Below are 57,671 nucleotides of genomic sequence, written 5' to 3'. Positions count from 1 at the left end.
ACCGGCGGCGTCGTTAGTTCTCTAGGCAAGGGGCTCACCAGTGCCTCGATCGGGATGTTGCTCGAGCGACGCGGTCTCCGCGTCCGGATGCAAAAACTCGATCCCTACATCAACGTCGACCCGGGCACGATGAGCCCGTACCAACATGGTGAGGTCTACGTCCTCGACGACGGATCCGAAACGGACCTCGACCTAGGCCACTACGAGCGATTCACGTCCGGGAAACTGGACCGCGATTGCAACTACACCACCGGCCAAATCTACCTGTCGGTCATCGAAAAGGAACGCAAAGGGCAGTTCCTCGGAAAGACGGTTCAGGTCATCCCGCACATCACCAACGAAATCAAAAGGGTGATCAAACGGATGGGTGGTGACGACGTCGATGTCGTGATCACCGAAATCGGCGGTACCGTCGGGGACATCGAGAGCCTGCCGTTTCTCGAGGCGATTCGCCAATTCTCGCTGGACGTCGGACGCGAAAATTGCCTCTACATGCACCTGACGCTGGTTCCTTACTTGAAGGCGGCCGACGAACTGAAAACCAAACCGACCCAGCACTCGGTCGGTCAACTCCGCGAGATCGGGATCCAGCCCGATATTCTCGTCTGCCGTTGCGAACGCAGCATCAGCCGCGATGACCGTGAAAAGATCGCATTATTCTGCAACGTGAAGACGGAAGCCGTCATCGAAGAAAAGGACAAGGACTTCTCGATCTACGAAGTCCCGTTGTCGCTGGTCGAAAACAAAATGGACGAGCTCGTCGTGCAGAAACTCGGCATCTCGGCTGGGAATCTCGACATGACCCCTTGGACCGATTTGCTGCACCGACTCCGCAACCCCCGTCATGAAATTTCTATCGCGGTTGTCGGGAAGTACGCCGAACACAAAGACGCGTATAAATCGATCTACGAATCGATCGATCATGCGGGCATGCAACACGATGCTCAAATTCGCATCGGCCGAATTCAGAGCAGTGATATCGAACGCGAAGGTGCCGAACGGTTGCTATCGGGGTACCACGGCGTGTTGGTGCCCGGTGGATTCGGTGAACGTGGTGTCGAAGGTAAGGTGCAAGCAATTGAGTTTGCACGCAAACGCGGTGTTCCATTCTTTGGGATCTGCCTCGGGATGCAGCTCGCCGTGATCGAGTACGCTCGAAACGTGATGGGATACGGGGGAGCTCATTCCACGGAGTTCGATAAAGACACTCCTTATCCGGTGATCTGTTTGCTCGACGAGCAACAAAACGTCACGCAGCTCGGCGGCACGATGCGATTAGGCAGCCAACCGGCGCGGCTGACGCCCGGATCGCGTGCTCATGACGCTTACCAAGTCGAAGCGATTGCCGAACGGCATCGACACCGCTACGAGTTCAATAACGAATACCGCGACGCCTTCGAACAGGCGGGGATGCAATTCTCCGGCCGAAGCCCAGACGGAGGACTGATTGAGATTGTCGAGATCGAATCGCATCCGTGGTTCGTCGCGGCCCAATTCCATCCGGAATTTAAGAGCAAACCTTTAGCCGCTCATCCGCTGTTCGCCGACTTTATCGCCGCAGCGATTCAGCGACGAAAGAAACGTGTAACTGACGAAATCGAAATCCAAGCAGCAGAAGCGTCGAGCTAATATGTCCAACGCAAACGAAGAACAAGAGTCCACCGAACCATCGCCGAAAATCATCGTCGACTCGGATTGGAAAGAGCAAGTCGCTAAAGAGAAACAGGCCGCGGCCAGCGAAGCGACCGACACGGCACCTGCCGGCGACGAGCAAACCGAGGCTGCAGCGACCGCAGGCGCCAGTAAGCCCGAAAGCAACGCGGCACAATCACCGGTCGCCGACGCTCCGTCCCCCGAAACGTCCGCAACCGAAAGCCCGACGGGTGACGGTGGCCCTCCGCTGCCGACGCCGAGCTTCGAGGTTTTGGTCTCGATGTTGTTCACGCAAGCGATCAGTGCGCTAGGCCAAATGCCGAGTCCCGTCGACGGCGAAACCAAAGTCGACAAGCGGATGGCGAAACACACGATCGACATGCTCGACATGTTGACGGCAAAAACGGAGGGCAACCTTTCCGAGCACGAATCGAAGATGCTCAGCGAAGCCCTGCACGCACTTCGAATGACGTACGTCAGCGTGCGTGGTTAACACGCGTCGGTCCGGCATTGATCACCTGATTCGCTATTAACGAACACGCGGCGATGTATCGCCACACCCATTGTGCAACGTTTGTTCATATTCCGATCAGAAAATACGACGTACGCTCGCCCACCGAAGAGCCCATTTGGGGGTGGAGTCGTTGCCTCAACGCGTTCTCCGTCGGTGAAATCAAATCTTGCATCGGCGACAGACCCGCCGCCGCAATACTTGGTAAACTCAGACGCGTTCTCGCCAAGATCCCGCGTCGCTGCTCCCGTCGACGTTCCATGACGCTCCGATCACCGGAGATGCTTCGCGTCCGAACCACGTAAACCTTTCTACTCAGAATAGATCCCCTATGTTGTTCTTTCGTTGTGGCATCGGTTCACCGCTGTCCGCTCTGATGTTGCTCGTCCTGTTGTTTTCAACAACGCTCCAGGCTCAAGACACTGAGGCGACGTCCGATCCCGCCGCAATGGCACTCTACGCCGACGCCGCAAATTTCCAAACCAACGGCGCCGTCGAATTGGCGATCGACAATTGGAAAGAGTTTTTGGCGAAATATCCGCAACACAAACTCGCCCCGAAGGTCGCGCACTATCTCGGCGTTTGCTACATGCAAACCGATCCACCGGATTTGATCGAAGCCGCGACCGCGTTCGGTCGCGCGTTGCAGACCCCGAAATACGAACTCCGCGAGGAAAGCCTTTCCAATCGAGGTTGGTGCTTTTACGCCGCCGCGATCGGTGACGAAAAGATTGACAAAGGTCTGCTGCAAGAGTCGTTGGCCGCCTACAAACAACTGCTCAAAGAAAATCCCAAATCTCAGTACCGCGGTCGTGCTTACTTCTACAGCGGCGAAGCGGCGTATTCGATGGGTGATCCCAAACAGGCGATCGAGTATTACAGCAAATTGCTACAGATGGGCGACATCGAAAAGTCGCCACTGCGTTGCGACGCTCTCTACGCACGCGGAATCGCTCAAGAAGAAACGGACGATTTTGAGGCCGCAGCCAAGTCATACGAACAATTGCTGCAGGCATGCATCGAGACGGACCTCGTTGTCGACGTTCAACTGCGACTCGGGGACATCCATCTTTTCGAAGACCGGTTCGATCGAGCGATCGGTATGTTTCAAAAAGTAATCGATGACTCGACAGGATTGGCAACCGACGACGATCGTGCCCACGCGTTGTTCCGTCAAGCGTTCTCGTTCGCACGATTGCAAAAGTCAGACGAAGCGGCGACGCGTTACGAGCGATTGATCAAGGAATTCCCCAACTCTCAATACAAGACTGCCGCCGTGCTCGCGGCCGCACAGACACGATACCAATCGGGCCAAATGGATGCCGCTGCCGACGGTTTTCGGCAATTGCTCGGTGGTGAAGATTTGGTCGCCTCGACGGAAGCGGCTCACTGGCTCGCCCGAATCGAATTGGCAGACGCGGCTGCCTCGCCGTCGGGTTCGCCCGAGATGAAGCGGGCTGCCGAAAGCGCCTACACGGTCGCGTCGAACCAATTGGATATCGGGGCGGAAGGCGAGTACGCCGTGTCGTTGCGTCTCGACGCCGCCGAAGCGTTATCGTTTCAAGAAGATAAACTCGCCGACGCGTTGGACGCGTTCGAGAAGATCGCCAACAACTATCCGACCTCGCCATTGGCTCCACGTGCGATCTACAACGGTGCGTTCACGGCACTGCAAATCGGAGAACACGATAAGGCCCGACGGCTCGCCGATGATTTCTCAAAACGTTTTGCGGATAACACGCTTACCCCCGACGCGGCATTCATCAGTGCTGAGGCGAGATTGTTGGCTGGCGATGCAAGTGAAGCAGCCGAGCGTTATCAAAACCTGATCGACAATCCCGCCTATCGCGACAACGGGCAACGTGTCCAGTGGATCCTACGCGGTGCGACCGCGTATAACTCGTCAGATCAACCGGCGAAAACCGCCAAACTGATCACCAGCGAACTCGATACCATTCAGGACGCGAGCCTCCGTGCCGAGGCGTTATTGCTCGCCGGACAGGCACAGCTCAAAACCGGAAACGCCACCGCTGCCGCCGACGCGTTCAAAGCCAGTCGCGAGGCGGATCCGAAATGGGCACGCAGCGACGAGGCATTTCTGTTGGCCGGCGAAGCTCAATTGCAGGCCAATAATCGTGAAGCCGCGATCGGCATTTGGCGTGAGTTGATCGACAGCAGCCCTGATACGAAAATGGCCGATCAAGCAAGATTCAAACTCGGCCAGCTCGCGAGCGATGATGGTCAATTCGCCGAAGCGATCAAAGAGTTCACGCCCGTGATTGAATCGGGCCGCGATCCGGCGCTGTTACCGTTCGCCCTCTACGGCAAGGGATGGGCACAAATGTCACTCGGTGATCACGCGGGGGCGATCCGTTCGCTCGGTGAAACGATCGAAAAATTCCCCGATCACGCGATCCGCGACGATGCGTTGTTGGCGCGTGGCATCTCGTTCCGCAACGTCAACGATTACGACAACGCGGCCATCGATTTGAATCGGTTTCTCGAAACCAACCCCAGTGGCATTCTGCGTGGGCACGGTCTGTATGAACTCGCACTCGTCCGGCAAAACCAAAACCGACCGGAACAAGCCGCCGAGCGATTGGGTGAGCTGGTTCGCGATGTTCCCGATTATCCGGGAATGGACAAAGTCATCTACGAACTCGGTTGGTCGTTGAAGGAAGCCGGTGATGAAGACAAAGCGATCGAGCAATTCCAAACGCTGATCACGAGCTATCCCGACAACCCGATGGTGAGCGAAGCCGCGTACTTCGTCGGCCAAAAACAATACAACGACGAGCAGTGGAAGTCGGCGGCGGAGTCGTTTGAAATTGCGGCAAAACCACAGAACGACGATTCGTCCGAACAGAACGAACTGCTCGAAAAGTCGCTCTACCGGCTCGGCTGGTCCTACTTCAAGTCAGGCAACTTTGCCGCCGCGGAAGCCGCCTTCATTCGTCAGTTCCGCGAAGCCGCCAACGGTCCGCTCATCCTCGACGCGATGATGATGGTGGGCGAGTCGCGTTTCAAACAGAATAAGTTCGACACCGCGCTGCGGGCGTACTCGATGGCACGCGACAAAATCGAGACCGACGATGATTCAGCTCAAACGCTCCGCGATGAAGCGGAACGTCAAGTACGTGAGTTGACGCTGCTGCACGGCGGCCAGAGTGCGGCGCAATTGAAAGATTGGGATGCCGCAATCGAATGGTACGATGAACTGCGTCGACGGTTCCCCGCAACGACCTATCTCCCCCAAGTGTTCTACGAGACCGGGTTTGCTCACCAGCAAGCGGGCAACGAGGACCAGGCGTTGAAACTCTACGGCCAAGTCGCGGACAACTATCGAAACGAACTCGCCGCGAGGGCACGGTTCATGATGGGCGAGATTCACTTCGCCAATAAGTCATACTCTGACGCGATTCCGGAATTTCAACGCGTGATGTACGGGTTTGGGGCGGACCAAGCCCCCGATGGGATCAAAAATTGGCAGGCGAAAAGCGGTTTTGAGGCTGGCCGTTGTGCGGAATCTTTGTTCGATGTCGCAAAAACAGAGTCTTCAAAGCAGAAAGCTCGCGGTTATGCTGTGAGGTTTTACCAATATGTAGTGGACAAACATCCCCGTCACGAGTTGGCGACGCAGTCGCGCGAGCGGCTCGCGGCGTTGAAGGGTTGATCGGCGGGGTGCTGTCCCCCCTGGTTTTTATTCTCTTGTGAACATCTCTCCGCCCTTGAAGGCCCACTCGGGAAGTGCCCGTTCGACAATTCGACGGGTGCGTTGGTAAGATTATTTCGTCAAACCGTCCGCGTAGAAACTGAAAGTTCTGGTATGCGTTTTTTCCCGCCCGCAGACAATTCGTCAAACCGCTCGCGGTCTCACTCGACGCGATCACGATCGGAGCGTTTGGGGATAGCACGGCGTTGGGTGCAATTGCTTTCGCTGGCTCTCGTCGGATGGATGGTGTGCACGTGGACCTTTCCTTCAGTGCCATCGCCCATCTCAACCGCGCATGCACAAGACAGCGAAGACGGTCAAAACGTTGAGATCATCGACGCCGCGGACATCGAAGACGTGATGAACGAGGCGCCCGTCACGGCGATCGGTGATGGCAGCGACGCGCCTTCGGGGATCGATTTGTTGTCGCTGTTTCGGCGCGGCGGATGGTTCATGGCCCCGATCGGTTTGATGAGCATGCTCGTGGTCACGCTCGCCGTTGAGCGAACGTTGTCGCTGCGAACGAGCAAGGTCATGCCTCACGCGTTGATGGAAGAGTTGTCCGATCTCGCCGCATCACAAGATCATTTCCCGCCGTCAACGGCATGGGAAGTTTGTCACGAACACCGTTCACCGGCAGCACGCGTGGTGATGTCGATGTTGATGCGAACCGGTCAACCGCTCGGTGAGATCGAACGAACCGGGACCGAAACGATTCAGCGTGAAGCCGATCGCTATGCCGCGCCCGTTCGATGGCTCACGCTCGCCGCCGCAGCGACACCGTTGATGGGACTGCTCGGTACCGTTTGGGGAATGATCGTGGCGTTTCACGAGTCGAGCACGTTGACGGCCGATCGCAGCCGCAGCGAGCAGTTGTCCGAAGGGATTTACACCGCATTGGTGACAACGCTCGCTGGACTCGTCGTGGCGATTCCCGCAGCCATCTTGGCTCAGTATCTTGAAAATCGGATCACCAAACTGTTTCACCGGATCGAAGAGCTCGCGTTCGGCATCGCTCCCGGTTTGGCACGCTTTGCCGGCCGTTCGAAACTGGACAATGAAGGCCAACTACGCCCCATCGAAGCCTCACCTCCGCCGCTGAGCCCGAGTGCACCGCCCAAGGAGACACAGCACGCCAACGGGGTTTCCGCCACGCCACCTCCCGTCGCGTCGCCTTCCTAAATTGATCATTTCACAAAGACGTTGATGACTGAACGTCATAGTTTTTTTCCGATCGTTGCCGTCCGTCGTTCCGTGTCACTCGTCCTGTCCGCGAATCTCACCGTACCATTGAAGCCCACCACGCATGGCTATCGAACTCAAGAAATCGAATGTCGCCGGGACGCTCAGCCTGACGCCGCTGATCGACGTCGTCTTCCTGTTGCTGATCTTCTTTCTCGTCACGAGTGAGTTTGAAGACGAAGAACGCCGCCTCGACATTGTGCTGCCCTCGGCGACCAGCGCCGTGCCGATGACCAGCAAACCACGCGAGGTGGTCGTCGATATCGATGAGGCAGGCAAAGTTTACTTGCGTGGCAAAGTCACTCCACTCGAGGAACTCGAAGAGCTACTCAAGAAAGCGGTGGCGAATAATCCGACCAATCAAACCGTCGTGATCCGTGCGGATCAGTCGACGAGTTTTCAACCCGTTGTGAACGTCATGGACGTCTGCAACCGAACGGGCGTGAGCGACTATTCGGTTACGACCAAAGACGGTCCCGCAGGTTAAACATCACCGTGTCTTCCATCGATCCGAAACGACCGAGAAAGCCGACGAAGGCATCGTCGCAATTGCCACCGGGACCACCACCTCCGGGAGGCATGGCGTCGACCGGCAGGATTCCGTTTGCGCAGTCACCCGCTGCCCATTCGCCACCCGCCAACCCGCTGTTCCCGATCGATGAGGTTGACGAGGAAGGTGTCGAACGGATGTGGCCGCTCGATGTCGGCATGGCGGCTCTCGGCGGTCTCGTGCTGTACATGGTGTGGAATTATCTGTCGTTCGAAGACACGCGGATTCTGCATAACCGGATGACTTACCTGATCGCGGTGCCTCTGATCACCATCGCCATTTCGTTTGTATTGCATTTCATCGCATCGCAGTTCGTTCAGAAATCGATCCAGGTCGGTTTCTTATTCAGTACGATCGTCCATCTCTTGCTGCTGATTCTGGCCGTGCAGTTGGTGATTTTCCCGCATTACTTTCCCGAGGCGTTCGCGGGCGCGAAGCCCGAGCGTTCTCCGATTCGCAAAACGGTGCCGGAATATCTTTTTCAAAAACCAGAGGAAACCGAAGCGGTCACGCCTGACTGGTCCCAACCCGTTGATGCCGAAACGACCTCGCGCGTCGTCCCACGTGAGGAGCGAAAGTTGCCACCGGTCGCACGTTCGGCACCGCAGCTAGAGATACCTAGGCCGCGTGAAAAGCCGAAACCGGCGCCTCGCAAATTCCTGATGGAACGGCCCGAACCAGAAGCCTCGATTCCGAAGCCCGCGGACGCACCGTCGAAGTTGGCACGTCGCCGCATGCAACGCGATACACCTGCGATGCCCGCTCAAGCGTCGCCGCAGGCACCGACCGTGGAAACCACCCCCATGCCATCGGCTCAAGTCGCTCGTGCGGAGAAGCCGACCACGCCGAGTCGTGCCGAACGCCGTCGTCCGAGCCCCACGGTATCGATCGCCGCTGCGGCCCCGGATCTGCCACGCGTCGAACCGTTGCCGTCCCCCACACCCGCGATCCGAAAACTCGCCGACGCGATGCCGCAAGTTGGCACGTCCGGTCTGTCTCGTCAACGCAGTCAACGTAGGCGTCCCGATCGCGCGGCCCCCGCCGGTTCCGCGCCCGCCCCGCCTTCGGTCGCGATCGCGAAACTGGACGTGACCGCCGAACGGATGATCGCGCCGATCGACACCCCGATCGAACGCCGCAGCGAAGCGGTGGGAGCACAGCTGTCAGCCGCCGCATCGGATTCGTCCGCACCGGCCGTCACGTCGCAGATTGATGAATCCGCCGGTAATCTGCCCCAACGTAGCGAGCTAGCGTCGATGGCGGGATTGCCTCAACCGACCGTTGAAATGCAAGAATTCAGTCGGCCCCGATCCACCCGGCGACGCGGACGATCTGGCCAAGGCCAAGCTGCCGGGGACGCACCCGACGCCGGCGCGATCGCGGAGATGCTCGCCGATGCCCAATCCGAATCCGGCGACGCGGGGCAGAAAACCGACGACGCCGCCGAACGTGCGATGCGGAACACGGAAATCGAACGTTCCGCTCGCGCTGACGATGACGGACTCCCCGATCTTTCCACAACAGCCGACCCGATGTTCGACTTGGCCGCACCCGAAGGACCAGCCGGACTCGCGAAAGCGTTTGCAGAGAAAGCCGGTGTGATCCCATCGACGGATCCCGTCGAAATGGCCTCGATGGACCTTTCCCGTGATCGGCGAGAACGACGTGAAGTCGGCGGCCCCGTAACCCCGGCGGGAATGGCAATTGCCGCAGTCGAAAAATTCAGCCGACGGGTCCAACGTACCAATGGCGGAGCCGCCCCCGCACCAGCAGGAATGGTCGGGCCTGCAACTGAAGAAGCCATCGAACTCGGACTCGCGTACCTCGCATCCTTGCAGAACGAAGACGGCAGTTGGTCGTTGCAAGGGCACGGCGAAGAAGTGCTTCTGCAAAGCGATACCGCCGCAACGGGAATGTGCTTGCTGGCCTTCCAAGGTGCCGGATACACGCACCGACAACATCAATACGCGTCGGTCGTTGCCAAGGGACTCGCCTTCCTGATTCAAAACCAGAAATCCAACGGCGATCTCTACCGTCTCGAGAACGCGGTCAGCGATCAGAACGTTGCCCTGTATTCGCACGGCATCGCATCGCTGGCGTTATGCGAAGCCTACGGCATGACGCAGGACAGCGAACTGCGTGAACCGGCTCAGCAATGCATCAACTATATCGAAGCGACACAGCATCGTCGTCGTGGCGGTTGGCGATACACGCCGCAAGTCAGCAGCGACACGTCCGTTACCGGTTGGATGATGATGGCCGTCAAGAGTGGCGAGTTGTCGAACCTCGACGTATCGCCGGATGTCTACAAAGGCATCGATCGCTGGTTGAGTTTGGCGAAGGTCAGCCCAACGCGACGCGACCTTTACGTTTACAACCCGTATGCACCGGACACGCCGCAACAAGCCCACGGGCGTCGTCCGTCACCGACGATGACATCCGTCGGCATTCTGATGCGGATGTATTCCGGTTGGAGTCGCGAGAATCCCGACATGCAGTCGGCAGCTGACTATATCCTCGCGAGCCCACCGAAGATCGGAACCCGTCGGGCACCAATGCGTGACACGTATTACTGGTACTACGCGACCCAAGTCATGTTCCACATGGGCGGCGATTACTGGAAGAAGTGGAGCGGTTACCTGACGCCGGTTTTGATCGACAGCCAGATCAAACGCGGACCCGAAGCCGGCAGTTGGGACCCCGAATATCCGGTACCCGATCGTTGGAGTCCCCACGGCGGCCGGCTCTATGTTTCAGCGATGAACCTGCTCAATCTAGAAGTCTATTACCGCCACCTGCCGATCTACGAAGAAACCGCAGGCGAAGACTGATCCCCGACGCGAGCGGAATTCGAGAACGCGTGTCCCAAATCCACTCTTCTCTTGAAAACGAGTCTCGCTGAGACTCTTGCCGGCAACGATTCCGCCGTCTCACCAACCGGGCAGTGCGTTCCATCTCGAAGCACCGAGTTACAAGCACAATCTGCCGACTGCCCCATCAACGTTCGCGCCAAAGAGAGCGGACGCACCGCGTTTCGCCAGTCTATTGAGCAACCACTCATCGCGGCCGGAAACTGGTTAGAATAGCTCACACCGACACAGAGCATTGACGCGTCTGCGATCGGTATCTAGCTCATTCTCCCCCCTTTTCTTCACGAACTCTCATGGTATTTCGACTTCGACTCTATCTGCTCAGCCTCGGGCTGTGCCTAACCGGCATGCTACCTGCATCCGCCACGAACGTGGTTTTCGTCATCACCGACGACCAAGGCTACGGAGACTTGGCCTGCACGGGCAATCCAATCATCAAAACCCCAAACATCAATCATCTTGCTTCGCAAAGCTCCGGACTCAGCGACTATCACGTTGCCCCGACGTGCTCACCGACACGTTGTTCGCTGCTGACAGGTCACTGGACCAACCGCACCGGCGTCTGGCACACGATTATGGGACGATCGATGCTGCGTGAGAACGAAGTCACGATCGGGCAAATGTTCAGTGACGCCGGCTACCAGACCGGCATGTTCGGCAAATGGCACCTCGGCGACAACTATCCCTATCGTCCCGAGGATCGCGGCTTCACCGAAGTCTACCGTCACGGCGGTGGCGGCATCGGGCAAACGCCTGACTTATGGGACAACGCCTACTTCGACGGGTCGTACTTCCACAACGGAAAGGTCGTCCCCGCGAAAGGCTTCTGCACCGATGTCTTCTTCGCGCAAGCCAACGAGTTCATCACACGATGTGCCAAAGAAGAGAAACCGTTCTTTGCGTACATCTCTCCGAACGCTCCCCACAAACCTCTTCACTGCCCACAGAAATACATCGACATGTATGAGGGGCAATCCGAAAGCATCGCCGCGTTCTACGGCATGATTACGAACATCGATGACAACGTTGGGAAAACCCGCAAACTCATCGCCGACCTGGGAATTGCTGACGATACGATTTTCATTTTCACAACCGACAACGGAACTGCCAGCGGCGCGAAGATCTACAACGCGGGCATGAAAGCCGGCAAAGGGAGTCCCTATGACGGAGGTCACCGTGTTCCCTTTTTCCTGCATTGGCCCGCCGGTGGAATCACCAAACAACACGACGTTAAAACGTTGACCCATGCCGTCGACATCGTGCCCACACTGCTCGAGATGACGGGCGTCAAGAAACCCGAAGGTGTGAAGTTTGACGGCCTCTCGATCGCCGCACTGCTGGACCCAACCAAGGACGTCGATTGGCCCGAACGTTTCGTCATCAGCGATTCTCAGCGTGTGAGAGACCCGATTAAATGGCGTAGCTCCGCGGTCATGTCACAAAAGTATCGCCTCGTCAATCGAAAACAACTCTACGCGATCGATGTCGACCCTGGTCAAAAGAACGACATCGCAAAAGAACATCCCGAAGTCGTCGAGACGATGCGTGAGTTCTACGACAAATGGTGGGCCGACATCGAACCATCATTTTCGCAAACAACCGAAATCTACCTCGGACACAAAGACCACCCCGTTGTCAGCCTGACTGCCCACGATTGGATTCAAAAGATCTATCCGCCGTGGCACCAAGGATCGATTCGCGAAGCCGATCGAAAAAGCCCGGACGCCGACAAACTGACCCACAAAGGCTATTGGGCAGTCAAGGTGGTCCGCGATGGCAAATACCAAGTCTCACTTCGCCGTTGGCCAGTCGAATCCGGGGTCGCGATTAACGCGTCGCTGCCACCGGGCGAGAACGTCCCCGGAGCCACCGTGCCATTTCGAGCAACACCCGGCAACGCCATCGGCGCGACGCACGCGGTCCTGCGAATCGATAACGAAGACCTCGACCGCAAACCCGTTCCGAGCGGTGCCGAAGAAGTCAGCTTCGAGACCGAGCTCAAACAAGGCTCCTATCAACTCGCGCCCATTTTCGAGATCCCCGAAGGAGAACTCGGCGCGTACTACGTCATCGTCACAGGTCTCGACTGATCTGACGAGAGCGTAAACTACGCTACTACGGGACGATATTCGCTGCGGAACCGCAGCAGGTATCGTCCCGTTTTTTTATGCCACCGAAAAGCAACCGCATCGCGTTTCACTTTCACCGCGACATTCCTCACCTAATTGGTAACGGAATTGCTAAACAACGCCTCTCTGCACGCCGCTCAGTCTCTTGATACCAAGAATTGCCATCACCGATCGCTGTTGGCCCCTTCGAGAAAACATCCACACGACAGCTGAGCCCTAACCCGTCTGCCTAAAAGCAGCGTCGTATGGGGACAACAACTCAACACAAACCGGGCTCGTGATAGAAAGCCAAGGTTCGACAGGTCGCGGTCCACCGTCGGGCGACGATGGCCATTCTGGAAGAACAAATAGCTCAAAACAGTGTGTAGATGAACGGAGCGGCACCGCCCGCCGCTAACAGACTAATGAGTCCAAGAAGTAAGAGAGAACCAATCAGCGGCGCGAGCCACCATTTCTTGTTCTCGACCAAGAACTGGACGAACTCACGAACAATCCCCGTTTCATCGCGAGCGGCTTCTCGCTCGAACTCGGATTTCTGTTCGGATTCGCGGGGCTGAATTTCATCTGCCATTGGAAACCTTAAAACTGCTTGAAGTAGCGGGTTGGGTCTTCATTGCCTACGTCCTTCACGCACGCTTTGTCTTCCCACGCGGATTTCACATGATTCTCGCGTCTCAGGTTCAGCGGATCATGGCCAAACAATCGGAGCAAAAATCCCAAGGGAGTGATAATGCCGAAAAAGACCATCCCAAAAAGGAAGTGTCCCACCAACCAGGCAATCGGAAAAGTGATCCACTGCCAGCCGCGAATGATTGGCAACTGAGTCCGTGGACTCAGATAGTAAACACCGACGACTGAAACGGCGCCGACAAAAATCGCCTGTCGGAACATGCCAGCCGGAGCAGCCATGATCGCTAGAATTGCCAATACAATACCGAGCGACAATCCGAACCAACGTCGCATCGATTTGTTGGGAGCGGCATGCAAATCAATCAGTGGCATCAATCCGGCTCCAATTCAGACAGATAGTGTTCGCTCGATTGCCGCATCGATTCGGGTTGTTCTTCCTTGAGGAAAACGTAATCACCCACCACGAGAACTTCCATCTCGGTCGCCATAAAACAGCGGTAGGCGTCCGCCGCACTCTGAACAATTGGTTCGCCTCGAACGTTGAAACTCGTGTTGATCAGGACCGGGCAACCGGTTTGCCGATTGAATTCGCTGATGAGTGCGTGGTATCGAGGATGCCGAACGGGATCGACCGTTTGCACTCGAGCGGAATAGTCTAAGTGTGTGATTGCGGGCAAGTCGCTTCGAACCGCTCGAACACGATCAATTCCGGTTGCGGCAGGATCCTGCTCAACGCGGTTTTCCTCGTTCACGTATGACGTGAACAACATGTAAGGCTGGTCTGAATCCTCCGCCATCTGGAAATACTCGCGAGCGTGTTCGCGTAGAACAGACGGTGCAAACGGACGAAATGATTCACGATATTTGATTTTCAGATTCATCGTGCTTTGCATTTCAGGATTGCGAGGGTCTCCCAGGATACTGCGATTGCCCAGCGAGCGGGGGCCAAATTCCATTCTGCCCTGTGCCCATCCAACGACACGGCCGCTCGCGATCAAGCTGGCGACGCATCCACAGAGGTCCTCTTCGTGATCGTATTGCTTCGCTACCGCTCCCTGGCCCAGGAGGGCTGCAACCTCGACTTCGGGATCGAGTGCCGGACCGAGAAACGAACCTTCTTGACAATCGTGGGGATTCATTGTCCTCGGATTCCCCAGCATCTGATGCCAAATCGACCACGCGATCCCGAGCGCACCACCGGCGTCTCCCGCGGCGGGTTGCACCCATATTTTCTTGAAGGGCCCCTCTCGCAATAGACGGCCATTGGATACGCAATTGAGCGCTACGCCGCCTGCCATGCACAATGAATCTAAACCCGTTTGCCGGTGGACATGATTTGCCATTCTTAAGACGACATCCTCTGTCACGGCTTGGATGCTCGCAGCAATGTCCATGTCAACTTCACGTACCGGCGTGTCAGGCAATCGACGCTGAACACCTAACAACTTTTCGAGCCGTTTGCCTGTCATCCGTAGCCGATGACAGAACTCGAAGAAGTCCATGTTCAAACGATAGCTGCCATCATCAAATAGAGTTATCAGATGCTCATGAATAACAGAGGCGAACCTCGGCTCACCATAGGGCGCCAGTCCCATTAGTTTGTATTCGCCTGAGTTCACCCGAAATCCACAAAAGTACGTGAACGCGGAATAGAGCAAACCGAGCGAGTGTGGAAAGCGAATCTCCTGCTTCAGATCGATTCGATGTTCGTTTCCGATCCCCCAACTCGTCGTTGCCCATTCGCCAACACCGTCAATGGTTAAGATCGCTGATTCACGGTACGGACTCGGATAAAAAGCGCTTGCCGCGTGCGACTCATGGTGTTCGCAGAAAACGATCCGCCGTTTGTAGCTGTCACCTAACTCCTTTCGGATCTCTCGCGGCAAGTGAAGCTTCGTTTGCAACCAGCTCGGCATCGCACGGGCGAACGATCGATAGCCGCGAGGTGCATAGGCAAGATAGGTTTCGAGCAACCGCTCGAATTTCAACAGAGGTTTTTCATAGAACCCGACGTAATCGATGTCGCTCAAACAGACACCGGAATCGTCCAAACAGGCCTGTAACGCTAAACTCGGGAATGACGCATCTTGCTTCTTTCTCGAGAAACGTTCTTCACTAGCCGCCGCAATCGGCTTGCCGTCTTGGATCAGCGCGATAGCTGAATCATGGTAATAGGCAGAAACACCAAGAATTAACGTCATTCGGATCCCTTCTCACGTCGCAACTCCGTTTTCTCCCCGGATTGCTCGGGCGTACCATCTTCCATCTTAATAAGTGCGTCTGAGAGGCCTTCCGCCCAAAAGATCGCGACCTCTCGATGCCCGAATTGCGTCAGATGAATCGCGTCTCCCAAATGCGTGTTGTTGCACTCAATCTTATCAGCAACGTCGATCAATGGGACATGCGATCGCTCCGCCTCTTCACGGATCACCTGCGTGATCCAAAGACCGAGCCGTTCATTGGCTTCAATCTGTTCAGGCCCATCGCCCAAATACCGTTTCAACTGAGGATCGCTAGCCCCCGCCGCCATCAACTGAGTACTCAACACAGGTACCGCACCCGAGTTTCTAACCGCCTCGACGAGGCTCTGAAGGTCGTTTCTAAATTGTGCCTCACATTCTGTCCGCAAATCCGCATCAGTCGACGACGATGATACGGGCGGAACAAACACGGGCGAGTCCGGTGGAAAAACGCGATATCGAAGCACGCCGTACAAAACGCTCGTCGCCATCGTGCGAGTCCACCATGACGGAGCCGGTGGTGTTCTATCTACCGAGTCCGGGTCTTGCAGCAGAAACTTCATGTCGTTCCACCCCAAGTACATTAGCACGACATCAGGATTCAACTTAGACAGATCCGACTCATAACGCAGACGGCACTGCGTCATGTTGTAACCGGGAACACCTGCGTTCAGCACTTGAACTTTCGAATCGCCGTACCGCTCGTCTTTTGACATTATCTCTTCGAGAACACAACAGGAGTCCTGTCCATCCGGCACGAGATAGCCAAAAACACTCGAGCCACCAATCACCATGACGCGGATACCGTTGTCTGGCTTCTGAACGTCGACTTCTTCGCCACGAAGCCCCAATGAGTTAATCGTGACGTCATAGGCAGACGACTTCATCCGCAGCCCCGGACGCATCGTGTGCCCGGCCTGTTCATGCGGGACGAAAAACGCAACTCCTGTCACGTAACAATTGGGCGTCCAACCTCTGCTGGCGACGTAAACTCGCAAGCCAATTTCGAGCAGTAACATCCCGCCCATTAAACCGATCAACGCCGCCAGCCCCGCGAATATGAGTTTCTTCTTTCGCTTGGCCAATCTGTTCACTCGGCTGGTCCTCTAAGTCCCATCGCAGCGGTCACTCAAAAATTGAAACACTTTCAATTCTGAGTGCAGACGCTTCGCACAACAATCACGAAAGTATAGTTGTTCGAACTGCACGAACGTAGAGGACTGCCCGACATTCGGTTTTTCAGCGAATATTGAGCTGATCCGATAGGGCACACGCCATTTCACTATCCACGACCGATGTTTCGATCGCGGAGTCTGACCGAGAGAGATGCCGAGTTGTGCAACCACTCACCATCACGAACGCGATCGATCGCAGCACGCGTTGTTGAATTGCCGCACACGCGTGGTTCGTCGACGGCCGCCACCGACGGAACTACTTAGCCTGCTTCGGGGCGATCTTGCGTCCAGCGGCTCTGATGTGCTTTCGGATTTCTTCCGGTGATAGAGCCCGATCGTAGATTGCAATCTCGTCTATCTGCCCCGCGAACCGCCGGTATTCCGAATTCGGATAAACACGTCCAACCAGGATCTGAACATGTTCGCTCAAGGGAACTGCATTGATACGTTCTGCTGCGATTTGCCCATCGACCCATAGTATTTGGCGATTGCCCTTCTTTTGGGCAACCACGTGCTGCCAAACTCGTGGCTCGTAGGTTTCTTCCGCGAAGAGACTCGTGTCACTGATCGGCTGTGTCGCGCCGAGTTCACGATGAACGAAACGAAATCGGTTGGGAGCAGACTCGCTCAAGCGATGCGTGAAGTAATGTTTGGCGGTCACCTCCAGCATCATCGTATGCTGATGCCGTCCGTCTTCGAGTTCCTCTTTTTGATGCAGGCAAAGGACTTCGCCGTGATGATAGAGTTGCGGCTTTACCCACAACTCAACGCTATACTCATCCAATGGTTCTTCCGGCCAGGTTTCCAATGCGTGAAACGCCGACGCTCTGGCAGTTCCGACTTCGGCGACACGGTTTTTTCCGTATTGCCGCCACGTTGGATTGCCGACAACAACGGCGTTCATGCCAGGAAGGCTTCCCTCGTTGTCGATATAGAACGGACTTTCCCCATGGAGCTGCTCGAACCGCCAGTACACCCCCGGATCCGATAGCTTCACCGCTTCGACATATTCCTCGCCAATTTCCAACGGATCAAAACCTGCCGAGCGAGCGGAGACGAAGTTCGCTTTAGACGCTGAAAAACGGACAAGCTGCGATCCAGTGTCGGTCGTGGAGTAGACACGAACGGCTTCGGATTCAACCAAACGGATCTGCTCAGTCTCGAACGTGACGTCACGCGGATTCAGTAACGCAGACCCAGTAAACACATGCACTTCATTGACTAAATCGTCGGAGACCAATCCGATGGAACTTTGTCCCGCAACGAGCACGCGACCGATGACCGTGTCAACCACGAGGCTATCGCTATCCGACCCCAGCGAATCGAGAGTCAACGAACCATGCAGAAGTCCCAACTCGCCGTTATCGCGAATTTGAACACTAGCGGGCCCCTCGATGCGAACGACCGCGCCGCGTGTGCCATCGTCACCGACGCGCATTTCCGCGATTCCCTCAACAAGGCTCAAAACCTCACCCGTTGGAATCGGTCGACCAATCGCGGGAACGGAATCATCGGAAGAACGCCACACACATGCCGTCATGGAAACCAACTGTGGAGAAACAGTATGTTCTGTCGTTTTCGCAACGGGCGTGTCTTTTGATAGACTGCCGGCCAACGACCATGCAAGCGAAGCGACTAGAATATTACTCGCGACGAGCGATAGAATCCAAAGGTGATTGTTGGATGATCTCGTCGAACTGAGCGTGCTCGGCTTGACCGGTTCCGCTTTCTGGGGCCTCGTCGAAACTGACACCCCAGCATCACGAACTTGAGGATCCGGTTGGTCGCGTAGCACATCGAACACTTCCTTCGCCAACACGGGCGAGTCGAGCGAACTGAATTCGCTGAACGCGCACAATTGATCGATCACCGCGACCGCTTCTTTCGATCCTGCTTGGGATCGCGCGATTCGATTCGCTTGCTCGATTTCCGATTCGCTCAGTTCCTCATCCTGTGATTTCAAGATCAGGTTCCGCAGCATCGATAAGTCATCGTTGTCGGGTGCCACTAGATTTCCTCTGCTAACGTTCGTTCGATACATCTCGACAGCAATCCGTGAATGCGACTGAGTTCGCGGTAGATGGCGTAACTAGATCGCCCCAATTGCTCAGCGATCTCTTTCACGCTGAGTCCGTCGTAGTATCTGTGTTTGATCAATTCTTTGTCGGCATCATCTAACTTTTTCAGACAAGTGCCCAACGCAGTCCGGCGGTCTCCTACTTCGCGTGCGACGAGGTAAGCATCCGCTGACAGGTACTCAATGGTCTCATCACCAAAAACCTTAACACGCCGCTGCGAATCTCGGTGCTTCAGCATTTCAAATCTCGCTATCCGGCACGCCCATGCCAGAAAGTTCTCGCCATCGAATTGCGAATACTTCTGCCACAGGATGACGCATGTTCTCTGAAACACTTCCTCCGCATCGTCCTGCCGATTCATCGTGATGATTCGGATGAACGACATCAGTCGGCTGGAGTGACTCGCCAACAGTCGAACAAATTCGTCTTGGGAAGGATCCTGATTGATAGCTTTTTCCATTCGTCGAGCTTCTCGATGGGGAACGGCCGACGATCGTAAGCCGCGATCAGCGGGCTGTCGAACTGCTGATATGTTCAACCCAATTCGCCAATTCTTTTTGGCGCCACTTTTCAATATTTCCTATAAATAAAAACGCAGCTTGGACGATCGCGATATAGATTCCTGAAATTTATGCGCAAAAAGTCGCCGTCAGAGCCGGTTTATACACCGACAGGCGGCAACGAGGTTTCACCTCCCATCAATTCCGCATGTTTTTTTCCCCTTCTCTTTTCAGGACATCAAAATGAAACGTCTTCGTCCCGGCTTCACCCTCGTTGAGCTTTTGGTGGTGATCGCCATCATCGGCGTCTTGGTCGGCCTCCTTTTGCCGGCCGTCCAAGCAGCCCGCGAAGCAGCACGCCGTATGAGCTGCAGCAACAACTTCAAACAACTCGGTTTGGCAGTACACAACTATCACTCTGCGTACAACCAGCTTCCCATGCAAGGTGGAGGCACTACGAAAGAAGTAGGGGCCAGCCCATCGGCGTCCGGCCTCGCTCAGGTTGCAGCAGACGTGCCTGCCGCGACCAACGCTTTGGAGCTTAGCTGGCTTGTCGGACTCACTCCTTTTATCGAACAACAAGCGTTGTGGGAGCAGATATCTAACCCCCGGCAGATTCCCGCTGGTATTTTTCAGCCGATGGGCCCAACGCCCCGACGCCGCCTTCAGGATCATAGCAAGTTCCCGTACGACCCGTGGGTAACTGAAGTTCCAGGTTTCCGTTGCCCCAGCGATCCAGGTGTCGGCTTGCCCGCCTTTGCCCGTACGAATTACGCGGCGTGCATGGGTGATTCCGCGATCCAAAGTGGCAGCGGTGGAATTGATGACCGAGGTAATAATTGCTGTGGCGGCAATGGTGCGGTCCGAGCACGTGAATCATGCCGAGGCGCCTTTGTCTATCGGCAAAGAATGAAATTCCGTGATATTCTCGATGGGCTTTCCAATACCATCATGGCTGGTGAGATTGCCACCGATCTAGGCGACCGAGACAAGCGCACCCATCCTGCTAAAAAGGCTTCGGGAACGATGGGTAATACGGGAACGAACAAGTATTGTGATAGCTACATCGATCCCACTCGCCCTCAGTTCTGGGGTAGCGGGCTGGTTGAGACCGACTTCAACGCGAGCATCGGTCCGCTTCCAGAAGTAATGCGAGGCTTTAAGTGGGCGTTCGGTCGTAATGTCTTCTGTGGCATGAACACCACTGCTCCACCAAACGGCTCGCTCTGTTTGGATCGATTTGCCCTCAGCGATGCAGTCGCGCCGCCAAGCAGTCGCCACCAAGGCGGCGTTCATATCATGATGGGTGACGGTGCGGTTAAGTTCATCACCGACTCGATCGAGGCCGGTAACCAAGACAGCGTGCACGTTGGATGGCGAGGTTTCGCTTTACCCCCAGGCTCGGAGAGCCCATTCGGACTTTGGGGAGCCCTCGGCACCCGAGCATCAAGGGAAGTCATCCAGGACGAGTTCTAGTCGTGAACCTGTTTGTGATCACTTTCTAAATGTCGATCCGTCAGTGGTTTCATGCCGCTGACTTTTGGTTGGCCACCTGTCAGTCGGGTGGCCTTCTTTTTCAACTCATTTGACCTACGCTATGGACCCTTGAAATGAAACTATCTTTTTTTACCACCGGCATCCTCTTCGTGCTCTTGGCCACGACGGGCTGCAGTGACTCCAATTCCACTTCCATTCCAATCGACAAAAGTGAGTTGGAAAAATATGTCGAGGAGAACGAAGTCCCCTTGGTGGGAGCCAGCGACTTCGACGAAGTTGATGCAGAGGTTGAGTAATCCGCAACTGTTTCTGAATTGCGAGGACCGCTGATTTTGTGCGTCGCCAGGTTGCTCGATGCAGTGAATGCTAGCCGGCAGTGCAATTTCCTACGCACTGCTGTGAATTCACTGGCAAGTTTAGCTGTCTAACCCGCGTTTTTCCCGTGCTGTGTTTTCAGCACGGGGATACCCAAAAGTGCGATTATGGCGTGTGGCCGAACTGAAGTGCAAACGCCTCTGTTTCGCGTATCACGGCTTAACTTGCATCTCGTTCACCGTGATGCAGTGGCGCTTGACGCGGCAAATTGATGTAACAGAGCTGGCCAAGTCGATTGCCGCGAGAGTCGTCGCCAGGGGTGTCCATGGCCATCTTGCATTCGTTTGCAAGCTGGGTTTGTCTGGGCCGACTAAAGAACGAGCAAAACATCTTTAGCGAATATAGGGAACGATACCACCGAGCAAAAACTTCTGTAGCGCATAGAGGAATTCGCTTTCCTCGCGAGTTACAAATCCGAGAACAACGCCTACTCGAGAGTATAGGGCGATTGATCGCTGACCCTTGCTACATTTCTTTGAGAGTCATATGTCCGCGTTACTATTTGACCACTATCTACTCCGCAGCGTCTTCTCTGCTATTCGGGATCCGTCGCCAATTTGCGCGCCCGGACGACCAGTCGGTTGCTTGACGCTTTTGCTAATCGTCATCGCAGTATTGGTTTCTGATCCAGTTTGTTTTGCGGACACGACCAAAAACATCAACTCCATGCCGCGGAAGGTGAGCCTCAACGCCGACTGGCGTTTCCTTTGCGATGATGCCGAGGGGGCGAAATCGCCAACGTTTGACGACAGCCAATGGACGACCGTTAGCTGTCCTCACACTTGGAATGACATCGACACGTTCGACGATTTCGGAACCGGCGGACACCAAGGTGAAACCGACCTGTGGCAGGGAACGGCTTGGTATCGCAAAGAGTTTTCGCTGCCCGCCGACGCAACGAACAAGCAAGTCGTCCTTGAATTCGAGGCCGTTCGGCAAATCGCCGATGTCTATCTCAACGGGCATCACCTCGGGACCGACAAGACCGGCTTCATCCCCTTCGGGTTCGACCTGACTCCACACCTCAATAAGACCGGCACAAACGTTTTAGCGGTCAAAGCAAACAACGCAGTCGAACCGGAACTCTACTCCGGTACCACGCCGTGGCATCATCAGAATTGGCATCCGCCTCACGGCGGCATCTATCGCAACGTCTATCTTCACGTACTCGATCCAGTCCACGTGACATTGCCACTGTATGGAAAATTGGGGACTGAGGGCGTTTACGCTTGGACCGAATCGCTCAGCAAAGATCGAGCGGTTGTTGGCCTCACCGCAGAAGTGGAAAACTCACAGCAGATGGACACCGATGCGACTGTGACGTTTTCGCTGCGTGGACACGATGGTGAAATTGTTGCTTGCACTGAGAAAATGACCAAAATCGCAGCGGGCGAGAGAACCAAGGTCGAATCATCGCTGAACGTCACCGACCCGCACTTGTGGGAACCCGACTACCCGTATGTCTACACGGTGGAAGTCGCGGTGAGTGTTGATGGAACCCAACGTGACACAAGCACCAGCCCGTTCGGTATTCGCAACTTTCGTTTTGACAGGGACACGGGCTTTTGGATCAACGGCCATCCTCTCAAGCTGCATGGATGGGGCCAGAAGCCGATTGCGGGGTGGGCCGGATTGGGAGCCGGCATTCCGAACTGGATGCACGACTACACTCTGAAGTTAATGGAAGAGGCCGGTGGCAATCTGATCCGCTGGGGGCACTGCGCGGGGCCGGCCGTCGGGGTTGAAAGCAGCGACAAATATGGCTTTGTGACCATCATGCCGGGTGTCGACGGCGAGAAAGATTGTCACGGCGAAGCCTGGCAGATTCGCACCGCGGCGTTCCGCGACATGATCATCTACTATCGCAATCATCCCGCGATCTGTGTCTGGGAAGGCGGCAACTATAGCGTTAGCCCAAGCCATGCCGCCGAGATGAAAGCGATCACGCAAAAATGGGATCCTCGCGGACAACGCTATTTTGGCTTCCGTATGTCGACGCCCGAGATCGTTGAAAGCATTGACTTGGAATTGGGAACGGTGGGACGAACACGTGCGTTCCCATCATTGCCCGTCGTGGAAACCGAGTATGACCGGACCGAGACACCTCGCCGTGTTTGGGACAAATACTCTCCACCGGATTTTGGCAGCCTCGGCAAGCTCGCTGAATTGAATACCTACAACCTCACATCGGAAGGTTTTGCAACCAACGCGATCGAAGAGTGGTGGACTTTGTTTGGAAGCAAGCCTGATCACTCGGGAGGTGCGAACTGGATCTTCTCGGACGGGACACACGGAACGCGGCAACGAACCGATTGCGCCCGGGCGACCGGTGAAGTCGACGCAGTGCGACTCCCCAAAGAAGCGTACTGGGCACTGCAGGCAACGTGGGACAATGATGACCGCGTTCACTTGATCGGACATTGGAACTATCCGCAGGGGACCGTGAAACCGATATACGCGGTCTCGAAGGCAGACAGAGCGGAGTTGTTTGTCAACGGAAAATGCCTCGGTGAGGGACAACGCAGTTTTGGGACGCTTTTCACTTGGCCAGACGTCGTTTTCGACCCCGGGGCGATCAAAGTCGTCGCGTACCGAGATGAAATTGAGATCGCAAGGCAAGTAAAGCAAACAGCAGGAAAGCCTGTAGCCATTCGACTAACGCCAACGACGGCACCCGGCGGATGGCGGGCGGACGGATCTGACATCGCGTTGATCGATTTCGAAGTCGTCGACGCGCAAGGCTGTCGTTGCCCAACCGACCAAGCCCGCGTTGACTTTGATGTATCTGGCCCCAGTGTTTGGCGTGGTGGTTACAACAGTGGCAAGGAAGACAGCACCAACCACTTCTACCTCGATACCGAGTGCGGAATCAATCGCGTCAGCATCCGCTCCAAACCCCAACCGGGTGAAGTTGTCATCACGGCGCACCGAAAGGGTCTCGCATCAGCTACTCTGCGACTTCAATCAAAGCCTGTCGAAATCCACCGCGGCATTATGAATTCGCTGCCGCCTGTTTTCGACACCTCACTGCCACAGCGTCCTGAAATTGACGCGGCCAAACTTGCAGAGCTCACCGTGTTGATAAACGCCCCTCGAGTTACGCTCGCTGAAAACGCCGCAGACGATCGACTCTTTTCAATGTTCGCCTACACGGGCAATGGTGTGGGCGGAACAGAGACGCCGTACCAACACGAGATGCTACCGTATTCCGACGAAGCAAGAATCTACATCAAGGAAGTGCCCGAATTCTTGAAAGACAGTCGCGTCATTCGTACCGCCAAAAACGACAGTGCCTATTGGGCCGCTGACTACATCGTCGCAACCGCCGGGCGAGATATCGATCTGTTCGTGGCACATGACGTGAAAGTCCCACAACCGAACTGGCTGAAGGATTTCGATAAAACCGGTGACCAAGTTCATCTCAATCGAGGACGACTGCAGATCTACCGGACGCGTCTTGCGAAGAATGAAGAACTTCGAATTCCCGGAAACGCGGACCAAGGAAAGGGACGCACCTCCCATCTGAACATGATCCTTTTCTGCAAACCAGTCGCAAACGATTAACACCCCATCTGCGAGAAGGATTTGCGGGGTAATCGGTCCGACTCCGCGGAGCGATCAGCCAATTTCGTCCAGCAATGCGAAGTCTTGATGAGCGGTATTCAGCCGAGGTAAACACACGATCACAACGCGGTGGAGTCGCTCGACAAGGAGTGGCACACTTGTGCGGGAAGGAAGCAACCAACTCGCAAACATCTTGAAAAATGCAACTGTAGGCTCACCGTTCAACGCAGCAACTCTACTCCCCGTCCGCCGCTTTTGATTCACGAAATGACGCTATCCCGACCTGGACTCAGGTCCAAACACTCCAAATGCTCGCATTCTCACGCGATTCGTCGCAATTTCTTTCATTGAACACGGGAAATAGAAGTGCGGCTTCCCATGTGCGAGCGACCGGTTCGTTTTCCATCAAGCCTCTACCCCACATTTGAACGAACACATGATCGGAATCACAAACCGACTCTTCCTGAGCCTTTTAGCAATCGTCGGTGTCTTGTCTGCAATCTGCACAAGGCCAGCGTACTCCGCCGAACAGCGATTGCCTGACATTGTCATCTATCTGGCGGACGATCTCTCGGCGAGAGATTTACCGCTTTATGGTGGCACAAACATAAAGACACCAGCGATCGATCAATTGGCCGCGGAAGGCATGACCTTCGATCAGGCCTTTGTCGCTAGCCCGTCCTGTGCGGTCAGTCGAGCGGCGTTATTGACCGGACTGATGCCAGCTCGAAACGGAGCCGAAGAAAATCATAGCTACCCGCGTGACGATGTCATGCGGCTTCCCAAAGTGTTGCATGACCTCGGTTACCAAACCGCCGCGTTTGGCAAAGTTGCTCATTTGCGTAGTGCCCCCGATTACCACTTTGATGTCTATGACCTGAAACAGAACATTCCGGACCTGCAGATAACCGTTAGAAGCTTTCTCGAGAAACGAACCGACGAACGCCCGCTAGCTCTTTTTGTCGGGGTATCGGATCCGCATGTGCCTTGGCCCAGCGAATCGACTGTCGATCCGGAGTCGATGACAATACCGCCACAATTGCTGGACACGCCACGCACGCGTGTCCAACGTTCGCGTTATCTGCAAGAAGTCAAAAATCTCGACGCGTACTTGGGGGAACTACGTTCGCTATGCGACCGCCATCTATCCGCCGACAGAGTGTTTGTCTTCTCTAGTGACCACGGTGCTCAATTTCCGTTTGGGAAATGGTGCCTTTACGATGAAGGCATTCGTGTGCCTCTAATCGTCTCACACAAAGGCAAAATCGAAGCAGGCACGCGAACCAACGCGATGGTGAGCTGGATTGATATCCTTCCGACGCTGATCGAAATCGGCGGCGGAAACCTACCGGAACAATTGGATGGGCGATCTTTCTTGCCGGTTCTCCTGGGAAATTCACAACAACATCGCGAGCGGATTTTCGCGACGCACAGCGGTGATCTTTTGATGAACGTTTACCTGAGTCGCAGCGTCCGCACGCATCGACACAAGTTGATATGGAATCCGCATCCAGAATTTGCGTTCACGTCCTACATCGATCTTCTGCTCCGCGCGACCTCGGGAGACTATTTCAAGGAGTGGATGGAAGCGGCGAAGACGAACGCTGAAGCAAATGCAATTGTGTCGAGGTACTACGCGAGGCCTGAATACGAGTTGTTCGATCTTCAGCAGGATCCCGACGAACTAACCAATCTCGCGGGAACAGCGAAACTCGCAAACGTCGAGTCCGAACTGCGATCCGAATTGAACGCCTGGATTAACTCGCAGGGTGATGCGTTGACCGTGTTCCACGAACCTCTGATGCTGGACGCCCCCGAGACTTGGGTTCCTCGAAAGAAGCCCAAAAGAGCGTCTCGTAATTAGAAATTGAATTCCAACCTGCCTTTCAAACTCTGGATGATGATGAACCGACTCTTTACAGCCTGCTTTCTAGCTTTCCTGACGACGCTCACAGCCACATCGCTCCATGCCGAACGTCCCAACGTTGTGTTCATCCTCAGCGACGATCAAGGATGGGACGATTATGGATTGATGGGGCACCCTCATATTCAAACACCAGCCCTTGACGAGTTGGCGAAACGTGGACTGGTCTATGAGCGGGGGTACGTCACCGCTCCGCTGTGTCGACCGTCTCTCGCTAGCCTCGTGACGGGGATGTACCCACACCAAATCGGCATCCGAGGAAACGATCCTGTGTTGCCTGCGGGGACCAACCGCAAAGAGGTAAAGTACCGCGAGATTTCAACCGAGTTCCGAGTCCGCATGACCGCGCCGATGTTGAAGTTTCCATCATTCGTGAAGGAACTGCAGAAGAACGGTTACGCGACGCTGCAGACCGGCAAATGGTGGGAAGGCAATCCGCTGGACCACGGGTTTACCGATGCGATGACCCATGGCGATCATTCGCGTGGCGGACGGCACGGTGACGTTGGTTTGAAGATCGGCCGCGAGACGATGCAGCCGATCTATGATTTCGTCAATAAAGCCGAAGCAAAAGAACAACCGTTCTTCATCTGGTACGGGGTCTTCCTTCCACACGCACCACACAACGCGCCGGACCGGCTCTTCAATAAGTACAAAGACATCGCCCCCGACGAGCCGACGGCGCGATACTGGGCCAACGTGGAATGGCTTGATGAAGGTTGCGGGCAAATCGTGGATTACTTGAAGCAGAAGAACATGTATGAGAACACGATCTTCGTTTTTACATGTGATAACGGCTGGGTTCAGAATCCCGAACGCAAGAACGTCAGCATCCGCTCCAAACGGGAGCCTGTCGAAGCGGGTATCCGGACACCGATTTTCATCACGCATGAAGCAGCCATCAAACCTGCTCGCAACAAAACGACTTTGGCTAGCAACATCGATATCGCAACGACGATCTTGCACGCTTGTGATATCCAGCCACCTGCGGAGATGACCGGGCTCGACTTGCGTGATCCCGAGTCATTGCAGGAACGCAACCGCGTGTTTGTGGACGTGTATGAGCACGACAGCGATTTGGATCATCTCGAAGACTTGGACAATGGCTTGGTTGCTCGCGTTGTCATTGACGGATGGAACAAACTCATTGCGTGTCCCACGGGAAACGAACTTTACGATCTAAAATCCGACCCCGATGACCGAGTAGATGTATCGGAAAAACATCCCGAGCAGATATCGTCGATGGTGAGTCTTTTGAAAAAATGGGTCGCTCAGCCCTCTGCCAATCCATGAGAATTGTTCACATGTGCGTCGAAATCATCAACGTTACCAGTTCGCAGCCTCAAAGATCGTGATCAAAGGTTGTCGCAGAACGCCTCGGAAGGCGAGACGACTTGATGACCATGAGTGAGTTCCTGCCGTCTGAGTTGATCGATTAAAATCACAGCCCGCTCGAAGGCGAGTCTACGGCGGTTGATGGGAACCGAATGCCTGTCCCTCTGGCAGGCAATTCGTCAGTTGCAAACCTGGGCCCGTTCTAGTGCCTCAGCTCGCCCCCTTTAAAGCGTTCTTCATTAGCTCAGACGCTCGTACCTGCCCAATCCGCCCTGGCTTGATTGAATTCCGCGCTCGACTGGTAAAAACCGCCCCTTTTTCCGGATTGCGCGCAACTATTCCCCATTCAAACGGGGTTATTAGTGCAATCCCGCGCAATCAACTTGACGCATTCGTTCTACAGACGGGTGGTCCATCCTCAGCGGACACTCAGATCGCGTTGGGACAACGGTCTAGAACACGGTTAGGCCCGACTGATTGCTTACTTCGAGAGACACAACATGGACCGTAGAGACTTCAATAAGCTGGTCGCCGGTATTGGCATCGGGGCAACGATTTCTACCAATCTCCCATCCTTCGGGGCCGAGCTTGTTGCGGGCGATACGGCTGGGACGGAGTTTGATCGGCTTACCAAGAATCTGCTGACGGACTGGTGTGACGGCATGATTCGGCACCAGGTTAACGAGCCGGGGAATCCTGGATTGCACGGCGCGCTCCTTTGCCCGGCATGCAGCCATATTCACGGACGCTGTAGCGATGCGTTGTATCCGTTCATGCACCTGGCGCACGCGACCGGTCAACGGAAATACCTTGACGCGGCGATCAACGTTTACGAGTGGGCTGAAAACAACGTTAGTCAACCTGATGGGAGTTGGACCAACGACATCAATCCGAAAGCATGGCGGGGCACGACCATCTTCGGTGCGATCGCACTCGCCGAAGCACTGCACTACCACGGGGAAGTGTTGGACGAACAGCGGCGAACTGCCTGGACCAAACGTCTGGACGAAGCCGTGGGCGGTTATCTCTCTCGTGACTTTAAGAAGATTGATTTCACCAATCTCAACTATGGGATGACCGGCGTTTATGGTTTTCACCTGTTTGGCGAATTGCTGAACAATCCGAAGTACACGCAGCGAAGTGAACAATTCGCGAAACGAGTCAAAGAGTTCTTCACGCGGCCGAACTCGCTGTTGTGGGGTGAAGGCAAACCGAATAGCAACCGCAGCGGTCGCGGGCTGCTGCCGGTGGACCTTGGTTACAACGTCGAAGAATCACTTAACGGTGTCGTTCTCTACGCTCTCGCAATCAACGACCAAGAGATGCTGGACCTTGCCGTCAAGACTCTCAACGGTCACTTGGAATTCATGTTGCCCGATGGTGCGTGGGATAACAGTTGGGGCACCCGCTCGCAGAAATGGAGCTACTGGGGCAGCCGCACGTCCGACGGTTGCCAGCCCGCGTTCAGCCTGATGGCGGGCTACAACCCAGCATTCGGCACTGCTGCGATCAAGAACGCGGAGTTGTTGCAGCGATGCACCGCCGATGGGCTTTTGCACGGCGGCCCGCATTACGTTTCCCACGGCATGAAACCCTGCATGCACCACACGTTCGCTCACGCGAAAGTGATGGCACTCGTGCAAGACAAAATGCACGCGATGCCCAAAGTCGACAGCACGACGCCTCTACCGCGTCAAACGGCGGACGGAGTCAAGCACTTTCCTGAATTGGACGTGTGGTTGGCGGCTCGCGGTCCATGGCGAGCGACGATTTCGGCATACGATTCGATTTACAAGACAAAGAAATCCGGCCTGTTGCAACAACCCACCGGCGGTTCGCTCGCGGTGCTCTACCACGACAAAGTGGGCTTGCTACTCGCGTCAAGCATGGCACGCTACGAAATGGTCGAGCCGTTGAACATGCAGCCACAACCGGGGGAAGACTTCCCGCTGACGACTCGCCTCGAAAGTCGCAGGGACGACGGTTGGTACACGAATCTGTATGACTTGACGGCCGATCTAACCACCAACGACGACGGGCAGCAAATCGACATTCAGGTCAAGACGTCGCTGCAAAACGAGTCACGCGACAAGCTCGCCGGCGACGCTTCGGCGTGCGAACTTCAATATCAATTCAACGCCACGCACGCACTGATCTCAGCTTCTGTTTCTCCTCTGGCAGTAAAGGAGTACACCGCGGCGTTGGTGCTTCCGATCATTTCGCCGTCGGGTGAAGAAGTTCGGCAAGTCTCCGAGACACGAATCGAAATCGTCAAGCCGCAAGGTACCGTTGTCGTCGAATCGGATGCTCCGATGACGATCAAGGCAACCGAGAAGGGCCGATTTTTCAACATGGTCCCCGGCGCCGAAGCGGTTCCGATCGTTGTTCAATTATCTCCAACCAACGCGATCGTTCAGTGCCAAGTTTCCGTTATCTGACATCCACCGTGAGTTGGAACGCTCAATGCGTTTTACTCCGGTGCACTCGAAAAGGCGTGCTGTCGTTGCTGTTCTTTCAAGATCGCGACATCCTACCCGTGGTGTCTCGCTCGCTTCTCGCTTTGGTGCTCGCCTCTGCGTTGGCGGTATCGGGTTCTGCTGAACCACAAATTCCATTGACATTGGAACAGGGCTTCGAATCGCCACCAAAGCATTCCCGTCCTGAGACTTGGTTTCATTTGATTGGCGGTAACGTCGATCGAGAAGCCGTAACGAAAGACCTGGAAGCCGTCGCGTCAGCCAGGATCGGCGGGATTCAATTGTTTCATGGTCGCGGGCGTCCTTGGCCGGGCGTTCAGCCGCAAGTTCAAACGCTCAGCGAAACCTGGGATTCGCTGCTCAGTCACGCCGCCGATGAAGCCGAGCGATTGGGATTGAAATTCACGATGCAGAATTGTCCCGGTTGGGCGATGTCCGGCGGCCCGTGGATTTCTCCTGACAAGGCAATGCGGCATTTGATCTACAGTCGTGTGAACGTGACCGGTGGCCAACCGATGACGATCAAACTCGCAAGACCGGAACCGAGCCGGGAAGAATGGCGTGACTACCGAGACATTGCCGTAGTCGCCTTCCCAACCGTTGCGGATGACTCAGGACTGCCATTAGTTCCGAATCGAATTACGAGCAATCTGCCCGATGCCGATTGGAAGGGACTCTTCGACGGAACCGACGTCAAGATCCAAGTGCCCGCCGTTTCGAGTGCTTCACGTGGTTCATCGAGCACATGGGTCGAGTTCGAGTTTGACCAATCGGTCACCCTGCGGTCGATTCAATTGCCACCGATCGAACTGTTAATGAAGCGGGTATCATTCGTCCCGGACTCCTCCATCAACATCGCGGCGTTCGAAGAGGACCGATGGAATGATTTGGTCACGCACGTTGTGCCTCGTGGGAACTGGCAGGATCGACAACCGGAGGTCCACTTCGTGTTGGCGATCCCCGATGCGAAATCGAATCGTTATCGCATGACGTTTCACAATGGTCAGCCGATGGAGATTTCCCATTTGAAACTTTCGTCAACCGCAAAGCTTCATGACTGGCAAGCACAGGCTGGCTACGCCCTGCGAAGTCTTGAACGAACGCGTCCACCCGAACAGACATCGTCGGCTTGGCTTCGTCTCGAAGATGTCATTGATCTCACCGAGAAAGTTGACCAAACGGGTGAGCTAGCGTGGGACGCTCCCGACGGAGATTGGACGGTCGTTCGATTCGGGCACGTTAACACGGGAGTAACGAACAAGCCGGCGCCGCCGGAAGCGACCGGGTTTGAATGTGACAAGCTCTCGGCAGCCGGTGCCGAACAGCACTTTGCCGGGTATATCGGCCGGGTATCCAAGCCGGGCGGCCCGGCCGACAACGGCCGGTTGCAGGGAATGTTGATCGATAGTTGGGAGTGTTACACCCAAACTTGGACACCCGCGATGGAATCCGAGTTCGAAGGACGGCGTGGTTATGCGTTGCGAAAGTGGTTGCCTGCACTGGCAGGTTGGGTGGTGCAGGATCATCGGACCAGCGAACGATTCTTGCGAGATTGGCGGGCAACGATCAGTGACCTCATTGTCGACAACTACTACGGTCGACTCGCAGAACTCGGCAAAGAACGAGGACTCGAATTGTCGTTCGAAACCGCCGTTGGCGACGTGTCGCCTGGTGACATCCTGCAGTATTTCAAGTCCGCCGATATCCCGATGTGTGAGGTCTGGAAACCCAACGATCCGCATGAGGGTGGATTGGAAACGAAGCCGATCGCACCGACCACCTCGGCCGCACACATCTACGGCAAGCGTCGCGTCGCGGCAGAGACATTTACCTCAGCACCGATGAATTGGAGAGAGCATCCGTTTTCTCTGAAACACTTCGCCGACCGCAGCTTCGCGCTGGGGATCACACATATCGTTTTCCACACCTACACGCATAATCCGCTAGACCGAAAACCCGGAACATCTTTCGGTAGCACCATCGGGACACCGTTTCTGCGTGGCCAAACGTGGTGGCATCATATGCCATGCTTTTCCGACTACCTCGCCCGTTGCGGTCACTTACTCGAACAGGGTCGACCGGTTGCCGACGTGCTGTGGTACCTCGGCGATGACCTCGATCACAAACCACGTCAAGATTCACCGTTTCCGTCAGGGTATCACTTCGATTATCTGAACGCCGATGTGCTATTGAATCGACTGACGTTCGAGGACGATCACTTTGTTATTCCCGAGGGCACGCGTTGGAAGGTGTTGTGGTTGGCGCCGGAGCAATGCCGACGACTGACACCCACAACGTTAAAGCGTATCAAAACGCTGGTACAGGGCGGCGGCATCGTCATTGGGCAGGCGCCCGTAATAAACGCTTCGCTGAGTGGCGGCACTCACGCCGATTTGGCATTCGAAAACCTTGTTAACGAGCTCTGGGGCAAAGATCGCGGCGATCGAGGTGATCGCAAAATCGGCAAAGGCAGACTGCTATGGGGCGATTCCCTGCAGGACACGCTTGAAGCATTAGGCATCCCGCCGGACGTCAGCGGAACGTTGCCGGAGCGATGGTGCCATCGTCGAACCGACGACACCGATACTTATTTCGTAACGGCCGGCCGAACGAAACCTCTCGATGCGACGTTGCTGTTTCGAGCGGAGGGGCGTCCTGAGCTCTGGAACCCCATCGATGGATCCCACACGCCAGCGATGGTGTTTGACTCGACTGACGCGGGAGTCGCGATACCCATTCGCTTGCCAGCCGCCGGTTCGACTTTCGTCGTTTTTCGCCGCGACCAGAAAGCGGATATGCCGTCGATCTCCGCACTTACTCAAATCTCTCATGACGAGTCGAACTTGCTCGATGCGACTGATTTGTATCGCGTTGACACCGCCGCAGGTTTTCCCGCATTTGGGATCGAGCGTTATGGGGTCACTCAGCCGTGGATTGATCCTTCGCCGCAAACCGTCGAACCTGATCGTAACGGCGAGAACCTGATCGCTTACATCGACGGCCTCTATAAATTCACCCACACCGACGGACAGACGAGTTCGGTCACGGTTAGTGGCACACGTTCGATTCCGCTGCAGGAAGGCTGGAGTCTCCGTTTTCCAGACGGTTGGGAGACACCGGATTCGATCCCCCTGGATCGAATCCAGCCTTGGTCGGAAAATGACGAGCGAGCAGTCCGTCACTTTTCTGGAACCGCGACCTACACGACGTCGTTTACACTCGACGAAATACAGCCGAACGATCACATCCAAATCGATCTGGGCCGCGTCGGCAACATCGCTGTGGTAACGGTTAACGGAGTCGAGGCCGGTACGGTTTGGTCGGCTCCCTATCGTCTGGACATTACCGATCAAATTCGGACGGGTGAAAACTTGCTTTCGATCCAGGTCACGAACACGTGGCACAACCGATTGGTTTTCGATTCGCTATTACCGGTCCAGCAACGAAAGACTTGGACGATCGGTCATCCGAGCAAGGACTCGCCGATCGAGTTTTCTGGACTTAGCCGCGATGTGTGTTTGAAAGTCGGCAAGCGAATCAAGATTCCGGCTATCCGAGATGCAAAGCCGGATGATTCAGCACAACGCGGCGTCGGAAAAACCGGGCCCGCTCTACAGGAGGCAGCGGAAGCTCCGCAAATTTTGACGAATTTCGCTGCGGACTCGGTTGCGGATTCGATCCGTCCTCCCGCCGGTCGACTCGCGATAGTTGCCGATGGCAACTCGCCCGACCCGGACGATATCGGGGCCACCGCTGTGATTTTCGGTTTGCTTCACGCGTCAGGCCTAAGCGATCGGCTCGTACATTTCTCTCATTCGTGTGATCTGAAGCCAACCGCTCGCATCTCCGCGAAAGATGAACTGCGACGGCAAAAGGTCCTGCATCAGATCTGCAAAGACGGTGTAGATCAGTTTGGTCCGTTTCCAAACCTTACTGACACGTTTAATTGCCGGACTGATCAGCAAGCGGCTGTGGATGACTTGCGAGACGCGATCAATGAATCCACTTCGAACGACCCGCTGTGGATCATCGAAGCTGGAGAGCCGGACATCATTGGTTTCGCGCTTAAGGAAGCGGGTCCCGCGCGTCGTCAACACGTTCATGTCGTTTCGCATCACCCCGCGAACGATAACGCGGGTGACTTTTTCTCGTGGCAGCAGATCCTCGATTTCGGCGTCACCGAACATCAAATCGGGGATCAAAACATCGGTTTGAAAACAGCAATCGACAAATGGGATTGGGTGAATGAGCATGACAACGCAAATCTGCAGTGGATCTGGCAACGACTCGCCTACGCCGAGCAGGACGGTGTCGTCCATTTCCAGACGAACCACTTCGATTGCTCTGATGCGGGGATGGTCTATTGGTGGATCACAGGTGCGGATCGAGGTGGCCAGAAACACACGACGCCAATCGGCATCAAAACGATGCTTTTGCGAGGAGGAAAATAGGATGATGGTCCATCGGATTTTCGTTCACGCGTTTGTCTTCCTGTCCTTGCAGGGCGTGTTTTTTGCGTCCGCGCCGGCCAACGACTTCACATCGATCAAAAACTCGATAGTGGATCCGCAGGCGTTGACGTTTGCCGATGGGCCTGCCGCTCGTTTTGGCGGTACCGTCAACGGTCGCTCCCATCAACAACAACCGATCGTCTCTCATCGAGGCTATCAATACGTCGCTTACATCGACGCGAAGCGGCAAGTGTGTTTGGCACGGCGCAAGTTGCCTGGTTCGGATTGGTCCGTGATTCGTTTTGAGGATCATCGTTTCGAGTCTAACGATTCCCACAACACAGCCGTTATCGAGATATGTGAAAAGGATGGAACCATTCATTTGGCGTTTGATCATCACGCGTCTCCGCTGAATTACCGTGTGTCCAAACAGGCTGTGGCTAACCAGCCGGGATCGTTTGAGTGGGATGCGAATCTGTTTGGTCCGATTCAAAGTGCGTTGGAATCGATCGCGGCATCTGACAAAGTCACCTACCCACGCTTTTTCTCATCGCCCGATGGTGACCTGATGCTGTACTACCGCGCCGTGACCTCCGGCAACGGTGACGGCATGATCGAGCGTTACGACGGCGACGCGCATGAGTGGGTGCCGGGAATGGGCAAGTTCATCGCACGGGATGTCGGCATCTATGAACGCAACGGACAGACCAGCCTCTATCGGTGCCCGTACATGAACTCATTGTCGTTTTCAAACCAACGACTTCATGCCACTTGGGTTTGGCGAGACCGCTTTGAGCGAACCGATCCGCGAAACCAACATGACCTGTGCTACGCCTACAGCGACGATATCGGCAAGACGTGGCACAACTCGAATGGAAAACTCATCGGTGTGACGGGCACGAACCCCATCCATCTCGACTCGCCCGGGCTGGTCGTCTTTCCCATCGCACCGGAAAGCCGTGTGGCGAACCAAAACACGCACTATGCATTCGATGACGGCAGCGTCCATGTGGTCGTGAGGCAACAACAAGCGGGCCAGTTCGAGCATCGGTATCACCACTATTGGCGTGGCGTCAATGGACATTGGCACGTGGAAGTCTTGCCGTTTTCGGGACAGCGTCCAAAGCTAGTCGGCGACAAAGGCGGCGTGTTAGTTCTGGTGTACACGGACGAAGTCAACGACGGCTACCAACTATTCCTTGCTCGCGGAATCCCGAATGCGTCACACAGCAAGTGGCAGTGGGAACGACTTGCGGTTCCCGATCAAACAACGTTCGGGGAGCCCTTGGTGGACATTGCACGATGGGAAAGCGAGAGGATTCTGTCCGTCTACGTGCAAGCCGCTCCCACCAAAATCATTCGCACCACCGAGACCGGTCCTATCGACGGAGTCCCCTCACCGCTACACGTCATCGACTTCCATCTCAAACCAATCATCCGCACCAAAACGCCGGAGAGTTCTCTGTGACATTCCCCCGAAATCGTCCGCGTTCCCTGCACGTGTTTCGCGGCGTCATCTTCGGCGTGCTCGCTCTCACTGCGATATTGTTCTCGAACGCTGCGGAACCGACACGGCCTGAAGCCCCGAACATCATCTTCGTTCTGGCTGACGACATGGGGTTCAATCAAATCGGTGCGTATGGCAACACGCCGATCAAGACGCCTCATTTGGATCGTCTTGCGGCCAATGGGATCCGCTTCACGAACGCGTACGCGGGCAACACCGTTTGTTCGCCTTCGCGTGTTTCGCTGTTCACGGGACGCGACGGACGTCTCATGCAGAACAATTCGAACAAAGTCCAATTGGCCGACATCGACGTCACGATGGCTCACGTTCTGAAGCATGCCGGGTACGACACCGCCTTGTTCGGCAAGTACTCCATCGGGTCGCAAATGGGCGTCACCGATCCACTGGCGATGGGATTTGATACGTGGTTTGGCATGTATTCGATTCTCGAAGGTCACCGGCAGTACCCGACGATCCTGTGGCGTGACGGACTTAAACGACGCATCACCGAAAACGAGGGTGGTAAGACGGGGGCATACGCCCAAGAGATGTTTGCCCAAGAAGCGATCGACTACATCAATCAGGATCACGAGAATCCGTTCTTCGTGATGCTCGCGTTTTCATCCCCACATGCAGAGCTTGCCGCACCGGAAGAATTCGTCAAACCATACGAATCGCAGTTTGACGAAACTCCGTACACCGGAATGTCCACCGGCGAACCGTCGGACCAGTACGCGTGGTATTACCCCGAACCGGTCGCTCGGCCACGCGCGACTCTCGCGGGAATGGTTACCGCGTTGGACGCCTACGTGGGCAAGATCGTTGACACGTTGAAACAGCGAGGCATCGCTGAAAACACGCTGATCATTTTCACGTCCGACAATGGCCCGCACGATGAAGGCGGTGGCGATCCGGACTTCTTCGATGCCGCAGCACCGTTCAAGGGTATGAAACGGGACCTGTTCGACGGCGGCATTCACGTACCGATGATCGCACACTGGCCGGCACGAATCGAAAAAAGCCGAATCGATGATACGCCGTGGGCCTTTGCCGACGTGCTGCCCACGTTCGCCGACATCGCTGGCGTTTCATTGCATTCGGTTCCACGTGTCAAAACGAATGGAACGTCGATCTATCCGCTGCTCAGTGACGCCCCAAATCCGATCCCCGAACGAACGTTGTACTGGGAATTCGGCAAACAAGTCGGCGATCCCAACTCGGGCGTTGTCGGCGAAGTCTTCCAGGCCGCCCGGCGGGGCAATTGGAAAGCCGTTCGCTACGGGCTGGATCAACCGACCCAAATATTCGATCTGCGATCAGATCCTGGTGAGACAACCGATCTCGCGAAACAGCATCCGGAGATCCATCAGGAGTTCGTCTCATTGTTCGAAGAACATCGGGATTGAGTAGACGTGATCCCTCGACACTGTGACGAAACTGACTCGAATAATCGAACTAAGCCGATCCAAACGATGAGAATCTTATTGAAAACGTACTGTCGATTTCAAGATTTAAAGCCCCAGAACTGGAGTGCGGTGCGTCTCCTACGGTCCTGCGTCGCAGTATGTATTGGATTGACTGTCGTCAACTGTTCTGCAAACCAAGTCTGGGCTCAGGTGACCTACCCGTTTGATTTGCCGTCCGACATCAATGCCACATTGACCGTTGATACGACGCAATCGAGGCCGGTCAACAAAATGTTGTTGGGACTCAACTGCAATTGGCCTGAGAATCTGTATGGAAAGGTTGGGTACAATCACCCCGACGCTCAGAAGTTGATCGTCGCGATGAATCCATCGTCGCTGCGGTTTCCGCACGGGGTATGGTCAAACTTCTACGACTGGGAATCCGATGGCCGGAGGATCACGGATGACTATGTGACGCCCTATGACTCCTCGGTCAAAAATCATCCCGAGTTGAAGTACGGATTCGAGGGTTTTCACAATCTGCACCAGCGTTTGGGATTCGATGTCGTGTTGACGTTCAACGTGAACTACGACAGCCCGACGAAAGCGGTCCGGCGACTGGAAGATCGTCGCAACAAGGGCTTCGACGTTAGATGGGTCGAACTCGGCAACGAGCCATTCTGGAAAACACAGCGTAGTCGTGCGATCGAGGACGTCGAGAAATACATCAAAGTTTCCAAAGCACACTCCGCGGCACTCAAAGCAGCATCGCCCGATCTTTTGGTGTCTATTCCGGTCCACTGGCGAACGGCGGAAACGAACCCTTGGAACATCGCGGTAAAAGATCATCACTACTATGACGCGATCACGTTGCACAAACACATGGGTTTTGAAAACGCCCCTGACGGTGCCGCACAAACTTTGGGTGCTCGCGAGCACATGGTCCAAACTGGCAAGACGTTACGCAAAATCTTTCCTGGAGTGCCGATTTGGGTTACCGAGTGGTCGGTCAGTTGTGGCAACAACACGTTGAGTGTGCTGGCGATGGCGGATGTTTACCTAGGACTCTTCGAGCATCCGGAGTTGTTTGCCGTCGCCAGCTACTTTCAGATCAACGCCAGCCACAAATTGATTGACTACGACCCCAAAACGGGCGTTCACACCCGCACCAGCTATGGAGCAGCCTACGAGATCGTGCGGCGCGTGTTTGAGGGAAGTGAAATTTGTGCAAGCAGCCTGGAATCAACAGCCATGGCCGAAGGATTGGGGGCCGTTAGCGCCGTCTCGGTTGTCAAAGACGGCACTGTAACCCTGTTCGCGATCAATAAGACACCCCGTCGGGTTCCTTTCGACTTTGTCGTCGACGGTGTCGCCGGACCTCGACCCTCGAAACATCAAGCATTCAATTTCGACGCAATCGATGAGTCGAAAACCATCGCATTGAGTGATGACGTTATGCACGACGTCGAACTTGACGGGAGGCAGGCCGTTCTTCCGCCCTTTTCAATCAATTGCATCGAAATTCAATCCAACCGCGAAGCACGATGAATACTCGCCCAATATTTCCTGTGTTCTTGCTACTGTTGAACGCGGTGGTTGCCTACTCACATGGCTCCAACGGGGGCACTCTTGATGACTTGAGGGTGGAACACCTTCACGATCCCATCCAACTCGACACCCCGCGACCTCGATTAAGTTGGAAGCTACTTGCTGAAGACTCGAACGAGCGAGATCTCACGCAGCAGTCTTATCAAGTGCTTGTTGCCAGTCAGCGCGAGTTGCTGTCCCGCGACCAGGGTGATTTGTGGGATAGCGGTATGGTGCAGTCGTCGCAATCGGTGCTGGTTCCGTATGACGGAGAAGTACTTCGCAGCAGGCAGGTTTGTTATTGGAAAGTCCGTGTCGCCGACAATCGCGGCCGGCTGAGCCGATGGTCCGAGGTCGCGACCTGGAGAATGGCACTGCTGCATCCTGCGGACTGGTCGGGCTCTCAGTGGATCGGTCTCAAAGACGATACCCGTGACTCGGATCTGGCGAGTCGTATGAACCTCACCCTGAACGAATCACTTCGTTCTCATCCTTCACCGCTGCTTCGCAAGGAGGTGACGCTGAATAAGAACATTCGTAACGCGATGGCCTATGTTAGCGGCGTGGGGTACGCCGACTTCTATCTTAACGGAAAGAAGGTGGGCGATCATGTCCTAGATCCTGGCCAGACCAACTATGAACAGCACACGTTGTACGTCGTTCATGACGTAACCGACGATCTGAAAACCGGAACGAACGTATTGGGATTCTGGCTCGGCAACGGGGTTTACGGCCAAAACATTGCGTTTGGGAAGAAGTTCGGTTACGGCGAACCGAGTGTCCGAGCGAAACTGTTTATTGAATACACCGATGGAACCACGCAAGAAGTCATCACCGACGAATCCTGGAAAGCCACTGTCAGTCCCATCGTTTTCGACAATGTCTACTGGGGTGAAAGCTACGACGCGCGCCGGAAGATCAAGGGTTGGTCAGAGCCAGGCCTGGACGATTCGGATTGGCAGACTGCGATCGAAGTTGCATCACCCTGTCGAGACGATCAACTTCGACCGCAACTGATTCCGCCAATCAAAGAAGTCGAGCGAATCAAGCCGGTCAAAATGGAACGGGTGGCACCTACGACGTGGCTCGTTGATTTTGGAATGAACATCGCTGGTTGGGTTGAGCTGACGGTGAACCAGAAGGCAGGCGACGTCATAGAGGTTGTGCCGGCGGAGGTGTTGGACAAGGACACGGGCCGAGCCGACCAACGTACCCAGGGCGGTGGGGCAACGGGCAATCAGTATCGCCTGTTCTATGTATGCAACGGTCGCGGTGAAGAAAAGTGGTCACCACGGTTCACCTATTCGGGTTTTCAATATGTCGAGCTCAGTGGACTCGACAGCCCGCCGGACAAAGACAACATCTCGGCGGTATTTGTTCGAAGTGCGATCGAAAAGACCGGAACGTTTCGATGCTCTGAGGAAATACTGAACCAGCAATATGCGGCCAGCCTGTTAAGCCTGGAAGGCAATTGGCATTCTCTGCCCGAGGATTGCCCTCACCGTGAAAAGTGTGGCTGGCTAGGGGATGCACACGCAACGGCAGACCTCAGCCTGTTCAACTATGACATCGCGACGTTCTATCAAAAGTTCATTCGTGACATCGAGGATAGCCTGCGCAGCGATGCGCGACTTGAGAGAGTACGGCCCGGCAGCACGGGCGTCCCCACAATGGTCGCTCCCGGCAAACGTGCCAATCGGATCGCCAACATCGATTGGGGAGTTGCCTACCTGATCCTGCCGTGGCGGCTCTATGTACATACCGGCGACGTCGAAGCATTCAAAACGCATTTTGGTCACATCCAAGACTTCATTGCCTATTTCCGGACTTTCAAAAACCAGCAAGGGGTGATCGAAAACGGTCTGGGTGACTGGTGCCCTCCGCGTTGGGATCGGAGAGCGGCGCCTGAGTACATGGAGTGCCACCCTCATGTTTCTGGTACGGCGTTCTTCTACCAGTCGTTGCAGATCGCAAGCCAAATGGCATCGATCTTGGGCGACTCCGAATACAGTCGGCAATGTATCGTGGAAGCCGAGAAGGTGAGAACGGCATTTGAAAACGTGTATTTGAATCCGATTAAAGGCAGCAAGCTAGAACACTATGGCAGCCAAACCGCCACGGTTATGGCGTTGAAATTGGGGATGGTTTCACCGAACCAGATCAATGACTGCGTCAAAGGCTTGACCTTCGATATTGGGGAGCTGCACGGCGGCCATCATGCCTGTGGTATCCACGGTTTGCGACATCTTTACACGGTCTTGGTCAATCATGGTCAGGACGAACTGGCCTTTCAGATGTTGACCGACACAACCTTCCCCAGTCCGGGATATGTCCTCGATTGTGGTTTGTCGACTTGGCCGGAGCGTCGTTTCGAATGGAAGAAAGAACGCTACCGGAACTCGTTTAACCACCCAATGAACGGAGGGTTCGCCGCATTCATGCACGAATCTCTAGGCGGGATTCGTCCCCAAGTTTCGGCGCCCGGATATAAGCATTTTCGATTGCAACCGTATCTGACGAATCACTTGGAATGGGTGAACGCAAGCGTTGATTCGCCTTATGGACTCGTTCGAAGTGAGTGGAAGAACGAGGCGGACGCCTTTCTTTGGGACATCGAGATCCCTGTGAACACGACCGCCACAATCTGGATTCCATATTCACAGGGGGTGAAGCTCATTGAAAACGGGCATCCGTTCAGCGAAGACGTGGTTCACGTAGAGACACACGGGCGGCAATGGATTCACTGCGAGGTAGGTTCAGGAAATTTTCGCTTTCGAGTACAGCATCACCAGGAGTCCGAGTGAACAGGGCAATCACGACCTTATTGGCGTTCGTATATGCGTTGGGAATCTCGCATGGATTGGCATGTGCGGGACAACCACGAAACGTGCTGATCTTTTTCGTCGACGACCTACGACCAGAGCTGGGGTGCTATGGCGTGGATTCAATTCACAGTCCTTCGATCGATGCGTTAGCGTCCGAAGGAGTGCTTTTTGAACGCGCCTATTGCCAGCAGGCTCTCTGTGCGCCGTCTCGCATTAGCATGATGACGGGGCAGTATCCGGATCACACTGGGATCGTAGATCTGTTTACTCCGCTGCGCAAGGTCAACAAGACTGCGATGACGTTGCCGCTGTATTTTCAACAGCGTGGATACGTGACCGCCTCGTTCGGAAAGGTGTACCACCACTTACGCGATGACAAAACATCTTGGTCGGAGATCCCGGAACCGCCCAGCAAAAAGTACGCTGATCCCAATACGCTTAACGGAATTGCGAAACGCGTTAGAGAGGCCAAGGAGCAACACCTTGGAGTCGAGAAAACGCGTCTCGCGGAGAAGGGACCGCCAACGGAATGCTTTGTCACCGAAGATGAAGGTTATCGCGATGGCGTCGTTGCCAATCAGGCGATCGCTTCCTTGCGAGAGAACAAAGACAAACCGTTTTTCATGTGTGTCGGTTTCGCTAAACCGCACCTGCCGTTCGCGGCCCCCAAGCGCTACTGGGATCTATACAAGCGTGAGCAGTTCACCGTGCCAAGTCGCGAACGTCCTGACGGATCGCCGGGGCTTGCTTTCACGATCTGGGGCGAACTACGTGCTTATCACGGAATCCCGCAGGAAGGTGAACTGTCTGATGAGATGACTCGAGAGCTTATGCACGGATACGCCGCGTCGGTCAGTTTTGCGGACGCACAAGTCGGCAAGGTAATGGCGGAACTCGACCGACTCGGTCTTCGTGATGACACGATCGTCGTTCTGTGGGGCGATCACGGGTACAAGTTGGGTGACTACGGGTTGTGGTGCAAGCACACCAATTTCGAGTTGGACGCACATGTCCCGTTGATCATTTCTGCGCCGACGCACTCACGTGAACAACGCTCCAAAGCCTTGGTGGAAATCGTCGACATTTTCCCCACGGTGGCATCGATGACCGGTGGCGATGTCCCTGAGTCGTGCGACGGCAAAAGCCTGCAACCGTTGCTGCAAAACCCTGACCAGAAGTTCCGATCGTTCGCACTTACGCAATACCCGCGTGGTTCGACGATGGGTTACAGCCTACGAAACGATCGCTATCGATACACCGAATGGATCCAGGCCGGTACGAAACGGGTGATCGCGAGAGAGCTTTATGATCACCAGGACACTGACACGCCTAGCAGGAATCTCGCAGACTCGCCCGAGCAACGCGAACATGTCTTCCGTCTTTCACAACAACTCGACGCGGCCCGACGAATTGAAAACACCAACGTCAACATGAAAAAATAGATCCCCACCATGCATCACTTCAACTTAAACCGAATTTCGCTCCCCGTGCTATTGCTTTGGCTCGGCACGACCTGCGCTGTCGCGAACGAATTGCGACCACACTCGCTCACCGTCGGGGAGAACTTTGTTGACCCGGTCGGCTATTACGATTCGACGCCGGTGTTCTCGTGGAAGCTGCCCGTCGACGAGGACGTCAAAGCACAAACTGCATACCGAATCATTGTTCAGCCAAAATCCGTGTCCGATGAAAACACCGATCCCATCTGGGACTCCGGCAAAGTGGAATCCGATCAATCGGTGTGGATTCTTTACGAGGGCCCCTCGTTTCATTCACGACAACAAATCACGTGGCGCGTCAAGTTTTGGGACGATCAGAATCGCGAGTCCGAGTGGAGCGACGAGGCCACGATCGAAATGGGATTGCTTGGTCAGGATGATTGGAACGCTCAGTGGATCGAGTTGGACCGCGGGAGTCGCAAGCCCGACGAAGTAAAGATATTGAAGGCGGAATTCGGCAATCGCATCGCGGGTGGCGATAAGGTTCGCGTTGTTACCGAGAACATTCGACGAGCGATCCAGCGTGGATCGACGCCGATCCGAGTTGTTCCCGCTCGACTCGGCGGTGACCCTGCTCCGGGAGACGATAAGACCCTGTGGGTGGAATACGACATCAATGGCGTTCGCAAGCAAAAAGAAGTGGCTGAGAATGGCGCGTTTGATCCGTATCCCAAGACCACGGCCCACCCTGCCTACTACATGCGGCGAGAATTTGAATCGCCGAAGAAAGTTATGCAAGCTCGCCTTTATGCGTCGGCTCTGGGGATCTATGAGTTCCAAATCAATGGTGTGCGTGTTGGTAACGACATGCTGTCGCCGGGATACACCATGTATTCCAAACGCGTCGAGTCGCTGACTTACGACGTAACCGACTTGGTTCACGATGGTAACAACGCGATCGGCGCGGTGCTCGGTGAGGGCTGGTACGCGGGCAAATTGTTACTTCGTAAACGTAGCGATTTGGCCAAACTGACGCCGAAACTGCTCGCACAGTTGGAACTCACCTACGCCGACGGCAGCGTCGAAACGATCGTGACCGACGACAGTTGGCGGGCGACTGACCAGGGACCGATTCGCGCCGGAGGTTTCTATCACGGTGAGGACTACGACGCGTCAAAATCACTCGGTAAATGGGCCGAGGCTGGTTACGACGATGCGGATTGGATGCCGGTGAAGTCAACGGAACTGGGCAACAAACCTTCGGTCGTTCCGAAACGATTGCCACCCATTCAAGTCATGAAGACGCTGAACGCGGTCGAGATGACTCAGCCGGAACCAGGCAAGTACGTTTTCGATTTCGGTCAAAACCAAGTCGGCGTTCCGGCAGTCACGATCCCCGTCACGAAAGGCGAAACGGTTTTGATCCGTTTCGCGGAAATGCTGCAACAGGACGGCACGCTCTACACGGCAAACTACCGCTCCGCTCGATCGCAAGCCACCTACGTCGCGGCCGAGACCGGAACGGCCACTTATCAACCGTCGCTGTCGTTTTTTGGCTATCGCTACGTCGAACTGAGCGGGCTGGCCAGGGGTGAAGAGTTAACCACCGAATCCGTTGTTGCCAACGTGATTCATACCGACTTTCCATCCAAGGGCAGCTTTACGTCGTCGCACGACAAGCTGAACCAATTGCAAAGCAATATTCGTTGGGGCCAGCGTAGCAACTTTGTTGACATCCCAACCGATTGTCCGCAGCGTGATGAGCGACTCGGTTGGACGGGTGACGCTCAAGTTTTCTTGCCAACGTCGTTCTTCAATTTTGACGTTCATTCGTTCTGGGCTCGTTGGCTGCAAAGCGTACGTGATGAGCAAACCAGTGAGGGAGAGATTCCACATACGGTGCCTTCGACGCCATTTGGCTACGCAAGCCCGGGTTGGGCCGACGTGATCGTGACGGCACCTTGGCAGGTTTACGTACGCACAGGCGATGAGGGCATTCTGCGTGACAACTACGAGGCAATGAAGAAATGGGTGGCGGTTTATGAACGTCGCTCGAAGGATTTGATCCCCGATCTAAAAGGATGGGGCGATTGGTTGCAGCCCTACACCAAGACAGACCGCAAAGGTGATACGGCCCAGGAGTTGATCGCCACCGCCTACTTTGGACGCGACGTCCGTATTCTTCACTTAGCCGCCTCCGCACTGGGCAACGATGGCGATGCAAAGCGATACGGCCAACTACACGCCGACATCCGAACGGCGTTTACAAAACGCTTTTTTCCAGGTGAGAAACCTCATCCCGGTGCGAACACCCAAACCGCCTGCCTGATGGGACTCGGCTACGACCTGATTGAACCTGACCAGCGACCAAGAGTGGAAGCGATCCTTTTGAAACAGTTCGAAGACGCGGATCGGCACCTGCGAACCGGCTTTTTGGGGACACCACTGATCGCTCCGGTCTTCGATGAACTGGGGTATTCGGACATCGCTTATGAATTACTTTTCAAAGAAAGCTATCCGTCGTGGTTCTTTTCGATCAACCAGGGCGCGACCACGATGTGGGAACGGTGGAATAGCTACAGCCACGCCGATGGATTCGGGGACGCGAGCATGAACTCGTACAACCACTATGCCTACGGTGCGATCGGTCAATTCATGTACGAACGCGTTGCCGGCTTGACGCCCGATCCGAACCATCCCGGCTACAAGCATTTCTTCGTCCGTCCACTTGTCGGTGGGCCGCTCACGTCAGCACGTGCGGAGCTCGAAACCAACTACGGAACCGCCGTCAGTGGTTGGCAACTGCGGAAAGGAAGACTCGAGATGGAAGTCGTCGTCCCGCCAAACACGACGGCGACGGTCGTTTTCCGGGGAGGCAAGGAGAGCCAGACTCTCGCGGCAGGAACGCATCAGTTCTCGCTGAACAGGTAGTCTCGAGGCGATCGATCTCGAAAGCCACTGACACATTGAATCTTCCAATCATCATTCCAAACCAAACCGCAACACTGCGTTGAAGCCCTTGGTTTCTTATCGCAATCTAAAAATACAAAACCCGGCAACCTCTTCAGAACAATAGCAATGCACAACACCGACGCTAACCTTGTTGATAGGTTTACGCTTTCCGCTTCCGCGATCCTTGCGATCGTCTTCTCGCTGACTTTCACTTACCACAGTTCCGCTGAAAACGCATTCTCGCAATCGTCCGTCATCGTGCCGCCCGAAGGCGGAGTCGACGTGCTGTCGTTTGGTCCCGAGCACTCGGTTGAGTTTGAAATTCGCAACGTCACTGGCGAGGCGCAATGGATCAAATCCGAAGACACGTCTTTCGCCGACGTGTACTGCGTCGAAACGGACACTCGGTTCAGTGATCCTGAAAACATCGGAGTGAACATTCCGATCAACGGATCCGTTTCCAAAGGCGATGTCGTCTTGCTCTCGTTTTGGATGCGTCGTCCGGGTGCGGGTGGTCAACCGAACAACGCCTACCTCTACGTTGACTCGGCGATCGGCGAAACATCGTACCGTTACAACCTATCCGCGTATCGCGAATGGACCCAGCACGTTCGATCGTTCGAGGCGAATCAAGACTTCGATCCGGCGGAGTCCTGTTTTCGCATGCAACTCGGCGAAGCCGGAACCGTTGTGCAAATCGCGGGTTTGCGACTGGTGAACTACGGCAACGAACGGGATATCACGACGTTGCCACGGTCAACGATCATGTACAAAGGTCGCGAAGAAGATGCTGCTTGGCGGAAAGAAGCACTCGCCCGAATTGAGCAACTGCGCAAGGGGGATCTCAAGATCACGGTAGTCGATGCCGAAGATCGTCCCGTTTCGAACGCCCAAGTTCATGTCGCGATGCAGCAGCATGCATTTGGATTCGGCAACGCGGTCAATTCCGAGATGCTCGGTGCCGACGAAATCGATTTTCCGATCAACCCCAAGAGGAACATTGTCGTTACTTGGGAGGAAGCTCAGAAATACCGCGAAGTCGTGAAGAAGTATTTTGACCGAGTCACCTTTGAAGCCGAGTTGCGACCTCATGTTTGGAAGCTGCTCAATACCGACGAAGGCTCTTGGAAACGTAAGAACCGTATCTTCACCGAAAACACGATTCCATGGCTAATCAAAAACAACATTACTGCCCGTGGTCATTATGTCGCGTGGGCGCCGATGGACTTCAATTCTGTCGAAAAAGAATTCGTCGGCAATCCCGAGGGACACCGGGCTTGGCTGTGGGAGCACATGAATGACGTGTTACCCGCGACCGCCGGCTATGTCACCGAATGGGATACGATCAATCACATCATTGGTTGGGGAAAACACACGTATGAGATTGAGTACGGCGGCCCCGAGATTTACGCCGAGATCATGGCTGAAGCTCGACGTCTGGCTCCTCACGCAACGCATGCGATCAACGAAGGGAAAGTGCTGCCCGACGGATACAAGCGAGAGCCGTACAAAAAGATCATTTGCTTTCTAAACGAACAAGGCCAAGCTCCTGATATCGTCGGTTTCATGGCCCACTTCGGTTTGACATCTCTCACGCCGCCCGAAGAACTGTTGCAGGTCTATGACGAGTTCGCCGAGATTGCACCACGTCTGCAACTCAGTGAATTCGATGTCGAAACGGGTGATGACGAACAGTTGCAGGCCGACTACTACCGCGACGTCATGATCGCCTCGTTCAGCCACCCAAACTTTGTCGCGATCGTGCAATGGGGGTTTTGGGAAAAGATGCACTGGAAGCCCGCCGCGGCGTTGTGGCGTGAAGATTGGACCATCAAGCCCGCAGGCGACGCATTCGTCGACCTCGTCGCAAACCAGTGGTGGACCGACGAAGTGACTCGCACCGACAACAACGGCAACAGTCAACTACGCGGTTTCCTGGGCGACTATCAAATCACTGTCACGAACGGTGAGATGATCAAGACAGTGGACACCACGTTGACCTCCGATGGAACCGAATTGCGGGTGCAACTTGCGAAACCAAAAACGATCGTCCATGTTCTTTCTAACTGAAAACGCGGACGTCTCGAAACTTCCCGAGCCAACAAAGACGTTGATACACTGACGAACGAACGCATCGGCAAGTAAAGTATTGGCATTCTTTCGTGACGCTCATCTATAGGTTGCAAACCAGGTGGCGAGAGAAGGGGCCATACAATGCCTTTCAAGTTTTCTACAACCAAGGAACGAACATGAACCTGACAACGAGACTAAACGCGATGTGCATCCGACTATTGATTCCAGTAACACTGGTTTGCTTAACTTGTGTGTGCTCCGATGCAGTCGCTCAGGAGCTAGATCCGCAACAGCAAGCATGGTCGAAACCGTATTCCAAGCAGCCGAACGCGCCCAACCCCGAAGAGATGTTGCTCAATACTGACGACGAGCCTGATTTGAGCGATGGATTCGAGCCTCTATTTAACGGCACCGATTTGACAGGGTGGGTTGCCAAAGGCGGAACCTGCACATTCGAAGTCAAAGATGGGCTGATCATTGGAACGTGCGTGCCGGGATCCAACAGTACGTATCTGTGTACTGAAAAATCGAACTACAAGAACTTCGTCTTTACCTGCGACCTGAAGATGGAAGTCGATGGCAACACGGGCGTTCAGTTTCGCTCGAAAACGAAACCGGGAAAAACAGACGCGGCGACGTCCGAGATTGTGTACGGTCCTCAAGTGGAGATCGAAGGACAGGGCAAGAAGGGCCGCCACTGGTCCGGCGGCATCTATGGACAAAGCTGCGGCGGACATTTTTACCCATTGTGGTTGAAGGAACATGAAAAAGCTCGAGCAGCCGAAGACGCCACGGGATGGAATCGCGTCACCATTTCCGCCGAAGGTGACGTGGTCAAAACGTGGCTCAACGGAGTGCCGTGTGCGCACTGGGTCGGTGACGGCACCTACGCCGACGGATTCTTTGCACTGCAGGTTCACAAAGGCAATGCGGGCACGATTCTGTTCAAAAATATCCAAGTCAAAGAACTAGCCGAGTGAACACACCCGGCCCATGGCAAGCACTCTCTTCGCTGAGGCTTAAGCGTAGAGAGTGCCGAAGGGTCTGGTTCAGATACTAATCATTTCAGAACAATCAGCTTCCCGATCGAATCGAATCCAATGAAACACAAATTTCCCAAGCCGACCTGCCTCTCGGTGTTGTTCTGCATATTGGCCGTGTCAATCCAATCCGATATGCAACCGTGCGACGCTGACGAGGGCACTGCTCCGCCGAGTCGTATGAACATACTGGTTCTCTACGCCGACGATTGGCGGCATGACACTTTGGGGGTCGCGGGAAATCCCATTGTCAAAACCCCAACCCTCGATCAGCTGGCCGGTGAGGGAATCCGCTTCACTCACAACTGCGTCACCACGGCGATCTGCGGAATCAGCCGCGCGACGCTTTTTACGGGCCAATGGATGTCCCGCCACGGAAATCAGTCCTTTAAACCATGGAAGACGCCTTGGGAAGAAGGCTACCCTGGTTTGTTGCGTAATCATGGTTACTACGTCGGCCATGTCGGCAAGTGGCACAACGGCAGGATTCCCGCACAGCAATTTGACTTCAGCCGCGTCTACGCGGGAACCCATTGGATTGACCAACCTGATGGAACAAAGATTCATGTCACGCAGAAGAACGAGAATGACGCACTAGAATTCCTGAAGACTCGCCCGGATGACAAACCGTTTTGTTTGACCGTTGCGTTTTTTGCCACGCATGCGGAAGATCACAACCCGCTGCAGTTCCTGCCGCAACCTGAAAGCATGGACCCCTATCAAGACGTCACGATTCCTGTCCCGGTGAACGCAACTCAAGAATCTTTTGAGCGATTGCCTGAGTTCGTGGGAAATGAAAAGAATGAAGGTCGTAACCGATGGCACTGGCGTTTTGATACGCCGCAGAAATATCAAACGATGATGAAGAACTATTATCGCTTGGCCACGGAAGTCGACACGACGTGCGGTCGCATTCTTGCTGAACTGAAAGAGCAGGGTATCGATGAAAACACTCTGGTTATCTTCACGACCGACAACGGCTACTACCACGCCGAACATGGATTGGCGGACAAGTGGTACCCACATCAAGAGAGTATTCGTGTGCCATTGATCGTGCGTGATCCGCGGATGCCCAAGAACATCGGCGGCCAAACCAACGATGAGTTCACGTTGAACGTGGATCTCGCGCCAACGATCTTGGCCGCGGCAAAGATCGATGCTCCCGAAACCATGCAGGGCCGTGATTTCAGTACGCTCTATCTCGCCAGCGAAAAACCACAGTGGCGAGAAGAGTTCTTTTACGAACATCCCATGCTGAAGACCACCGAGTTTATCCCGGCGTCCGAAGCCCTCGTTCGCAAAGGCTGGAAATACATGTACTGGCCGGAGTTCGAACGCGAACAACTATTTGATCTGACGGACGACCCAATCGAGGAAAAGGATCTCGCTAGCAATCCTGAGCATGCGGTGAAATTGGGCGAGATGCGGAAGCGATTTCTGCAACTCAAAGAGTTGGCAAGATAACCTCATTCCGCAACGGCAGCCAACTCTCTCTTCAAATCAAGAATGCAGTCCATCCATTTTTCAATCGCCAATCGATGCCACTCTTTTACTGAGGCACGCGTGGTTGCAACAACCTTGATGGCACCCACAGGGTTCAGCCGCTCAATCACATACGGCTGCACGTCAAAATGGAACGATTCATTGCCGTTGCCTTGCTGTCCCTAAGGCAAACTGCACGGACTGCAATCACGGAATTTTTGTCCTATCACCGACGTTGTTCCGAAGGAGTTCCGTCAACACCAAATGCGATAAGCAAACAGTGAGCCTATCCCGTTTGCGAGATTGGACGGTCCAAATCGGTCCGACCTCGCACAATGGAATCACAGCACCGACCGCTATCCAATTCGGAAAAGTTGCCTCCGCTCCACGTCGTGCTGCCTTGCCTGGTTCATATTGAACACGGTCGGCCCACATCAGCACGTAGGTTTCGCCACACGGGCCTCAGGGCCAGAGTGCGAGCAGCAGGCCACCACCCAACGCGGCAATTCCGAACGTCACGATGACGTAGGCCAGCAGTTTACGGCTGCCCAGGAAAGCGACCGCGGTGGCTTTGAAGAACAGGTTGGACAACGTCGCGACCAGGATCACGCGCCACGCGGTTCCCGCATCGACGCGGTGGTCGTTAAACATTTTGGCCGTCGATAGCGTGATGGCATCCATGTCGGTTAGTCCAGAAACTCCCGCGATCCAGTACAGAGCGTTGTTGCCAAACATCTCCTTTGCCGCGGCGACCAGGAATAGCACCAACGCATAAAGGACGCCGAACACGATCGCGGGTTTCATTTGTGCGGGATTGTCGTGATCGGCCGGTTGCGATTCCATTTGCCTCAGCGGCACGTAGAGCACGAGACACTCGATCGCCATCAGAATCAGCATCGCGGAGATCGGATACGCGGCAACCTTCAGCAGTTCGGGGGCGACGATACCGATCTCGACTAACACGCGAAAGTTGACAATCGTAGACGCAATCAAAATCACCAACGCTGCCATCCCGCTGATCTCTGGTGCGTCTTTCGTTTGCCGAGCGTAACTCACCGTCGTTGCCGTGCTCGAGATCAGTCCTCCGAGAACCCCGCCAAGGATCGCACCGACTTTCGCACCGAGCAACTTATAGGCAACATACGCCACCATGCTGATGCCGACGATCAGAACGACCATTCGCCAGATATCGTAAGGATTAAGAACTCCGTAGGGGCCGTAAGTTTCGTTGGGAAGGACCGGAAGAATGACGAGCCCGATTAATGCGAGATTCATGACCGACCGCAGATCCTTGTCAGTCATCGCGCCGACGAACCCGTGAAGCGGGCGTTTCCAGTGAAGCAAAACGGCCGCGATGCCGGCGGTCACAATCGCCGGCCCACTTCTGCCCACGCCCAAGGCGCACCCCACCGCGAACATCAACAGTGCTGCGATCTCGGTTGTCATGCCTGCGTCAAATTGTCCGGCACGGAATTTCGCGACGTTTGCCATCATCAGCAGTCCAGTAATCGCCAACAGACCGCTCGCACACATCCATCCGCGTTGGTCGTCGCCGACCATCGTGCACAGCGTTCCCAAAATCGTGATCAAAGGAAACGTGCGTATCCCCGCAATTTCGGATACTTTCCACTCTCGCTGCAGCCCAACGAGGAGACCAAGGCCGAGCGAAGTAGCGAGAGCGAGATAGGTTTCCATGGGGGCGCCATTGGCGGTATGCGTAGCGAAGAACGTGCGAGCAAAACACGTTCCTGTACACTAACTCGCAGGCATGCGTCTGAGAATGCGCAGGCCGTCGGAATTGATCACTTTGGAAACCGGCCAACCATGTCATGACGATTGGCGCGGCAGCGAAACACCCCGCACTAGCGCCTCGTCAAACCTGGCCATCGATCATGCAAAGCCTTCACTTCTTCGGCTGCTTCCAAAGAACGATATTTTCGATATCGTTCTTTGCGGGAGCGCCCTCAGTACTGCGTCCGCGCTCGATATCGGAGGTGAGTTGCTCGAGCAATCGCTTAACGACCTCAGGATTTGATTCATACAGATTGTTCGACTCGCCGGGATCGGCCTCCATGTCGTACAACTGCGCGATCGGGCTTCCTCCCGAGACCTCGTATTCGCGTGGCGAAGTGAGACCGCCCGATCCCTTCGCCAGCAACAATTTCCACTTTCCCTGACGATATGAGAAATACCCGTCAATGGAATGATGAATCAGGCCGGCTCGACTCGATTGGATCGACTGACCTCGCAACGCGGGCAGAAAACTAACGCTGTCCTCCCCAGCGTTCTCCGGCACGCGTACATCAATCATGTCCGCAAACGTTGCCATGCAATCGGATTGACAAATCAATTCATCCGAAACGCTGCCTGGCGCGATCACCGCCGGCCACCGCGCGATCATTGGGATGCGATGTCCACCGTCCCAAAGGTCGCCTTTGGAACCTCGCAAATGCGCACTCGGATAATGCCCCTTTGATTGCAGGTCTGGAATTTTGGCTGTTTTGGAGCAACCATTGTCACTCGTGAAAAGCACCAGCGTATTGTCACCGAAACCGGCAGCGTCGATGGCATCGACGATTTCGCCAACGACCGCATCGGTTTGCATCACAAAATCACCGTAACGTCCCAGTTCGCTTTTGCCTTCCCATTCTTTCGACGGAACGACGGGAGTATGAGGGGACGTCAGCGCAACGTATGCAAAGAACGGTTTCGATGCGGATTGTCCGTTGATGAATTCGATCGTCTTCGAAGCCGTCATTGGCAGAACATCGACGGCTTCGAAATCAGGTTCCGCGGGGCCTTTGCGAAAACCGAACGCTTTCACGACACTACCTTCACCGACGAAGCGGTCGTTCTCAATGTAGATATACGGCGTCATGTCCAACGAAGCGGAGATGCCGAAATAGTAGTCGAACCCACGTTCGGTCGGTCCGCCGCTGATGGTACCCGACCAATCGATATTCTGCGGATTGTGTCCTTTCACCGGGCGGTCGTCAGTGAGCGGAATGTTCATTCCGACATGCCACTTCCCGATGGCTGCGGTCGCGTAGCCTTCTCGTTTGAGAAGGTCCGCGACAGTCGGGCGTCCTTCCTCAATCATCGGTGGACTGTAACCGTACAGAACGAACCGCTGTAGCGTCGTTCGCCAGTTGTATCGTCCCGTCAAAATGCTGTAACGCGTCGGAGTGCAAACCGAAGATGTCGAATGCGCGTCAGTAAAACGAATCCCCTGTTGAGCCAATCGATCGATGGCAGGTGTTGCGATTTTCCCCTTGTCTGGATTCAAACACTGAATATCGCCGTATCCGAGATCGTCCGCCAGGATCAATACGATGTTCGGCGGACGAATTTCCACGGTTTCGGCGTTGACATTTCGGATCGGCAAAGCCACATCAGCGGCCCAGCACGCAACAAGAACGCAACAGATCAGAAGTCGTCGATCGAACATAATCAGCTAGAAAAGCGAGACATGAATTTGGGGACATGAGAAACCGCCCGCCCCATTCGGCGGAGCGAGCCGTCAGACACGGCGACCGAATCACCCGGAACCGGCGACTCGGATTCCTATTGAAGATACTCTGGCTTCCAGGGCTGCCGGCCCTCTTTGGGTTGCAAAAACTTCGCGTCGACGTCCTGGTACCACGCATGAAGTTTCTTTCGCATCTGTTGAACCCGTTCCGGCATTTCTGCCGCGAGGTCTTTGCTCTCGCTAAGGTCGGCTTCCAAATCGTACAGATGAACCCGCCCGTCCTCGTAGCGTTCGAACAGTTTGTACTTCCCAACCCGGATCGCACCGCCCGGGATACCGCCTTGATTGCTGTAGTGTGGGTAGTGCCAGTACAGTGCGTCACGATCGAGCGCCCCCCCTTCGAGTGCTGGGCGGATATCGATTCCGTCGATCGAATGCTCGATTTCAACACCCGCAGCGGACGCAATCGTTGGCAGCAAGTCGATCGAACAGATCGGTGTCGACGATTCCGACCCCGGTTTCGTCACGCCTGGATAACGCACGATCCACGGTTCACGAACGCCACCTTCATAAACCCAACCTTTGCCTCCGCGAAGCGGCAGGTTGCTCGTCGGGCTTCCTTCTGACGTTGAGAGGCCACCGTTGTCAGACGTGAACACAACAATGGTATTGTCTTCGAGCCCCGAATCTTCGATCTGTTTGAGGACCTTCCCGACGGCTTGATCCATCGCCTCGACCATCGCGGCGTAGACGGCGTGCTTTTGCAAAACACGAACCTTACGCGGCTTCTTACCGATGACCTGCTCTTCGTCTGCGAACTCTTCGCCCTCGACCGCTTCGGATTTCTCTTTGTATTTTTCGACCAAATCGGGACGTCCCATCAAAGGTGTGTGAACGGAGTAGAACGCGAGGTAAGCCAAGAACGGTTCGTCTTTGTGCTCGTCGATAAACTTTGCCGTGTCACGAGCCAATCGATCGGGCAAGTGATCACCCTCGGGACTCTCGACTTCCATTTGTGGGTTTTCGAATGGTCCGAAATAGCGTTTTCCGGAATAAGGACCTCCACGGCTATATCCGCCAATGTTGACATCAAACCCCTGGTTTTGTGGGTAGTACTCTTCGGATTCACCGAGATGCCATTTCCCCGCGAAGAAGGTCGCATAGCCTTTCGTCTTCAACGCTTCCGCGATCGTGATTTCCTCGATCGGCATATGATTGTTCAGCGGAGCAGGTTTGAAAGTACCGCCACGCATCCCCGAAAAGAAATTTGTCGCTTGGACGCGAGTCGGATACTTCCCCGTCATCAGACTGTAACGCGTCGGTGAACAGACCGGGTTCGCGGCATAACCATCGGTAAACCGCATTCCTGATTGGGATAGTCGACCGATGTTCGGCGTGTCGTAGAAGCAATCCGGGTTGTTCGCACCAACGTCCATATACCCCAGGTCATCAACGAGAAAGACGACGACGTTGGGTGGTCGGGTAGGGGAAGACACCGCCGCACCTGCATGTGACACTGCGGAAGAAGTAAGTAACAGTAGCACGAGCGCGACGATGCGAAAGCGAGCTGAGTTGTTCATGCGGGATTCGTTTGTCTTTCGAGGGAATTCGTAACGTTTCTGTTGGCAATTTGATCTTTAAGCGGCTCACAACGCGGTCGAGTCAACTCGAATGCTGCGGTGACTTATGATTAAGGAAAACAATGTGAGCCGAAGGGGACCTCACCCGAACAACATTCATCCGAGTTCATGAGTGTTCGGAAATATCACTGCGACATCGCAAACCAGCACGGGGCCTCTCGCTCCGATTAAGGAACGGCACGCCACCTTTCACGATCTGGGACACAACAGATTCGTTTTCAAGTGCGTCATTAGCCATCAATTCTATACATCGAGCGTGTTGCATTGCAGTCGGGCGTACTAACTGAGCGAGTTTTCAACGAAATGGCGAGTGTTCGCACCATCAATCATCAGGATACGGGTTACTTATTCACGTCATCTGAATCTCCATCTTCTGTCCGGCGTTCAGACGCACGCGTGAATCAAACTGTATCACATAGCGATCTTTCACTTGTTGGAATGTTGTCGAAATCGGACCTGCATCAACAACCACGTTGACTTGATTCGGCGCAACGCCTTCAACGCGATCAAGACTCAGTTCTTTCAAGTCGAGGGTCCCGTAGCGGAGGTCAATCGATGCTGCTTGTTTTCCGTCACCGGCGGTTTGTGAGAAACTGCCCCACCCGGTAGCAGTGGTGAATGCGGCACGAAAACGATTCGGTGTCAATCGCGGCGCGAATGCGAGCCGTTGTTGCGGGCCATCGTAGCGGTAGCCACATATTGCAAGATACGCACCGTAACTCGCCATCGCACGGGAATAATGATCGCTACACTCAACCTCGTTGTACGGATTGCGATCTTGCGGCAAATACCGGTCATAAATTGCCTTACCGATAGCGAGGCCTTTCTCGACCATGCCTTCCCAAATCATGTGTGCGGCGACCTGCCACTCAAACCCCGTCATGCACTCGTTTAGATATCCCGCGTAGCTCTTCTTCCCGCTCTTCGGCTCGACTTTGCCATAAGGAAAACTACACATGATCAATCCCGCGTTGCCGGCCGCGGCATACCAACGTCCGTCCGTCATTTTTTCACGAAACAAACCGACGTCGGGTGCGAAATTGTATTTCCATAGAGACTCAAGTGTCTGACGCACCTTATCTTTGGGCAGCACTCCCTCGATCCCCAAGTTCCATAACCACGAGTCGCCGAGTATTTGGTCGATGTGGCAACCGTTGGTGGAACCGTGCCCTTCGTCTTTCCCTGGACCAGGTTTGTGAATGAAATAGCCGAAGTCGTCGTTCCAAAGCAGATCAACCATTCCCGGCACTCCCTTCGCCACAATGGCCTCGTATCGACGCGCAACGTTTGGCTCGTTCATTTGCCGTGCCATCACCGCCGACGCCTTCAACGCAGCAT

Annotated in this window: 34 protein-coding genes (2 of these 34 cut by a window edge); 24 read left to right on the top strand and 10 right to left on the bottom strand. The window is 55.0% G+C overall.

All coding sequences use genetic code 11. The features are described from left to right. The 8 genes from FHS27_RS25000 to FHS27_RS24970 all read left to right on the top strand — a co-directional run. Window positions 1–1,629: the 3' portion of a CTP synthase gene (locus FHS27_RS25000; RefSeq protein WP_184308171.1), read on the top strand. It extends 21 nt beyond the left edge of the window; only the last 1,629 of its 1,650 coding nucleotides appear in the window; its start codon lies off the left edge, out of view; the stop codon is at window positions 1,627–1,629. Between the two features lies 1 nt (window position 1,630). Continuing rightward, a complete protein-coding gene (locus tag FHS27_RS24995; protein WP_184308169.1) occupies window positions 1,631–2,146 on the top strand; it encodes a DUF1844 domain-containing protein in 516 nt (171 codons plus the stop codon). A gap of 349 nt (window positions 2,147–2,495) precedes the next feature. Next, the gene (locus tag FHS27_RS24990; RefSeq protein ID WP_184308167.1) at window positions 2,496–5,837 is read left to right on the top strand and encodes a tetratricopeptide repeat protein; all 3,342 of its coding nucleotides are present in this window, start codon (window positions 2,496–2,498) and stop codon (window positions 5,835–5,837) included. 282 nt (window positions 5,838–6,119) lie between these two features. Then, window positions 6,120–7,058: a MotA/TolQ/ExbB proton channel family protein gene (locus FHS27_RS24985; protein ID WP_390854512.1), complete on the top strand. Its 939-nt coding sequence runs from the start codon at window positions 6,120–6,122 to the stop codon at window positions 7,056–7,058. Window positions 7,059–7,182: 124 nt separating this feature from the next. Beyond that, the gene (locus tag FHS27_RS24980; RefSeq protein WP_009101901.1) at window positions 7,183–7,605 is read left to right on the top strand and encodes an ExbD/TolR family protein; all 423 of its coding nucleotides are present in this window, start codon (window positions 7,183–7,185) and stop codon (window positions 7,603–7,605) included. Between the two features lie 92 nt (window positions 7,606–7,697). After that, window positions 7,698–10,499 carry a hypothetical protein gene (locus tag FHS27_RS24975; RefSeq protein WP_184308230.1) on the top strand — a complete coding sequence of 934 codons (2,802 nt, stop codon included), beginning with the start codon at window positions 7,698–7,700 and terminating at the stop codon, window positions 10,497–10,499. 51 nt (window positions 10,500–10,550) lie between these two features. Then, window positions 10,551–10,754, top strand: coding sequence for a hypothetical protein (locus tag FHS27_RS30835; RefSeq protein ID WP_221225369.1), 204 nt, complete (start codon window positions 10,551–10,553; stop codon window positions 10,752–10,754). A 77-nt stretch (window positions 10,755–10,831) separates the two neighbouring features. After that, a complete protein-coding gene (locus FHS27_RS24970; RefSeq protein ID WP_246420863.1) occupies window positions 10,832–12,628 on the top strand; it encodes an arylsulfatase in 1,797 nt (598 codons plus the stop codon). A gap of 391 nt (window positions 12,629–13,019) precedes the next feature. Here FHS27_RS24970 and FHS27_RS24965 read toward each other — a convergent pair whose 3' ends face one another. The 6 genes from FHS27_RS24965 to FHS27_RS24940 all read right to left on the bottom strand — a co-directional run bounded on the left by FHS27_RS24965 (window position 13,020) and on the right by FHS27_RS24940 (window position 19,250). After that, window positions 13,020–13,238 (bottom strand): DUF5989 family protein, encoded by a 219-nt coding sequence (locus FHS27_RS24965; protein ID WP_184308165.1) that lies wholly within the window; start codon window positions 13,236–13,238, stop codon window positions 13,020–13,022. Between the two features lie 8 nt (window positions 13,239–13,246). Next, window positions 13,247–13,669 carry an SxtJ family membrane protein gene (locus FHS27_RS24960; RefSeq protein ID WP_184308163.1) on the bottom strand — a complete coding sequence of 141 codons (423 nt, stop codon included), beginning with the start codon at window positions 13,667–13,669 and terminating at the stop codon, window positions 13,247–13,249. Beyond that, the gene (locus tag FHS27_RS24955; RefSeq protein WP_184308161.1) at window positions 13,669–15,498 is read right to left on the bottom strand and encodes a carbamoyltransferase family protein; all 1,830 of its coding nucleotides are present in this window, start codon (window positions 15,496–15,498) and stop codon (window positions 13,669–13,671) included. The genes FHS27_RS24960 and FHS27_RS24955 overlap by 1 nt, the downstream gene beginning before the upstream one ends. Beyond that, entirely contained in the window at window positions 15,495–16,631 is a 1,137-nt protein-coding gene (locus FHS27_RS24950; protein WP_315854690.1) for an SGNH/GDSL hydrolase family protein, read from the bottom strand. Before FHS27_RS24950 ends, FHS27_RS24955 begins: the two co-directional genes overlap by 4 nt. A 337-nt stretch (window positions 16,632–16,968) precedes the next feature. Continuing rightward, window positions 16,969–18,720: a LamG domain-containing protein gene (locus FHS27_RS24945; protein WP_184308159.1), complete on the bottom strand. Its 1,752-nt coding sequence runs from the start codon at window positions 18,718–18,720 to the stop codon at window positions 16,969–16,971. Further along, window positions 18,720–19,250 carry a sigma-70 family RNA polymerase sigma factor gene (locus FHS27_RS24940; RefSeq protein ID WP_184308157.1) on the bottom strand — a complete coding sequence of 177 codons (531 nt, stop codon included), beginning with the start codon at window positions 19,248–19,250 and terminating at the stop codon, window positions 18,720–18,722. Before FHS27_RS24940 ends, FHS27_RS24945 begins: the two co-directional genes overlap by 1 nt. Window positions 19,251–19,533: 283 nt before the next feature. Between FHS27_RS24940 and FHS27_RS24935 the strand changes: the two genes are divergently transcribed. The 16 genes from FHS27_RS24935 (at window position 19,534) to FHS27_RS24860 (ending at window position 51,206) form a co-directional block, all read left to right on the top strand. Continuing rightward, complete coding sequence (locus FHS27_RS24935; RefSeq protein WP_184308154.1) at window positions 19,534–20,766, top strand: DUF1559 domain-containing protein; 1,233 nt, start codon at window positions 19,534–19,536, stop codon at window positions 20,764–20,766. A 134-nt stretch (window positions 20,767–20,900) separates the two neighbouring features. Next, window positions 20,901–21,083, top strand: coding sequence for a hypothetical protein (locus FHS27_RS24930; protein ID WP_184308152.1), 183 nt, complete (start codon window positions 20,901–20,903; stop codon window positions 21,081–21,083). Window positions 21,084–21,648: 565 nt separating this feature from the next. Then, window positions 21,649–24,726 (top strand): glycoside hydrolase family 2 protein, encoded by a 3,078-nt coding sequence (locus FHS27_RS24925; RefSeq protein WP_246420861.1) that lies wholly within the window; start codon window positions 21,649–21,651, stop codon window positions 24,724–24,726. Between the two features lie 436 nt (window positions 24,727–25,162). Beyond that, on the top strand, window positions 25,163–26,590 hold the full coding sequence (locus FHS27_RS24920) for a sulfatase family protein (RefSeq protein WP_184308150.1): 1,428 nt from the start codon (window positions 25,163–25,165) through the stop codon (window positions 26,588–26,590). A 33-nt stretch (window positions 26,591–26,623) separates the two neighbouring features. Then, window positions 26,624–27,943, top strand: a complete 1,320-nt coding sequence (locus FHS27_RS24915; RefSeq protein ID WP_184308221.1) for a sulfatase-like hydrolase/transferase — start codon at window positions 26,624–26,626, stop codon at window positions 27,941–27,943. A 542-nt stretch (window positions 27,944–28,485) separates the two neighbouring features. Further along, window positions 28,486–30,423 carry a hypothetical protein gene (locus tag FHS27_RS24910; RefSeq protein ID WP_184308148.1) on the top strand — a complete coding sequence of 646 codons (1,938 nt, stop codon included), beginning with the start codon at window positions 28,486–28,488 and terminating at the stop codon, window positions 30,421–30,423. An 8-nt stretch (window positions 30,424–30,431) separates the two neighbouring features. Next, on the top strand, window positions 30,432–34,913 hold the full coding sequence (locus FHS27_RS24905; protein ID WP_184308146.1) for a glycosyl hydrolase: 4,482 nt from the start codon (window positions 30,432–30,434) through the stop codon (window positions 34,911–34,913). A gap of 1 nt (window position 34,914) precedes the next feature. Then, on the top strand, window positions 34,915–36,381 hold the full coding sequence (locus tag FHS27_RS24900) for a BNR repeat-containing protein (protein WP_184308144.1): 1,467 nt from the start codon (window positions 34,915–34,917) through the stop codon (window positions 36,379–36,381). Between the two features lie 56 nt (window positions 36,382–36,437). Beyond that, window positions 36,438–37,826, top strand: coding sequence for a sulfatase-like hydrolase/transferase (locus tag FHS27_RS24895; RefSeq protein WP_184308219.1), 1,389 nt, complete (start codon window positions 36,438–36,440; stop codon window positions 37,824–37,826). Window positions 37,827–38,036: 210 nt separating this feature from the next. Further along, window positions 38,037–39,374: a hypothetical protein gene (locus tag FHS27_RS24890; protein ID WP_221225368.1), complete on the top strand. Its 1,338-nt coding sequence runs from the start codon at window positions 38,037–38,039 to the stop codon at window positions 39,372–39,374. Beyond that, window positions 39,371–42,217: a family 78 glycoside hydrolase catalytic domain gene (locus FHS27_RS24885; protein WP_246420859.1), complete on the top strand. Its 2,847-nt coding sequence runs from the start codon at window positions 39,371–39,373 to the stop codon at window positions 42,215–42,217. Before FHS27_RS24890 ends, FHS27_RS24885 begins: the two co-directional genes overlap by 4 nt. After that, on the top strand, window positions 42,214–43,680 hold the full coding sequence (locus tag FHS27_RS24880; RefSeq protein ID WP_315854686.1) for a sulfatase: 1,467 nt from the start codon (window positions 42,214–42,216) through the stop codon (window positions 43,678–43,680). Before FHS27_RS24885 ends, FHS27_RS24880 begins: the two co-directional genes overlap by 4 nt. Window positions 43,681–43,689: 9 nt before the next feature. After that, window positions 43,690–46,608, top strand: coding sequence for an alpha-L-rhamnosidase (locus FHS27_RS24875; RefSeq protein WP_184308142.1), 2,919 nt, complete (start codon window positions 43,690–43,692; stop codon window positions 46,606–46,608). A 147-nt stretch (window positions 46,609–46,755) separates the two neighbouring features. Then, window positions 46,756–48,699 (top strand): endo-1,4-beta-xylanase, encoded by a 1,944-nt coding sequence (locus FHS27_RS24870; protein ID WP_184308141.1) that lies wholly within the window; start codon window positions 46,756–46,758, stop codon window positions 48,697–48,699. A gap of 179 nt (window positions 48,700–48,878) precedes the next feature. Beyond that, a complete protein-coding gene (locus tag FHS27_RS24865; RefSeq protein WP_246420857.1) occupies window positions 48,879–49,682 on the top strand; it encodes a 3-keto-disaccharide hydrolase in 804 nt (267 codons plus the stop codon). 195 nt (window positions 49,683–49,877) lie between these two features. Next, entirely contained in the window at window positions 49,878–51,206 is a 1,329-nt protein-coding gene (locus FHS27_RS24860; RefSeq protein ID WP_246420873.1) for a sulfatase family protein, read from the top strand. A gap of 480 nt (window positions 51,207–51,686) precedes the next feature. Here FHS27_RS24860 and FHS27_RS24855 read toward each other — a convergent pair whose 3' ends face one another. The 4 genes from FHS27_RS24855 to FHS27_RS24840 form a co-directional block, all read right to left on the bottom strand. Further along, the gene (locus tag FHS27_RS24855) at window positions 51,687–52,919 is read right to left on the bottom strand and encodes an MgtC/SapB family protein (RefSeq protein ID WP_184308138.1); all 1,233 of its coding nucleotides are present in this window, start codon (window positions 52,917–52,919) and stop codon (window positions 51,687–51,689) included. 208 nt (window positions 52,920–53,127) lie between these two features. After that, window positions 53,128–54,615, bottom strand: a complete 1,488-nt coding sequence (locus FHS27_RS24850) for a sulfatase family protein (protein ID WP_390854508.1) — start codon at window positions 54,613–54,615, stop codon at window positions 53,128–53,130. A 173-nt stretch (window positions 54,616–54,788) separates the two neighbouring features. After that, window positions 54,789–56,273, bottom strand: a complete 1,485-nt coding sequence (locus FHS27_RS24845) for a sulfatase (RefSeq protein ID WP_184308130.1) — start codon at window positions 56,271–56,273, stop codon at window positions 54,789–54,791. 409 nt (window positions 56,274–56,682) lie between these two features. Next, window positions 56,683–57,671: the 3' portion of a GH116 family glycosyl-hydrolase gene (locus FHS27_RS24840; RefSeq protein WP_184308128.1), read on the bottom strand. It continues 1,753 nt past the right edge of the window; 989 of the gene's 2,742 nt are visible here — the last part of the coding sequence; the start codon falls outside the window, past its right edge — the gene reads right to left on this strand; its stop codon occupies window positions 56,683–56,685.

This window comes from Aporhodopirellula rubra, from assembly GCF_014192335.1.
Classification (GTDB): domain Bacteria; phylum Planctomycetota; class Planctomycetia; order Pirellulales; family Pirellulaceae; genus Rhodopirellula; species Rhodopirellula rubra.
This window is presented reverse-complemented; position numbering and strand designations above follow the sequence as displayed.

Excerpts from the sequence above, each read along its gene's own strand:
- FHS27_RS24885 (WP_246420859.1), top strand. The coding sequence starts at position 39,371 with ATGAATACTCGCCCAATATTTCCTGTGTTCTTGCTACTGTTGAACGCG.
- FHS27_RS24980 (WP_009101901.1), top strand. The coding sequence starts at position 7,183 with ATGGCTATCGAACTCAAGAAATCGAATGTCGCCGGGACGCTCAGCCTG.
- FHS27_RS24990 (WP_184308167.1), top strand. The coding sequence starts at position 2,496 with ATGTTGTTCTTTCGTTGTGGCATCGGTTCACCGCTGTCCGCTCTGATG.
- FHS27_RS24940 (WP_184308157.1), bottom strand. The coding sequence starts at position 19,250 with ATGGAAAAAGCTATCAATCAGGATCCTTCCCAAGACGAATTTGTTCGA.
- FHS27_RS24930 (WP_184308152.1), top strand. The coding sequence starts at position 20,901 with ATGAAACTATCTTTTTTTACCACCGGCATCCTCTTCGTGCTCTTGGCC.
- FHS27_RS24860 (WP_246420873.1), top strand. The coding sequence starts at position 49,878 with ATGCAACCGTGCGACGCTGACGAGGGCACTGCTCCGCCGAGTCGTATG.
- FHS27_RS24915 (WP_184308221.1), top strand. The coding sequence starts at position 26,624 with ATGATGATGAACCGACTCTTTACAGCCTGCTTTCTAGCTTTCCTGACG.
- FHS27_RS24995 (WP_184308169.1), top strand. The coding sequence starts at position 1,631 with ATGTCCAACGCAAACGAAGAACAAGAGTCCACCGAACCATCGCCGAAA.
- FHS27_RS24845 (WP_184308130.1), bottom strand. The coding sequence starts at position 56,273 with ATGAACAACTCAGCTCGCTTTCGCATCGTCGCGCTCGTGCTACTGTTA.
- FHS27_RS24925 (WP_246420861.1), top strand. The coding sequence starts at position 21,649 with ATGTCCGCGTTACTATTTGACCACTATCTACTCCGCAGCGTCTTCTCT.
- FHS27_RS24865 (WP_246420857.1), top strand. The coding sequence starts at position 48,879 with ATGAACCTGACAACGAGACTAAACGCGATGTGCATCCGACTATTGATT.
- FHS27_RS24870 (WP_184308141.1), top strand. The coding sequence starts at position 46,756 with ATGCACAACACCGACGCTAACCTTGTTGATAGGTTTACGCTTTCCGCT.
- FHS27_RS24970 (WP_246420863.1), top strand. The coding sequence starts at position 10,832 with ATGGTATTTCGACTTCGACTCTATCTGCTCAGCCTCGGGCTGTGCCTA.
- FHS27_RS24985 (WP_390854512.1), top strand. The coding sequence starts at position 6,120 with ATGGTGTGCACGTGGACCTTTCCTTCAGTGCCATCGCCCATCTCAACC.
- FHS27_RS24975 (WP_184308230.1), top strand. The coding sequence starts at position 7,698 with ATGGCGTCGACCGGCAGGATTCCGTTTGCGCAGTCACCCGCTGCCCAT.
- FHS27_RS24960 (WP_184308163.1), bottom strand. The coding sequence starts at position 13,669 with ATGCCACTGATTGATTTGCATGCCGCTCCCAACAAATCGATGCGACGT.
- FHS27_RS24965 (WP_184308165.1), bottom strand. The coding sequence starts at position 13,238 with ATGGCAGATGAAATTCAGCCCCGCGAATCCGAACAGAAATCCGAGTTC.
- FHS27_RS24875 (WP_184308142.1), top strand. The coding sequence starts at position 43,690 with ATGCATCACTTCAACTTAAACCGAATTTCGCTCCCCGTGCTATTGCTT.
- FHS27_RS24855 (WP_184308138.1), bottom strand. The coding sequence starts at position 52,919 with ATGGAAACCTATCTCGCTCTCGCTACTTCGCTCGGCCTTGGTCTCCTC.
- FHS27_RS24910 (WP_184308148.1), top strand. The coding sequence starts at position 28,486 with ATGGACCGTAGAGACTTCAATAAGCTGGTCGCCGGTATTGGCATCGGG.
- FHS27_RS24920 (WP_184308150.1), top strand. The coding sequence starts at position 25,163 with ATGATCGGAATCACAAACCGACTCTTCCTGAGCCTTTTAGCAATCGTC.
- FHS27_RS24955 (WP_184308161.1), bottom strand. The coding sequence starts at position 15,498 with ATGACGTTAATTCTTGGTGTTTCTGCCTATTACCATGATTCAGCTATC.
- FHS27_RS24935 (WP_184308154.1), top strand. The coding sequence starts at position 19,534 with ATGAAACGTCTTCGTCCCGGCTTCACCCTCGTTGAGCTTTTGGTGGTG.
- FHS27_RS24900 (WP_184308144.1), top strand. The coding sequence starts at position 34,915 with ATGATGGTCCATCGGATTTTCGTTCACGCGTTTGTCTTCCTGTCCTTG.